49 protein-coding genes (2 of these 49 cut by a window edge) are annotated in these 57501 nt (G+C 69.4%); 27 read left to right on the top strand and 22 right to left on the bottom strand.

All coding sequences use genetic code 11. The features are described from left to right. The 7 genes in view from ACQUQF_RS20985 to ACQUQF_RS20955 are tightly spaced (at most 9 nt apart) and all read left to right on the top strand, a layout consistent with a single transcriptional unit that may run on beyond the window. Window positions 1–1771, top strand: the 3' portion of a protein-coding gene (locus tag ACQUQF_RS20985; protein ID WP_435181150.1) for a molybdopterin-containing oxidoreductase family protein. 1412 nt of this gene lie to the left of the window's left edge; the window shows 1771 of its 3183 coding nt (coding positions 1413–3183); its start codon lies beyond the left edge, outside the window; its stop codon occupies window positions 1769–1771. Further along, the gene (locus ACQUQF_RS20980; RefSeq protein WP_435181149.1) at window positions 1771–2952 is read left to right on the top strand and encodes a 4Fe-4S dicluster domain-containing protein; all 1182 of its coding nucleotides are present in this window, start codon (window positions 1771–1773) and stop codon (window positions 2950–2952) included. Before ACQUQF_RS20985 ends, ACQUQF_RS20980 begins: the two co-directional genes overlap by 1 nt. Before the next feature lie 9 nt (window positions 2953–2961). Beyond that, window positions 2962–3771, top strand: coding sequence for a TorD/DmsD family molecular chaperone (locus ACQUQF_RS20975; RefSeq protein WP_435181148.1), 810 nt, complete (start codon window positions 2962–2964; stop codon window positions 3769–3771). Next, entirely contained in the window at window positions 3764–4780 is a 1017-nt protein-coding gene (locus ACQUQF_RS20970) for an ethylbenzene dehydrogenase-related protein (protein WP_435181147.1), read from the top strand. The genes ACQUQF_RS20975 and ACQUQF_RS20970 overlap by 8 nt, the downstream gene beginning before the upstream one ends. Next, window positions 4777–5724: a HEAT repeat domain-containing protein gene (locus ACQUQF_RS20965; RefSeq protein WP_435181146.1), complete on the top strand. Its 948-nt coding sequence runs from the start codon at window positions 4777–4779 to the stop codon at window positions 5722–5724. Before ACQUQF_RS20970 ends, ACQUQF_RS20965 begins: the two co-directional genes overlap by 4 nt. 5 nt (window positions 5725–5729) lie before the next feature. After that, entirely contained in the window at window positions 5730–6308 is a 579-nt protein-coding gene (locus ACQUQF_RS20960; protein ID WP_435181145.1) for a hypothetical protein, read from the top strand. 1 nt (window position 6309) lies between these two features. After that, window positions 6310–7641 carry a P-loop NTPase gene (locus tag ACQUQF_RS20955; protein WP_435181143.1) on the top strand — a complete coding sequence of 444 codons (1332 nt, stop codon included), beginning with the start codon at window positions 6310–6312 and terminating at the stop codon, window positions 7639–7641. A gap of 296 nt (window positions 7642–7937) precedes the next feature. Here the strand turns inward: ACQUQF_RS20955 and ACQUQF_RS20950 are convergent, their stop codons facing one another. Then, entirely contained in the window at window positions 7938–8519 is a 582-nt protein-coding gene (locus tag ACQUQF_RS20950; protein WP_435181141.1) for a hypothetical protein, read from the bottom strand. Between the two features lie 117 nt (window positions 8520–8636). Between ACQUQF_RS20950 and ACQUQF_RS20945 the strand changes: the two genes are divergently transcribed. After that, complete coding sequence (locus ACQUQF_RS20945) at window positions 8637–9131, top strand: molybdopterin-dependent oxidoreductase (protein WP_435181139.1); 495 nt, start codon at window positions 8637–8639, stop codon at window positions 9129–9131. A gap of 190 nt (window positions 9132–9321) precedes the next feature. Here the strand turns inward: ACQUQF_RS20945 and mobA are convergent, their stop codons facing one another. Continuing rightward, window positions 9322–10119 (bottom strand): molybdenum cofactor guanylyltransferase, encoded by a 798-nt coding sequence (gene mobA, locus ACQUQF_RS20940; protein ID WP_435181136.1) that lies wholly within the window; start codon window positions 10117–10119, stop codon window positions 9322–9324. Window positions 10120–10488: 369 nt separating this feature from the next. Beyond that, the gene (locus ACQUQF_RS20935; protein WP_435181134.1) at window positions 10489–11736 is read right to left on the bottom strand and encodes an orc1/cdc6 family replication initiation protein; all 1248 of its coding nucleotides are present in this window, start codon (window positions 11734–11736) and stop codon (window positions 10489–10491) included. A gap of 1388 nt (window positions 11737–13124) precedes the next feature. Here ACQUQF_RS20935 and ACQUQF_RS20930 point away from each other — a divergent pair. Then, window positions 13125–14615: an aldehyde dehydrogenase family protein gene (locus ACQUQF_RS20930; RefSeq protein ID WP_435181132.1), complete on the top strand. Its 1491-nt coding sequence runs from the start codon at window positions 13125–13127 to the stop codon at window positions 14613–14615. Window positions 14616–14789: 174 nt separating this feature from the next. Then, window positions 14790–15347 (top strand): helix-turn-helix domain-containing protein, encoded by a 558-nt coding sequence (locus tag ACQUQF_RS20925; RefSeq protein ID WP_435181131.1) that lies wholly within the window; start codon window positions 14790–14792, stop codon window positions 15345–15347. A gap of 59 nt (window positions 15348–15406) precedes the next feature. On the opposite strand, the gene ACQUQF_RS20920 is transcribed toward ACQUQF_RS20925, so the two are convergent. Continuing rightward, entirely contained in the window at window positions 15407–18529 is a 3123-nt protein-coding gene (locus ACQUQF_RS20920; protein WP_435181129.1) for an FAD-binding and (Fe-S)-binding domain-containing protein, read from the bottom strand. A 106-nt stretch (window positions 18530–18635) separates the two neighbouring features. On the opposite strand from ACQUQF_RS20920, the gene ACQUQF_RS20915 reads away from it, so the two are divergent. Continuing rightward, a complete protein-coding gene (locus ACQUQF_RS20915; RefSeq protein WP_435181127.1) occupies window positions 18636–19403 on the top strand; it encodes an IclR family transcriptional regulator in 768 nt (255 codons plus the stop codon). Window positions 19404–19429: 26 nt separating this feature from the next. Here ACQUQF_RS20915 and ACQUQF_RS20910 read toward each other — a convergent pair whose 3' ends face one another. After that, window positions 19430–20299: a UbiA family prenyltransferase gene (locus tag ACQUQF_RS20910; protein WP_435181125.1), complete on the bottom strand. Its 870-nt coding sequence runs from the start codon at window positions 20297–20299 to the stop codon at window positions 19430–19432. Window positions 20300–20431: 132 nt separating this feature from the next. On the opposite strand from ACQUQF_RS20910, the gene ACQUQF_RS20905 reads away from it, so the two are divergent. Together ACQUQF_RS20905 and ACQUQF_RS20900 are read left to right on the top strand one after the other, a co-directional pair. After that, window positions 20432–21691 carry an RNA-guided endonuclease TnpB family protein gene (locus ACQUQF_RS20905; protein WP_435181123.1) on the top strand — a complete coding sequence of 420 codons (1260 nt, stop codon included), beginning with the start codon at window positions 20432–20434 and terminating at the stop codon, window positions 21689–21691. A 129-nt stretch (window positions 21692–21820) separates the two neighbouring features. Next, window positions 21821–23362, top strand: coding sequence for a class I adenylate-forming enzyme family protein (locus tag ACQUQF_RS20900; protein WP_435181121.1), 1542 nt, complete (start codon window positions 21821–21823; stop codon window positions 23360–23362). Between the two features lie 60 nt (window positions 23363–23422). On the opposite strand, the gene ACQUQF_RS20895 is transcribed toward ACQUQF_RS20900, so the two are convergent. Then, window positions 23423–24928, bottom strand: coding sequence for an SLC13 family permease (locus tag ACQUQF_RS20895; protein WP_435181120.1), 1506 nt, complete (start codon window positions 24926–24928; stop codon window positions 23423–23425). 109 nt (window positions 24929–25037) lie between these two features. Here ACQUQF_RS20895 and ACQUQF_RS20890 point away from each other — a divergent pair, with 109 nt between their 5' ends. Beyond that, the gene (locus tag ACQUQF_RS20890; protein WP_435181118.1) at window positions 25038–25667 is read left to right on the top strand and encodes an MBL fold metallo-hydrolase; all 630 of its coding nucleotides are present in this window, start codon (window positions 25038–25040) and stop codon (window positions 25665–25667) included. 29 nt (window positions 25668–25696) lie between these two features. On the opposite strand, the gene ACQUQF_RS20885 is transcribed toward ACQUQF_RS20890, so the two are convergent. Beyond that, the gene (locus tag ACQUQF_RS20885; RefSeq protein WP_435181117.1) at window positions 25697–26434 is read right to left on the bottom strand and encodes an ABC transporter ATP-binding protein; all 738 of its coding nucleotides are present in this window, start codon (window positions 26432–26434) and stop codon (window positions 25697–25699) included. A 158-nt stretch (window positions 26435–26592) separates the two neighbouring features. Between ACQUQF_RS20885 and ACQUQF_RS20880 the strand changes: the two genes are divergently transcribed. The 8 genes from ACQUQF_RS20880 to ACQUQF_RS20845 all read left to right on the top strand — a co-directional run bounded on the left by ACQUQF_RS20880 (window position 26593) and on the right by ACQUQF_RS20845 (window position 34090). Further along, a complete protein-coding gene (locus tag ACQUQF_RS20880) occupies window positions 26593–27963 on the top strand; it encodes an acetate--CoA ligase family protein (protein ID WP_435181116.1) in 1371 nt (456 codons plus the stop codon). Beyond that, complete coding sequence (locus tag ACQUQF_RS20875) at window positions 27956–28672, top strand: acetate--CoA ligase family protein (protein WP_435181115.1); 717 nt, start codon at window positions 27956–27958, stop codon at window positions 28670–28672. Before ACQUQF_RS20880 ends, ACQUQF_RS20875 begins: the two co-directional genes overlap by 8 nt. Beyond that, the gene (locus tag ACQUQF_RS20870; protein WP_435181114.1) at window positions 28672–29073 is read left to right on the top strand and encodes an acyl-CoA thioesterase; all 402 of its coding nucleotides are present in this window, start codon (window positions 28672–28674) and stop codon (window positions 29071–29073) included. The genes ACQUQF_RS20875 and ACQUQF_RS20870 overlap by 1 nt, the downstream gene beginning before the upstream one ends. A 93-nt stretch (window positions 29074–29166) precedes the next feature. Further along, window positions 29167–29337: a hypothetical protein gene (locus ACQUQF_RS20865; protein ID WP_435181113.1), complete on the top strand. Its 171-nt coding sequence runs from the start codon at window positions 29167–29169 to the stop codon at window positions 29335–29337. Window positions 29338–29472: 135 nt separating this feature from the next. Further along, window positions 29473–30579 carry a cupin domain-containing protein gene (locus tag ACQUQF_RS20860; protein WP_435181112.1) on the top strand — a complete coding sequence of 369 codons (1107 nt, stop codon included), beginning with the start codon at window positions 29473–29475 and terminating at the stop codon, window positions 30577–30579. A 278-nt stretch (window positions 30580–30857) separates the two neighbouring features. Next, window positions 30858–32114 (top strand): amino acid ABC transporter substrate-binding protein, encoded by a 1257-nt coding sequence (locus ACQUQF_RS20855; RefSeq protein WP_435181111.1) that lies wholly within the window; start codon window positions 30858–30860, stop codon window positions 32112–32114. A gap of 45 nt (window positions 32115–32159) precedes the next feature. After that, window positions 32160–33041, top strand: a complete 882-nt coding sequence (locus tag ACQUQF_RS20850) for a branched-chain amino acid ABC transporter permease (RefSeq protein ID WP_435181110.1) — start codon at window positions 32160–32162, stop codon at window positions 33039–33041. Continuing rightward, window positions 33041–34090: a branched-chain amino acid ABC transporter permease gene (locus tag ACQUQF_RS20845; protein ID WP_435181108.1), complete on the top strand. Its 1050-nt coding sequence runs from the start codon at window positions 33041–33043 to the stop codon at window positions 34088–34090. Before ACQUQF_RS20850 ends, ACQUQF_RS20845 begins: the two co-directional genes overlap by 1 nt. Window positions 34091–34184: 94 nt before the next feature. On the opposite strand, the gene ACQUQF_RS20840 is transcribed toward ACQUQF_RS20845, so the two are convergent. Next, window positions 34185–34889 (bottom strand): ABC transporter ATP-binding protein, encoded by a 705-nt coding sequence (locus tag ACQUQF_RS20840; RefSeq protein ID WP_435181106.1) that lies wholly within the window; start codon window positions 34887–34889, stop codon window positions 34185–34187. 99 nt (window positions 34890–34988) lie between these two features. Here ACQUQF_RS20840 and ACQUQF_RS20835 point away from each other — a divergent pair, with 99 nt between their 5' ends. Then, the gene (locus ACQUQF_RS20835) at window positions 34989–36461 is read left to right on the top strand and encodes a DUF3179 domain-containing (seleno)protein (RefSeq protein ID WP_435181105.1); all 1473 of its coding nucleotides are present in this window, start codon (window positions 34989–34991) and stop codon (window positions 36459–36461) included. A 9-nt stretch (window positions 36462–36470) separates the two neighbouring features. On the opposite strand, the gene ACQUQF_RS20830 is transcribed toward ACQUQF_RS20835, so the two are convergent. Next, window positions 36471–37349 carry a fumarylacetoacetate hydrolase family protein gene (locus tag ACQUQF_RS20830; RefSeq protein ID WP_435181103.1) on the bottom strand — a complete coding sequence of 293 codons (879 nt, stop codon included), beginning with the start codon at window positions 37347–37349 and terminating at the stop codon, window positions 36471–36473. A 145-nt stretch (window positions 37350–37494) separates the two neighbouring features. Between ACQUQF_RS20830 and ACQUQF_RS20825 the strand changes: the two genes are divergently transcribed. Continuing rightward, a complete protein-coding gene (locus ACQUQF_RS20825; protein WP_435181102.1) occupies window positions 37495–38859 on the top strand; it encodes a methyl-accepting chemotaxis protein in 1365 nt (454 codons plus the stop codon). A 63-nt stretch (window positions 38860–38922) separates the two neighbouring features. Here ACQUQF_RS20825 and ACQUQF_RS20820 read toward each other — a convergent pair whose 3' ends face one another. Together ACQUQF_RS20820 and ACQUQF_RS20815 are read right to left on the bottom strand one after the other, a co-directional pair. Further along, entirely contained in the window at window positions 38923–39819 is an 897-nt protein-coding gene (locus ACQUQF_RS20820; RefSeq protein WP_435181100.1) for an SDR family oxidoreductase, read from the bottom strand. Between the two features lie 186 nt (window positions 39820–40005). Continuing rightward, window positions 40006–40470 (bottom strand): pyridoxamine 5'-phosphate oxidase family protein, encoded by a 465-nt coding sequence (locus ACQUQF_RS20815; protein ID WP_435181099.1) that lies wholly within the window; start codon window positions 40468–40470, stop codon window positions 40006–40008. Window positions 40471–40613: 143 nt separating this feature from the next. On the opposite strand from ACQUQF_RS20815, the gene ACQUQF_RS20810 reads away from it, so the two are divergent. From ACQUQF_RS20810 to ACQUQF_RS20800, 3 genes are all read left to right on the top strand, one after another. Continuing rightward, entirely contained in the window at window positions 40614–41849 is a 1236-nt protein-coding gene (locus ACQUQF_RS20810; protein WP_435181098.1) for an FAD-dependent monooxygenase, read from the top strand. Window positions 41850–42748: 899 nt separating this feature from the next. Continuing rightward, entirely contained in the window at window positions 42749–43714 is a 966-nt protein-coding gene (locus tag ACQUQF_RS20805; protein ID WP_435181097.1) for an amidohydrolase family protein, read from the top strand. Between the two features lie 180 nt (window positions 43715–43894). After that, window positions 43895–44860 carry a VOC family protein gene (locus tag ACQUQF_RS20800; protein WP_435181096.1) on the top strand — a complete coding sequence of 322 codons (966 nt, stop codon included), beginning with the start codon at window positions 43895–43897 and terminating at the stop codon, window positions 44858–44860. A 16-nt stretch (window positions 44861–44876) separates the two neighbouring features. Here ACQUQF_RS20800 and ACQUQF_RS20795 read toward each other — a convergent pair whose 3' ends face one another. From ACQUQF_RS20795 to ACQUQF_RS20745, 11 genes are all read right to left on the bottom strand, one after another. Further along, window positions 44877–46133, bottom strand: a complete 1257-nt coding sequence (locus tag ACQUQF_RS20795) for a CaiB/BaiF CoA transferase family protein (RefSeq protein ID WP_435181095.1) — start codon at window positions 46131–46133, stop codon at window positions 44877–44879. Between the two features lie 2 nt (window positions 46134–46135). Beyond that, window positions 46136–47296 (bottom strand): acyl-CoA dehydrogenase family protein, encoded by a 1161-nt coding sequence (locus ACQUQF_RS20790; protein WP_435181094.1) that lies wholly within the window; start codon window positions 47294–47296, stop codon window positions 46136–46138. Between the two features lie 92 nt (window positions 47297–47388). Continuing rightward, window positions 47389–48180 (bottom strand): SDR family oxidoreductase, encoded by a 792-nt coding sequence (locus ACQUQF_RS20785; protein ID WP_435181093.1) that lies wholly within the window; start codon window positions 48178–48180, stop codon window positions 47389–47391. 116 nt (window positions 48181–48296) lie between these two features. After that, window positions 48297–49940, bottom strand: coding sequence for a thiamine pyrophosphate-binding protein (locus tag ACQUQF_RS20780; protein ID WP_435181092.1), 1644 nt, complete (start codon window positions 49938–49940; stop codon window positions 48297–48299). A gap of 178 nt (window positions 49941–50118) precedes the next feature. Continuing rightward, window positions 50119–50886 (bottom strand): IclR family transcriptional regulator, encoded by a 768-nt coding sequence (locus tag ACQUQF_RS20775; RefSeq protein WP_435181091.1) that lies wholly within the window; start codon window positions 50884–50886, stop codon window positions 50119–50121. Between the two features lie 214 nt (window positions 50887–51100). Next, window positions 51101–51469, bottom strand: a complete 369-nt coding sequence (locus ACQUQF_RS20770; protein ID WP_435181090.1) for a hypothetical protein — start codon at window positions 51467–51469, stop codon at window positions 51101–51103. A gap of 268 nt (window positions 51470–51737) precedes the next feature. After that, window positions 51738–52508 (bottom strand): IclR family transcriptional regulator, encoded by a 771-nt coding sequence (locus ACQUQF_RS20765; protein ID WP_435181088.1) that lies wholly within the window; start codon window positions 52506–52508, stop codon window positions 51738–51740. A gap of 355 nt (window positions 52509–52863) precedes the next feature. Further along, window positions 52864–53442 carry a MaoC family dehydratase gene (locus ACQUQF_RS20760; protein ID WP_435181086.1) on the bottom strand — a complete coding sequence of 193 codons (579 nt, stop codon included), beginning with the start codon at window positions 53440–53442 and terminating at the stop codon, window positions 52864–52866. A 49-nt stretch (window positions 53443–53491) separates the two neighbouring features. Continuing rightward, on the bottom strand, window positions 53492–54694 hold the full coding sequence (locus ACQUQF_RS20755) for an acyl-CoA dehydrogenase family protein (protein WP_435181085.1): 1203 nt from the start codon (window positions 54692–54694) through the stop codon (window positions 53492–53494). Window positions 54695–54800: 106 nt separating this feature from the next. Then, window positions 54801–56993, bottom strand: a complete 2193-nt coding sequence (locus ACQUQF_RS20750) for an acetate--CoA ligase family protein (RefSeq protein ID WP_435181084.1) — start codon at window positions 56991–56993, stop codon at window positions 54801–54803. Further along, window positions 56986–57501, bottom strand: partial view of a CaiB/BaiF CoA transferase family protein gene (locus ACQUQF_RS20745; protein ID WP_435181083.1) — the 3' portion only. Its footprint extends 741 nt past the window's final position; the window shows 516 of its 1257 coding nt (coding positions 742–1257); the start codon falls outside the window, past its right edge; the stop codon is at window positions 56986–56988. The genes ACQUQF_RS20750 and ACQUQF_RS20745 overlap by 8 nt, the downstream gene beginning before the upstream one ends.

Here is a 57501-nt window from a genome sequence, read left to right as displayed (position 1 = left end):
GCGCTCGATCTTCTACGTGCAGGCGATGCTCGGCAACATCGGCGACGCCGGGAAGGGCTACTACAACTACTCCGGCCAGTACAAGATCGAGCTGCTGGACGGCTACCCCCACTACGTCAACCCCGACGGCCACTCGGCCCACGGGATGTATCCGGGGTACGCCTTCGCGTTCTTCGGCGGCGAGCGGCTCGACCCCCACGAGATCCGGGGCGACTTCGACCGCGAACTCGACCTCGTGCCGCAGGGCGACGCCGAGGAGCCCGTGATGCCGAAGGGCGCGAAGTCGTACACGATGTCGAGGCCGACCGTCCTGTGGACGATGAACTGCAACCTCCTGAACCAGACCAAGCATCAGGAGCACGTCGTCAACAACTTCACGAAGCACCCGGACACGTCCAACGAGCTGTTCGTCGTCTCGGACATCCACATGACCTACTCGGCCCGGCACGCCGACATCGTGCTGCCGGCCCCGTCGTGGCTGGAGTGCGACTACCCCGACATCACCGTGGGGCCCGAGAACCCCTTCGTCACGATGGACCACGGGGTGATGGACCCCATCTACGACACCAAGCAGGACGGGGAGGTGCTGGCGATGGTCGCCGAGAAGCTCGACGAGAAGATTCCGCCGGAAGAGCGCACCGTCGACTCCTACCGGGCGTACTTCGACAAGTTCCTCGACGAGGATAAGGACGTCCGCGACTACATCCAGGAGACGTTCGACCGCGGGATGACCACGCAGGGCATCGACGTCGAGGACCTCGAGGACGGCCCCGAGCGGCTCAACCTCAAGACGTACCCGCGCATCCCGTTCTACTCGCAGGTCCACGACGACCGGCCCTTCTACACCAAGACCGGCCGGATGGAGTTCCACAAGGAGGAGGACCGGCTCGTCGACCTCGGCCGCGACGACCTCGACCACATCGAGAGCGTCGAGGGGACGCCGTACGGCGTCAACAAGAAGTGGGACGAGGCCAAGGACGAGCAGAACCCCCTCTACCACGACGAGGGCTACCAGTTCTACTACAACACGCCCCACAGCAAGTACCGGACCCACTCCTCGTGGGGGATGACCGACTGGAACCTCATCTGGGCGTCCCGGGACTTCGGGTCGACCAGCGCCGACCCCGAGGGCACCGAGCGGCTGATCGAGGACTTCTCGTTCCCCGAGGCGGAGGGCGAGACCAGCGAGGTCCCGCCGCTGGGCGAGGCGTTCGTGGAGATCCACCCGAGCGACGCCGAGACGATCGGCGTCGAGAACGGCGACTACGTCCGGATCAAGGGCAAGCGCGGCGGCACCGTGGTCCGGGCGATGCTCAGCGAGCGCCAGCGCCCCGGGAAGGCCGGCGACCTGGGCCAGCTCACCCTCTGGCACGGCTGGTGGCCCCAGCACTTCCCCGACGACGAGGACGCCGGCGAGGACGACGTGAAGGGGTTCAACACCACGACCAACATCTGGCTCGACCCCGGCCAGGAGACCGACGAGCTCGTCCACAAGGCGGTGTTCGGCGACCCGAACGTCTCCGAGAAGGTCCCCGAGCACATCGCGTGGCACGGGGCCGAACTGGAGCACGGCTACGAGGAGACCGTCTGGGCGCCGACCGGGGTGAACCGCGACGACCTCGTGACCGTCGAGAAGTACCGCGAGGCCGACTGGTGGCCCGGCGACGCCCGGAAGGACGAACTGCTGCAGGACTACATCGGCGGGTCGCTCCAGTCGCGGAGCGGTTCGACGACGACCTCGTCCGCGAGGACGACGCGAGGTGACGACTGATGCCCGAAGTGTACAACCCGCAGCTCGGCCGCAAGCAGAGCTACCCCTACGAGCACCGCCAGCAGGAGCGCGACTGGCACTGGGGGATGGTCATCAACACGAACCGCTGCATCAACTGCAACACCTGCTCGTTCGCCTGCAAGTCCACCTGGACCAGCGGGAAGGGCGAGGAGTACATGTGGTGGATGAACGTCGAGACCGAGCCCTACGGCGGCTACCCGATGGGCTGGGACATGCGGCTGCTCGACGACCTGGGCCCCGACGAGACGATCTTCGAGGCCGCCGACCAGGGCGAGCGGGTCAAGGGGTACGTCGCCCGGAAGGAGGAGTGGGAGTACCCCGCGCTGGGCGACGACCAGGTCCACGGCGAGTACCCCGAGGACCAGGTGGTCGAGTCCGACCCCGAGCAGGGCAAGTACCACGACATCTGGCAGTTCTACCTGCCGCGGCTCTGCAACCACTGCAAGAACCCGGCGTGCCTGGCGGCCTGCCCCCGGAAGGCCATCTACAAGCGCTCGGAGGACGGCATCGTGCTGCTCGACCAGGAGCGGTGCCGGGGCTACCGCAAGTGCGTGAAGGCCTGTCCGTACCACAAGCCGATGTACAACCCCGAGACCGGCGTCTCCGAGAAGCCGGTCGGCTGCTTCCCTCGCATCGAGGAGGGAAACGTCCCCCGGTGCGTGAGCAGCTGCATCGGCAAGACCCGGCTCCACGGCAACATCAACCGCGGGCCGAAGGCGGGCCACCCCAACGGGAAGAAGTCGGCGGCGAAGGGCCGGAGCCCGGTCAACTACCTGGCGAAGTCCGACGAGAAGGTCGCGCTGCCGCTGTATCCGCAGTTCGGCACCCGGCCCCAGGTGTTCTACATGCCGCCGTACCACGTGCCGCCGGCGTTCCTGACCCAGATGTTCACGCCGAACACCGAGCAGAAGCGCAACGACTGGCCCGGCAGCACCTACGAGGAGTCGGTCGAGATCATCCAGCAGCGCGTCCGGGACCCGAGCCACCACCTGCTGGGCGTGCTCCAGCTGTTCGGCGCGACCACCCGGCTCATCGAGACCTACACCGTCAAGGAGAACAAGGTGAAGGGCTGGGACCGGAAGGGCAAGAAGGTCGTCGACATGCCCATCCGGGAGGAGATCGAGGTCCGCGAGGGCGAGCAGTGGACCAACCAACCGTGAGGTGACAGCATGACCGACACACCAACCGACGACGCGCATTCGGCCGACGACGTGAGGCCTCGTAACGACAAGGGGGCCGACGAACTGTCGCCCGCGGAGCGCCACGCCGCCCGCGCCGCCATCTACAGCGCGGCGGCGGGCGCGTACTGCTACCCCGACGAGGAAATCGTCGCGGAACTGACCCACGCGGAGACCGCCGATGGCCTCCGTGCGGCCGGGCGGAAGCTCGACCTGACCGACGAGGTCGAGGCCCTGCTCGGGGCGCTCGGCGCGACCGACCGCGAGGCGCTGGAGTCGGCGTACAACGACCTGTTCGGCCTGCCGAGCGACGACGGCACCTACGCGGTGGTACCCTACGAGGCCGAGTACACGGTCGGCGACGAGGTGAGCCGGAAGCAGCGCCGCATCGCCACCGTGGCCGGGCTCCTGGAGGCGTTCGGCGTCGAGCCCGCCGACGACTTCCACGAGCGCCAGGACCACGTGGTCGTCGAGCTCGAACTGCTCCAGGTGCTGGCCGCCCGTCGTGCGGTCGCCTGCGAGGAGGGCGAGGCCGACGACGCCGAGAATCTCGAACGCGCCGAGGCGACGGTGCTCGACGAGCACCTCGCGGACTTCGTACCCGCGTTCGCCCACGGCGTCCGGGACGCGACCGACGACCCGAAGGAGGCGGAGAGTTACGACGACCCCCGGCGCGCAGCCGGGGCGGTCTACAGGGCGGCCGCCGACCTCGCGGAGGCAATCGTCACCCGCGACCTCGCCGCCCACCCCGATCCAGACGTCGACGCCGACGCGGCCGCGGAGGTGAATCCCCGTGCCTGACCGCGACGCGGCGCGGCGCGCGACGATAGTGACGGCGGTCGTGGTGGCCGCGCTCGTACTCGCCCAGACTGCGGTCACCGCCGCGGTCACCGGCGGGACCCAGCCGGCGATGGCAGTCGAGACGGTGCCGACCGACCCCGGGGCCGACGAGTGGAGCGACGCGCCCGAGCGGACGGTCAAGCTGTCGAAGCAGCAGATGGCGCCGCCGTTCGGCGGCGGGAGCACCGACCGGCTGACGGTCCAGACCGTCCACAACGACACCCACACCGCGTTCCGGCTGTCGTGGACCGACCCGACCCTGGACGCGAACATCCGGGCGCCGCGCAACTACAGCGACGCCGCCGCGGTGATGCTCCGGACCGGCGACCGGCCCCCGATCACGATGGGCGCGGCCGGCAAGCCGGTCGACATCTGGTACTGGCGGGCGAGCTGGCAGTTCCGGGACCGCTCGTCGTTCGGCCGGATGTACGTCTACCCCCATCCGGACAACGAGACGATGCCGGCCCGGGCCGCCGGCAACCCCCTCTCGAAGGCCCGGTACGACCGGTACGCCCAGAACTACTACGCCAAGGGGTACGGGTCGCTGACCCACGCGCCCCGCCAGAACGTCCGGGCCCGCGCCGAGCGGACCGGGAACGGCTGGTCGGTGGTGTTCACCCGGAGGCACGGCACCAACGGCACGTACGACGCCAGCTTCGCGGGCTCGGAGAACGTCTACCTGGCGTTCGCGGTGTGGAACGGGAGCGCCGAGGAGGTCAACGGCCAGAAGTCCATCACGCTCCAGTTCACGAAGCTCGACACCGGCGAGTGGAAGCTGACCGACGCGTCCAGCGGTTCCGGGTCGAGCGGGTCGTCCGGCGGGAGCCAGTCGGGCGCCTCGGGCGGGTCGGGCTCCGGCGGCTCGGGCAGCGGCACGTGGGTGACCCACTCGGTCGGCAACTGGGTGCTCGGCCTCGTGGCGACGACGCTGCTGACGTGGTCGTTCGTCTACTGGAGGGCGAAGGAATGACCGAGTACGCCAACCGGAGCGCCCGCAACCGGTCGCCCGCCCGCGACGGCGACGAGGCCGACCTCCGGGACCTGCTCGACGACGACCGCGAACCCGTCCGCCGGGACGCCGCGCTCGCACTGGTCGACAGGGCCGACGCCGGGGGGCTCGAGCCCGCCACCGCGAACGCGCTGGCCGACCGCCTCGCCGCCGACGACAGCGCCGACGTCCGGCAGTTCGCGGTCGAGGCGCTGGGCGCGGCCCGCGGCGAGGCGCCCCCGGAGGCCGAGGCCGCGGTCCGGACCGCGCTCGAAGACGCCGACGAGTGGGTCCGGGCCGAGGCGGTGGTCGCGCTCTCGCGGCTCGCGCCCGACGACGACGTGCTCGGCGAGGCGCTCAGTGACGACAGCGGGTGGGTCCGGCGCAACGCGGTCATCGCGCTGGGCAAGACCGGCCGGGCCGCCCCCGAGCAGCTGACCGACCGCATCAAGAACGACCCCCATCCCGCGGTCCGGGAGTACGCCGCGCGGTACCTCGGCGAGCGCGCCGACGACGTGGAGGAGGCGGTCAGACTGCTGGCGGCGGTGCTGGCCCGCGACCCCGAGGCGTTCGTCCGGGCAAAGGCCGCAGAGTCGCTCGGCGACCTCGCCACCGACCGGGCCGAGCAGGCCCTGGAGGCCCACGGCATCACCGACCGGAGCGACGACGTCAAGCGGACCGCCAAGCGCGCGCTGGCGGCGGCCCGGGGCGTCGACCCCGACCGGCTCGACGTGGAGATCGACGACGGCCCGCCCGGCGGCGGCCCCCAGTCGCCCGCCGAGACGCCCCGGGGCGCGCCCGGCGACGGCGCGGGACAGGGTAGCGGATTTGAAACGAGCGGTGGCCTCGGTCCGGGCACGGGGCGCGCCCTGGGTCCGAGCGACGGACGACTCCCCGACGACCCCGGACCATCGAAACGGAGGTAGGACACATGACAGACACAGACTCCGAGAGCGGCGGAACCGCGACCGAATCGCTCGGCGTCTCCATCCCCGACGAGCACGTCGGCGCGTTCGTGGCGGAGGCGTTCGAGGACGTCGAGCGCGACACCACCTGGGAGGAGGTGGTCGACGCGCTGGTGGCCCCCGAGGCCCGCGACGCGTGGGCCGACCTCCCGCCGACCGAGCGGGTGGTCGAGGTGCTCTCGGCCGCCGCCGACTACGACCGGCGCGCGGCCGACCGGCTCGCCGCCATCCCGACCGACCGCGGTCGGCCGACGCCGGAGATTCGCGAGGAGTTCGACGAGGCGACGCGGTGCCGACGCAACGCCGACCGGTTCCGGGACGGCGTGGCCGCGGCCTACGCCGACGGCGTCGTCGACGACGACGAACTGGTGGCGGCGGTCGAGCGGGCCGGGTTCGACACCGCGGTCATCGCCGAGCGCGAGGACGAACTCGACCGCGTGGCCAGCGCTTACGACTTCGAGTTCCGGCCCTACGGCGGGACGCTGATGCACGACGGGGACGACGAGGAGGGCGAGAATCCGATGGAAGACTTCGAGGCGTGGTAACATGGACGAGGACATCTGTGAGCGCGTCGAGGAGGCGATCGCGACGGTCGAGGACCCCGACTTCGGCGCGAGCGTTGTCGACGCCGGCCTCGTGACCGACGTCGAGGTCGCGGACGGCGTCGTCACGGTCTCGATGGACCTCTCGGGCGCGGCCCCCAGAGACGCCGAGGAGATCGCGGAGGCGGTCCGCCGCAGGGCGTTCGAGGTGGCGGGCGTCGAACAGGTCCGGGTCGAGAGCGAGATGGCCGGCGGCGAAGGTGCGAGAACGGCCGAAGCGCACGGCGGGCCGGGGGGAATCCACGGTCATGGTCACGGTCACGGCCAAGACACCGACCTCTCGCTCCCCGGGGTCGACCACGTCATCGCGGTCGGGAGCGCGAAGGGCGGGGTCGGCAAGACCACCGTGGCGACCCACCTCGCCCGCGCGCTGGCCGACGAGTACGACGTCGGCCTGTTCGACGCCGACATCCACGGACCGAACGTCCCCAATTTGGTCGGCGTCGAGGGGCCGGTCGAGGCCACCGACGACGGCCGGGCCGCCCCGGCCGAGGTCGACGGCATGCAGGTGATGAGCGTCGGGCTCGTCGCCGACGACGCGCCGCTGGCCTGGCGCGGCGCGATGGCCCACGACGCGCTGACCGAACTGCTGGGCGACACCGCGTGGACGGACCGCGACGTGCTGGTGGTCGACCTGCCGCCGGGGACCGGCGACGTGGTGCTGACGACCCTCCAGGAGGTGCCGGTCTCGGGCGCGGTGCTGGTCTCCACGCCGTTCCCGACCAGCCTCGGCGACACCGGCCGGAGCGCCGCGCTGTTCGAAGAGAACGGCGTCCCGGTGATCGGCGGGGCCGTCAACATGGCGGGGTTCGCCTGCGAGAACTGCGGCCACGACCACGACCTCTACGGCGACGCAGAGCCCGAGGCGGAACTCGGCGTGGAGGTGCTGGCCGAGCTCCCGTTCGACAGGGAGCTGCAGAGTCCGGTCGTCGCTGGGTCCGACGCTGCGTCGCGTCCCGAGCCGGTCGGCGACCTCGCCGACGCGGTCGCCGACTTCCTGGAGAGCGACGACGCGGGACCGGTGTCGGTACCCGACTCTGCGCTCGACGTCCGGGGGCTCCCGCCGCGCATCCGCCACGAGCAGGTCGGCGAGGAGTTCCGGGCGCTCGACCCCGGCGAGTCCTTCTACGTCGTGAACGACCACGACCCCTCGCCGCTGGCCGAGCTGCTCGCGGGCGAACACGCCGAGGGGTCGGCCGACGAGGCGTTCGACGCCTGCGAGGTCCACCGCCGGGCGCCCGACGAGTGGGTGCTGGAGCTGCGGCGGGCGGCCTGACCGGCGGGCCGGACGGTTTCCGGTTTCCTGCTTTCCGGTTTCCTACCGCCGAACGCACCGCTCGGCGGCAGGTAGTCAACTGCGAGAAGTCCTTCGTATCTATACCTTGTCGCCAGAGCTACTTAAAGCACGCCGGGTGACGAGGTGAGGTCCTACTCCTCGACCAGCACCGGCGTCAGTTCGTAGGCGTAGCCGATTGCGCTCGGCCGGAACGCCAAGAACGTCAGGACCCCGGTCGACGCGAGCGCGAGCGTCCCGGTCACCGACAGCACGAGGCGGACGACCGGTCCGCCATCTCAGAACGGGAGGCCGGCGTCGTCGCCGGCCGACGGGCCCGTGTCGCTCCGAGTCGCGGTTTCGACGGCTCCGGAGTCCTCCTCGCGTCCGCCGCCGTCGTCGAGTCGGCCCTCCAGGTCGCGGAGCTTCTCGTTGATCGCGGTGCTCTTCTGGTGCATGGGCGCGACCGCGACCGACACCCGGTCGTACTCGTGGCGGTCGGCGAGGCCGTTCCAGGCCCGGAGCGCCCCGACGGTGAGGCTCTCGCTCTGCGGGCAGAACGCGGTCGTCGGGGTGAACTCCGCCAGCAGCGCGTCGGGGTCGTCGGGCGCGCGGGCGTACCGCCAGCCGGCATCGGGGTGGCGGGTGTCGAGATTGAGCCGCGCGAGGTTGTAACCGAACGTGGCGTCGAAGACGCCCCGCTCCTCGAAGATGTCGCGGGTGATCCGGTGGAACGCGCAGTGGTCGTCGCCGGTCAGCACGTCCGCGCCGGCGAGGAACGGGCCTGGTTCGGGCAGGTGGTCGGGTCGGAACTCGTCGTACGCGTCGAACGTCTCGTCGTCCCCGTCTCCGGTGGCGAAGGGCCGCGGGAAGCCGGACATGCGTGTAGATACCAGCGAGTGCCGGGAAACCGTGTCCCCGAATACGTTCGCGAGGCGTTTCAGTTCGCGGGAATCACGGCCACCGCCATTCGCGTGGCGTCCGAAGTCGGAACCGAGATGAACCGAGAGCGGACGACCGAGGAGGGGTTCACCCTCGCCCCGACGAACGAAGACGTGACTCCCGCCGAGGCGGACGGACCGCCGCCCCGCGTCGCGGTGGAGGGTCGTGAGCGAGTGATAATCTCGTCCGGCGGCTCGTTCCCACGCTCGACCGCGCGCTGCACGGTCGAGTGCGCGTCGGGCGAGCGCGAGACCGGCGTGTGGACCGGCGTCCCCCTCGACGCGCTCGCGACGGCGGCCGACTTCCGCGGCGAGACGACTCACCTCCGGGTCGCGGCCGCGGACTTCGCGGCCGACGTGCCGATCCGGCCCGCGCTCGACGGGATACTGGCCTTCGAGCGCCGCGGTGGCCGCGACGACGGGGAGTCGGGACTTCCGCGACTCGTGGCCGACGGCGTCGACGGCGAGCGACTCGTCAAGCGCGTGGAGTCGATCACCGCAGTGTCGCTCGACCCCGACGAGGAACCCCTGTTCGGAGCGACACCGGAATAGCGGGCCATCGGTTACGGGGACGGAACCGGTTTCTCGACCCGTACTGCCGGAATCTGCACGACGAGCACGACGGCGTCACTCGTCGGGCGGCGTTCGCCCCGACGATGTGAAGCATCGAAGCGGTGTGACCTCGCGGGCGTGCATCGCCCGACGCCGGATTCCGGACGCTCGACGTCCGGTCTGTCGACGTTCAATCGGGCTTGCCCGACGTCTGGTCTGTCGACGTCCAATTGCGGTCGCACGACGTCCGGTCTGTGAGCGCGGCCGCCGCCCGTTCGCGGTCCGCCGGAGTGTCCACGTCGAATAGGCTCCGGGCGGCGTCGCCGGCCGCGTCGTCGGCCGGCACCCGACGGACGGCGAGGCGGTCGAACAGCGCCGAGAGCCGACCCTCACCGGCGTCGAGCAGCGCGTCGCAGCCCTCGAGTGCCGGCGCGGTCCGGTAGGCCGCCGGTACGGGACGGGGACCGTCCCCGGCCCGGACCGCGACGCCATCCGCGGCCGGGTCGGCGGCCAGTCGGTCGGCGAGGTCGGCGACCAGGCGCGGGTCGAGGAACGGCGCGTCACACGCGGCCAGGACGCAGGTCTCGGCCTCGACGGTCCGGAGCGCGGTCCTGAAGCCGTACAGGGGACCGCGGTCAGGCACGGGATCCGCGGCGAACCGGACCCGGACGTCGGCGGTGCGCTCCGGGTCCGCGGGCGAGTCGAGCGCGTCGGCGAACGCGGCGCGCTGGTCGGCCCGACAGCTGACCACAACGCGGTCGGTCGCAGTGCCGAGTTGAGCCACCACCCGCGCGAGCAGGGGCCGGCCGCCGAGTCGGGCCAGCGCCTTGTCGCGGTCGCCGAACCGCCGGGAGTAGCCGCCCGCGAGGACGACGCCGACGGGGTCGCCGGACTCCGGCCCGCTCGCCGATCCAAAACTGGGAGCCGTCTCGCTGGTCCGGGTCGTCCCGCGTTCTCGGACCTCGCGGTCCTGCACCGACTCGTTCACGTCCGGCAGTTCGCTCCTGCGGACGATAGTGGTTAGGTCGAACGCGTTCGGGGCACTCGACACCGTATTTGAGGTATACTGGACGGAGTTGTATCCACAGTATCACCCGCAGTCTAGCTCGATACCGCGGTCTTGTTCGATACCGCGGTCTTGTTCGATACCGCGGTTTTATTCGATACCGCAATCTCGCTCGACACCACGGTCTCGCTCGACAGGCCCGCGCCATGAGGGATGTCAAGCCCACACTGCAGAGATGTCGTTCCTATTGAGGAATGTCGTTCCCATGAGGGACGCCGTTCCCCTTGAGGGACGTCGTTCCCCTGGAGGGATGTCGTTCGGGAGAATTCAACTCCTGCTGGACGTTCCCGTCTACTCCTGGACGTTCACGTACTTCCGCACCGAGTCGTGGACGCCGACGAAGTCGATGACGTCCGAGAGCGCGTCGATCACGACTGGGAGGTCCTGGGCGAGGTCGTGTTCGCGGTACTGTCCGCCGTCGAGGCCCTCGTTCTTCTTCTCGACGCTCACGAGGCCCAGCATCGCCAGGTCGTCCATCTGGTCGCGCATCCACCGGCTGGTGAACGAGTCGTCCTTCGCCCGCTCGGAGAGCTTCTTGTACCGCTGGTAGTGCCGGCGCGACCGGATGGGCGTCTCGCCCTCGGCGTGGAGGGTAGCGAGCGCGTAGAGGGCGATCTGCTCGTTCTCGCTCAGGTCCGTTATTCCCCGGTGGACCTCCTCGCGTTCGAGCATCTTCCGGCCCTCCCTGACGTGGTGTTCGGTGACGTTCTCCGGGTGGTCGTCGTCGGAGCGCTGGTCGCGCTCCTCGCGGGCCTTGTCGCCGGCCTTCAGCAGCAGGTCGAGCGCCTTCCGAGCGTCGCCCGACTCCTGGGCGCCGTAGGCCGCGCAGAGCGGGATGACGTCGTCGGTGAGCGCGTCGTCCTGGAACGCGACCTCGCGGCGCTGTTCGAGCACCGCCTGGAGTTCACTGGCGTCGTAGGTCGAGAACGAGATCTGCCGTTCGCACAGTGAGGAGCGGACCTTGGGCGACAGCGAGTCGCGGAACGTGAGGTCGTTGCTGATGCCGATGACGGCGACGCGGGCCGCCGCGATGTTGTCGTTCTCGCGGGCCCGCGAGAGCTGGTAGAGGATGGAGTCGTCGTTGAGGTGGTCGACCTCGTCGAGGACGATGATGTGGAGACCGCCGCGGCCGTCGAGTTCGTTCCAGAGCATGTCGTAGACCTGCGAGCGGGGGTAGCCCGACTCGCTGATCTGCTCCTCGGCCGACCGGTAGTTGTTGACGAGCTCGACCCCGACGCGGTAGGAGGTGTTCAGTCCGTCGCAGTTCAGGAACTCGGTGTGGATGGGGACGTCGTGTTCGTCGGCGTCGGCGGTGAGCCGATTGAGCAGGAACTTGGTGCTGGCGGTCTTGCCGACGCCGGCCTTGCCGTAGAGGAAGATGTTGTCGGGCTGTTCGCCGTTGATCGCCGGGAGCAGGGCGGCGTGGTACTCCTCGAGTTCGTCGTCGCGGCCGACGAGGGTGTCCGGCGTGTAGTCGTCCAGGAGCGCTTCGCGGTTCTCGTACGGGAAGGCCTGTGGACTGAATTTGTATCCGTTCATGGTTCGTCTTCGTCAATGGCGTGTGATACTGTCCACGGTGCGTGACACTGTCCATGGTGCGTGACACCGTCGGCGTGCGTTACACGATGTGTGCGATTCCGACGACATAAAACCACCGCACCACCCGTTCCAGTGCTTCCACTGCTTTGGATCGTTTAAGTGACCCCCACACCCCGTCGTTCCAGTGCTTTTCGTCGGGAAGGGGGTGGTGGGGTGAGCCGCCTCTGGGAAGCGGTAGATTTATAACGTGTTAGAAGAAACAATATCCGTACTCCAATTTATTTGCTTTATTCATTCGTTCTAGAAGGTGTTAACGAGGATTGTAGATTAATCTAATCAGCCTCTAGAAGGTTCTACTGCCGCTCTAGAAGATGTTTTGGAATGGAAGAAGAAGGATTTCTGAGGGGATCCCGTCGACTCTACGGAAGATCACTGGTTCTCGGGAAGTTTAGAGAGTACCTATCTTCCAGATAGTTGTTCACTTGAGCCTACGGTCCCTGATACTTCTATCCCTGTTCTCAAGAAAGCACTGGAACGACGGGGTGTGGGGGTTCACAACGACGGAGTGCAGAAATTTAGACGGATGGTAACAGCATCGAGGAGTCGGCAATGCGGCACCGCGGAGTCGGCACCGCGGAGCCGACAGACCATCGCGGTGCCCGGTTCCGAGAAAGCACTGGAACAGCGGGGTCCCTCCCCTATCGTGCCTCTGCACCTCGGCGGAATAGCACTGGAACGACGGGGTGAGGGCGAGCGACGGAGGAACGAACACGAGATGGCACACGGAAATCCGGAATCGGGGTGCCCGACGTCGCGGCCCGCGAAAGCACTGGAACGACGGGGTGGGACCGTTCGTTCGCCTCCTAGCAGTCGGTTTCCGTCGGCGAGCGATAGCACTGGAACGACGGGGTGGTTCTCGGAGAGCGGGGTGGTTCTCGAAGAGCGAAATCGGACGTCGGGTAACGAGCTGGCTCTGTGGGTGCCGGAATCGAATCTGGAGTGTCTAGGAAACCGTGAGAACGACAAGGAAACCGAGATCTCGACCTGAAGTGCTGAGAGGATTCTGAGGGAATTGAGTCCGTTTTCTCACGTCCTCAGAGCGAGGGAGGAGCACACTACGACGTCGCGCGACCGGTCGACGCTCCCCGCCGAAAGCACTGGAACAGCGGGGTCCCTCTCCCGTCCCGATTGTCATCCCGTCTGGAAGCACGTCTCCGGTGACGGACGGTCTACTACCGCGGCGGAACGGTCCACAGCTACGGTCCCGACAAACGGTCCACGGCTAGGGCCCCGACAAAATTTCCGCCCGGGTCGCACTTGACCGATCGAGTCTGCAATGCTCAACCTAACGGCAAGTTTTAATGCGGCTATTAACCATCTTATAAAGGATGTCAGCCGACATGTCCATCGAGGCAGACTGGAGTGCACTGTACCTGGGCGGCGAGTGGGTCGCCTCGGAGAGCGGCGAGGAGATCCCCGTCGAGGACCCCTCGACGCGCGAGGAGATCGCCCGCGTGCCAGCCGGCGTGGAGGCGGACGTCGACGCTGCGTACGACTTCGCCGCCGAGGCCCAGAAGGAGTGGGCGGAGCAGCCGCCCGCCGCGCGGAGCGAGGTCATCCAGGGCGTACTGCAGGGACTGGAGGAGCACAGCGACGACATCGTCGACCTGCTCGTCCACGAGGCCGGCGGCTCGCGCATCATGGGCGAGACGTCGGTCCACCTCGCCTCCGACCAGGCCGCGGAGGCGGCGACGCTGCCCCGACGGATGAAGGGCGAGCACGCCGACTCGAACATCCCCGGCAAGGAGAACATCGTCCAGCGCGAGCCCGAGGGCGTCGTGACGGTCATCTCGCCGTGGAACTTCCCGCTGAACCTCTCGATGCGGGCGGTCGCGCCCGCCATCGCCGCCGGCAACAGCGTCGTGCTCAAGCCCGCGACCAACACGCCCATCGTCGGCGGCCTCCTCATCGCGAAGCTGTTCGAGGAGGCCGGGCTGCCCGACGGCGTGCTCAACGTCGTCACCGGACGCGGTTCGGAGATCGGCGACCGGGTCGCGAGCCACCCCGAGAGCGACGTGGTCGCGTTCACCGGCTCGACCGAGGTCGGCCGGCGCGTCGCGGCCGCGGCCGGCGAGAACCTCGCGGTGCCCGCGATGGAGCTCGGGGGCAACAACGCCCACATCGTGACCGCCGACGCCGACGTCGACGCGGCGGTCGACGCCGCGGTCTTCGGCTCGTTCGTCCACCAGGGCCAGGTCTGCATCTCCATCAACCGCCACATCGTCCACGAGGACGTCTACGACGAGTACGTCGAGAAGCTGACCGAGCGCGCCGAATCGCTGCCCGCGGGCAGCGTCCACGACCCCGACACCGTGGTCGGGCCGATCATCGACGAGTCCCAGCGCGACGAGATGCTCGACTACGTCGAGCGCACGGTCGAGGCGGGCGCCACCCTCGAAACCGGCGGTGACACGGTCGACATCGACGGCGTCGACGACTCGCTGGTCGTCGCACCGACCGTGCTCTCGGACGCGACAAACGACATGGCGGCGGCGTGCAACGAGCACTTCGGTCCCATCGCGCCGGTCATCCCGTTCTCGGACGTCGACGAGGCCGTCGAGATGGCGAACGACACCGAGTACGGGCTCTCCGGGTCGGTCCACGCGGGCGACGTCGGCGCGGGCAAGCGCATCGCCGAGCGCATCGAGACCGGGATGATCCACGTCAACGACCAGCCGATCAACGACGAGGCCCACGTCCCGTTCAGCGGCACCGGCGCCTCCGGCGTCGGCGGGTACAACGCCGAGGACTTCCTCGACGAGGTCACCGAGAAGAAGTGGATCTCGCTCCAGCACGAGCCCCGCGAGTTCCCCTTCTGAACTAGGAATCCCCCTTCGAACTGGAAATCCTCGTTTGAACTGGGGGTGCCCCTTTCGGAACCGGGAATCCCCTCCTTCTGAACCGGGAGCGTGGACCGTCTTTCTTCGCGAGTCGCGAGCGGCCGGGTGCACCCAACCAATAGGAATTTCACCGCCCGCCGCGACACTCCGCCCATGTCAGAGTTCGGGAGTAAGCAGGACGTGTCCCCCAGAAACATCGCGATTCTGAAGGTCCGGGTCGCGAACCCGACCGCCTCGACCCGCGAGCTGAGCGACATCCTCGCCGCGGAGTACGGCATCGAGCTGTCGCACAACCGCGTCAGCGAAATCCTCCGGGAGATGGCCGAGGAGGGGCTGTACCGCGAGACGGTCATCCCCGATCAGAGCATCTTCGACCACTACCTCTTCCGGGTCGCGTTCTACTACCCCAACTTCGAGGAGTACTGGGAGGAGTGCTACTGGGCGCTCCGGGAGGACCCCCACGTGCTGATGTTCTTCAACGCCGACTCGGAGTACCACTGGCAGTTCATCACCCAGTTCCGCAACACCGACAAGATGCAGCGGTGGATCCACGAGTTCTTCAAGGAGTACGGCGACTTCATCTCCGGGTTCCACAACACCGTCCTCCACCAGGTCCACAAGTTCCAGACCGACGCCGAGGTGTTCGACAGCATGCTCCGCGAGACCGAGGAGGGCCGGCAGTACCTCCGGGCCAGTTCCGCCGACGACTGACCCTCACCGTCGGCGCGGACGGCTGACGGGCGGTCGGCGTCACCGCCGACCGAATCCCGTCACTCCAGCGCGGCGGCCAGCAGCTCCACCGGCGTCGGCGGTCCCTCGCGGTCGACCGACGGGTGGCTCTCTCGTTCGACGGCGCCCCCGTCGAGCAGGTCCCCGAGCTGCGTCCGGCAGGACGCCCCGGGCGCCGCGACGAACTCCGCCGGGCTCTCCTCGACCTGGTCGACCAGGATGTCGCCGATGGCGGTGCTCATGGCGTGGTGCTCGGCCTCGTAGCCGAACGACCCGGCCATCCCGCAGCACGTCGAGTCCAGCGGGTCGACCTCGTACCCCGCACGGCGCAGAACCCCCACGGCGTGGTGGTCCTTCTTGGTCGCCTTCTGGTGGCAGTGGCCGTGGTACGCCAGCGACGCGCCCGGCCCGTCGAACCCCGCGTTCTCGTCGAGCCCGAAGACGTCGAGGTACTCGCAGACGCCGTAGGTGTTCGCGGCCAGCGTCTCGGCGTCGGTCTCACGTGAGCCCCCGCCCAGCAGGTCCAGGTAGTCCGACTGGAACATCACCGCGTCGGAGGGCTCGACCAGCACCACGTCCCAGCCGTCGCGGACTCGGGGCGCGAGCGCGTCGACGTTCCCGCGGGCGGTCTCGCGGGCCTCGTCGAGGAACCCCTTCGAGTGGGCCGGCCGGCCGCTGTCGGTCCGGTCGGCCAGGTCGACCCGGACGCCGGCGGCCTCCAGGACGCGGACCGCCGCCCGGCCGATCTCGGGGTGGCTGTAGTTGGTGTAGGTGTCGGGGAACAGCACCGCGCGGCGCTCGGCGTCGTCCGGCGAGACCCGCGACCCGCCGCGGGCCTCGAACCAGTCCCGCAGCGTCTCGCGCTCGAAGGTCGGCAGCGAGCGCTCGCTGGCGATGCCGACCGTCCGCTCCATGACGGTGCGCGCGCCCGGCAGCTCCGCCAGCAGGTTCGACACCGGCGCGAGCGCGCTGCCGACCCGGGCCAGCGAATCGACGTTGGCGAACAGCCGGTCGCGGAGGCTCGCGCCCTCGCGCTGGTGGCGCTCGTGGACGACCTCGGCCTTGAGCTTGGCCATGTCGACCTCGCTCGGGCAGTCCTTCGCGCAGCCCTTGCAGCCGATGCAGAGGTCGAGCACTTCGGTGGCGAACTCGTCGTCGGTCGGGTCGTCCGGCAGGTCGCCGGACATGGCCTGTCGGAGCATGTTGGCCCGGCCCCGGGTGCTCGTGATCTCCTCGTCGGCCGCCCGGTAGGTCGGACACATCACCCCGCCCGTCGTCTCCTGGCCCCCGCGGCAGCCGCCGCAGCCGTGACAGAGCTCGACCATCCCCTGGAAGCCGTTCTCGTTCGCCCAGTCGAGCGCGGGGTCGAAGCCGGCGTCGAACTCGTAGCCGGGATCGAACCGGAGATTCTCGGTCAGCGAGACGTCGCCGCAGACCTGCCCGGGGTTGAGCAGCCAGTCGGGGTCGAACGCGGACTTCAGATCCCGGAACGCGCCCCACAGCTGGTCGCCGTAGAGCTTGCGGTTCCACTGGGTCCGGGCCCGGCCGTCGCCGTGCTCGCCCGAGACGCTCCCGCCGAACTCCACGACCATGTCGGTGACCGCCTCGCCGATGACCTCCATGGCGTCGAGGTCGACCTGCGACTTGGTGTTGACGAGCGGCCGGACGTGGAGCACGCCCGGGCCGGCGTGGGCGTAGAAGGAGGCGAACGTGTCGTGTTCCGCCAGCACCTCCTGGAACCCCTCGACGAACTCGGGGAGGTGCTCGGGCGGGACCGCACAGTCCTCGAGGAAGCTGATGTGCTTGGCGTCGCTGGTCCGGGACATCAGGATGGGCATCCCCGACTTCCGGAGCTTCCAGAACCGGGCGCGCTCGTCCTCGTCGTGGGCCTCCATCCCGTCGAAGGCGTACCGGTCGTCGCTTCCGACCGCGTCGGCGTCGGCACCCGCATCTCCGCCGGCGTCGGCGTCCCCGACGCCGCCGTCGGCTGCCGCGTCACCGACCCGGTCGTCGAGCAGCGCCGCGGTCTGCTCGCGGCCGTCTTCGTCGTCCTCGGCGTAGAACTCCACGAGCAGCGCCGCGCGTGTCCCGTCGGGGAGCAGCGCGACGACGTCCTCGAACTCCGCGGTGTCGGCCGCCAGGTCGATGAGCGTGTCGTCGATGAGTTCGACCGCCGCGGGGTCGTGGTCCAGCACGTGCTGGACGTCCGAGACGGCGTCGTAGACGCTCCCGTAGGTCAGCAGCGCGACCGACTTGGTCTCGGGGACCGGCTCCAGCGAGACCGTCGCCTCGGTCACGACCGCCAGCGTCCCCTCGCTGCCCGCCAGCAGCCGGGCGAGGTTCACGGTCCCGGTCTCCGCCTCGTCGACGAGCCTGTCGAGGTTGTACCCCGAGACGTTCCGCTTCAGGTCGGGGTACCGCGCCTCGACCTCGTCGGCGTGGTCGTCCAGTATCTCGACGACGCCGGCGTAGACGCGCGGAAGCAGGTCGTCGGCGTCGGGGTCGGCGGCCGCCCGGAGCTCGTCGACGTCCATCTCGCCCAGCGTCGCCACGGAGCCGTCGGCGAGGACGACCTCGCACTCCTCGACGTAGGCGTCGGTCTTGCCGTACTGCAGCGAGTGGGCGCCGGTCGAGTTGTTCCCGATGGCGCCGCCGATGGCGCTGCGGTCGCCGGCCGCGGGGTCGGGCGCGAACTTGAGGTCGCGGGGCGCGAGCCGGTCGTTCAGTTCCGCCAGCGTGGTCCCGGCCTCGACGCGGGCGGTCGGCGTGTCGGCGTCGAGGTCGAGGCCGACCACGCCGTCCATGTACCGGGTGAAGTCGAGCACGACCGCCTCGTTGACCGCCTGGCCCGCGAGGCTGGTGCCGCCGCCCCGCGGCAGGACCGGGATCTCCCGCTCGGCGCAGTAGGAGACGACGGCCGCGACGTCCGCCGTCGACGTCGGGAAGACCACGCCGACCGGCGTCACCTCGAAGGCCGAGGCGTCGGTCGCGTACAGCTGGCGGGTGTACGAGTCGAACCGCACGTCCCCGTCGACCCGCTCGCGCAGGTCGGCCACCAGACCGGGTCGTTCGACGTCCCCGCCGGCGTAGTCGTACTCCGAGCGCTCGTCGGTCGCCGGGACGCGGCCCGCACCGGAGCGTCCCGTCTCGCCGTTGGATGCCATTAGCTACGTAGTGCCTTCGGGGGGAGCTACGAGTGGTTTTCGGAAGTGGCGAGATGCCCGCGCTCGCCCTGAAAACGTTTTGTGTCTCCGGGGGACAGGTGTGAGTATGCCGAAGGACCACACGTCGGGGCGGGGGGTGAAGTCGGACGAGACGCTGTTCTCCATCTTCGCGTACCTCCGGGACGAGGGCGAGGCGGGCGTCACCGAGCTCGCGACCCAGCTCGACCTGGCCAAGAGCACGGTCCACAACCACCTCGCGACGATGACCGACCACGGCTTCGTCGTCAAGCGCGACGGGAGGTACCGGCTCGGCCTGGAGCTGTTCCGGTACGGCCAGCACGTCAGGACGGAGTTCGACGTCTACGAGGCGGCCAGACCCGTCGTCGACGACCTGGTCGCGGCCATCGACGAGATGGTCTGGCTGTTCGTCCCCGAGAACGGTCGCGTGATGGCGCTCTACGGCCGCGCCGGCCAGACCGACCTCAACGTCAGCACCATCATGGGCACCTGGGAGTACATGCACTGCACCGCCGGCGGGAAAGCGGTCCTCGCCCACTACGACGACGCCGCGGTCGAGGCCGTCGTCGAGCGCCACGGGCTCCCCGCCCGGACGACGAACACGATAACCGACACCGAGGCGCTTTTCGAGGAGCTCGCACAGATCCGCGAGCGGGGGTACGCCCTGAACCTCGGCGAGGACCTGGAGGGCATCCACGCCGTCGCGGTCCCCATCGTCTTCGAGGACGAGGTCCTCGGGTCGCTGGCGGTCGCCGGGCCGACCCACCGCGTCAGCCGCGAGCGCTGCGAGACCGACATCGCCGAGCGGCTGTTCGCGGCGACCGACGACGTGGAGCTGAACCTGGCGTACGCCTGACCGGACCCCGCGCCGCGATCCCTACGTTACAGAACGGGTAGCGCGTCGGCCGCGTACCGACCCAGCGCGCACCCCGCCGCCGCGCACTGCGCGAGCACCAGCGCGCCAGCCAGCGGGTAGACGGCGGCGATCTGGACCCCGACGGTCCGGCGCCGGCCCGCGACGACGCCGACCGCCCCGGCGGTGAGCGGGAACGGGACGGCCCACAGCGCCGGCCCCGGCAGGACGCCGGCCGCCGCGAGCCCGGCCGCGGTCGCCCCCGCGAGGACGTGGACTCCCGCCGAGACGACCGCGGCCCGCCGGTCGCCGACCAGCACCGGGACGGTGCGCTTCCCGACCGCGCGGTCGGCGTCGTAGTCCAGCCGGTCGACCGACACCTTCACGCCGGACAGCGCGACCGCGAGCACGGCGGCCACACCGAGCACGCCGGCCGGGAGCGCGCCGGTCTGGGTCAGGTAGCCGCCGACCAGCGCGAGCGCGATGCCGGCCGGGTAGTCGACCGTGACCGGAACCGGGTGGCGGTCCAGCGCCGGCGCGTGGGCGACCGCCAGCGCCCACAGCGGGACGGCCGCGAGGGCTCCGGCGCGGGCACCCGCGGTCCACAGCAGCGCGACGAGGACCCAGAACAGCACGCTTGTCGCCGCGACGGCGCGGATCAGCGTCCCCCGCGGGACCGACGGCTCGTCCTCCCCGCGGACGTGGGCGTCGACGTACTCGTCGACGAGGTGGGCGGCGTAGAGCGCGGCGCCGACCGCGAGCGCGTGGCCTGCGGCCGGCCAGGGCGCGACCCTCGGCGCGAGCAGTCCGCCCGCGACCGACGTCCCCACCGCCGGCGCCATGAACGTCGGCTTGACCTGCGTGAGGAGACCGCGGGCGCGACCCGATGCGTCGGTCATCGTCCGCGTGTTGCGCGACCCGGATGATAAATCTCGTCGGTCGACGGCGAGAACGTATATCCTTCACCTTTACTTTCACTCCGGATGGATGAATCTTATTATAGTTCTGGCCAAAACGAACGGTACAGTACGATGCCTGAAGTGACGAAAACGTTGAAGCTTCACCTCGTCGATCCCAATGCCCACAAGCGGCGGAAACTTCGGGAGACGCTAATAGCGTACCGGCAGGCACTTCAGGCCGCGTTTGATGCAAACTGTACCACTCAATCAGCCGCTAACGATGTGGTGGTTGAATACGACTTGAGCGGTTATGCAAAAAATGCCCTCAAAAAGTACGTCCCGCAACTCTGTGGCGGCAGCTACGACGCCGACGACCTTCAGGACGACCATCCGGTAAAGTTCACTAATCAGGGACCACAACTCGACCACCAACCACAGAACGCTACCGAGTGGTACGTCAAAATCCCACACCACGAGGACTACCACCTCTGGATGCCAGCCGCTCCGAACCCCGATCAACGTCCGTGGTTGGAAGCGTTACACACTGGTGACGCAGAAATGGGTGAGTGTCGGCTCCTAGAGCGCGACCGTGAGTGGTCCTTACATATCACCGCAACCCGCAAGGTCGAAGCACAGTCGGTGTCCGATTCTGTCGAACCGATGCCGGTCGGAGTGGATATCGGGGATGCAGCCTTAGCTACGGTGTGTCACCGTGACGAGCGCGGTATCCCGTCCACTCCCGACATCTTCACCGACGAAGCTGCACAGGTGCGGCATCTCCGCAAGATGTACTTCACGGCCACTCGCCGACTCCAGCGGCGCAAGAGCGAGCGGATAGCCGAGGAGTACGGCGACAATCTGTGGGAGCGCATTGACCACATTATCCACAGTGTCTCGCGGCAAGTGGTCGAATACGCCCAACAGATCGAAAATCCCGTGCTGGTGCTGGAGAACCTCAAATACATCCGCGAGAACATGGACTATGGCGCATTCATGAACCGCCGTTTACACGGGTGGGCGTTTGCCAAGCTCGACGCGCAAATCAAGTACAAGGCCGAGGAAGCCGGAATCCCCGTCAAAAGGGTCAATCCCCGGAATACATCGAAGGAGTGCCACGCCTGTGGTGAGAAGGGAACGCGTCCTGAGCAGGCGACGTTCCGATGCACGAACGACAAATGTTGGGTCAGCAAGTACCACGCTGACATGAATGCCGCGCTCAACATCGCAGATCGCTACCGTAGTGGAGAGAGCCAGTCCCAAAGCGACCGAGATTCCGGTCAGAAGGTGGCCGGCGATGACTCGGCTACGGATGGGGCCTCATTGACCGGGCCACAAGACAACCAAGCCGATGCTGAAACCCAGCAGGAGACGCTTGGTACGGATGCGTCTTGAAACCTCGAAGGGTTGGTAGCTCAGCCTGAAATCCTGTGACGGGATTCCACGGCGTAAACGCTGTGGGGGAGGTCAATAACCGACATAGTTAATAAGTGGCAACGTGCTTTCTATCACATAGCACCACCTATGGAGTACTTGGAAGCGTTCGAGCGGACCGTCCGCGTCCACGGCGACGACCGGGCCATCGTCACCGACGACGGACGGGCGTTCACCTACCGCGAGTTCGACCGCCGGAGCACCGAACTGACGAACGCGCTGGCCGAACGGGTGGGGGACGCCCCCTGCGCAGTACTCACCCTGAACAGCCCCGCGGCGGCCGAGGCGATGATCGCCGGCCACAAGCGGGGGTCGCCCACCGTCCAGCTGCCGTTCCGCGGGAAGCCGGGCGAGCTCCTCGAGATGATCGAGACGGCCGGCGCGGAGGCGCTGGTGTTCGACGACGCCAACGCCGAGACCGCGCTCGCGGTGCTCGAGGACGCCGACTTCGACGTCGGGTTCCACGCCGGGTCGAAGGACCTCGACGCCCCCGACGTCGAGTCCTACGAGTCGGTGCTCGACGCGGCGTCCTCCCAGCTCCCGGCCGACCTGCCGGCCGACGGGAAGACAAACGTCTTCTACACGAGCGGGACCACTTCCCGGCCGAAGGCCGTCCCGTTCGACGGCGAGCAGATGTGGATCGGCGCCTACCAGGTCGTGATGGAGCACGGCATCGACCAGACCGACCGGGCCATCGTCACGTCGCCGTGGTACCACATGGTCACCTCCGACGCGTGGCTCTACCCCCACTGGCTCGCCGGCGCCACCACCATCCTGCACTCGAGCTTCGAGCCCGACGAGGTGCTCGAGCTCATCGAGGAGCACGGCGCGACCGGGCTGCTCGCGGTGCCGACCCAGCTCACCACCCTCAACGAGGTCCAGGAGGAGGCCCGGTACGACACCAGCACCCTGGACTACATCCGGACCGGGGGCGCGGTCGTGACCGAGGAGCTGGTCAAGCGCACCACGGAGCTGCTCTCGGACCAGCTGTACAACACCTACGGGATGACCGAGGCCGGCCCGGACCTCACCTTCGCCCACCCAAGCGTCCAGGACGAGCACCCCGGCACCATCGGCAAGGAGTCGTTCTCCTGGGAGCTGCGGGTCGTCGAGTCGGTCCCCCTCGACGAGCACCCCGACCCCGAGGCGACGGTCGACCCGGGCGAACAGGGCGAGATCATCGCCCGCGGCCCGGGCGTCCCGGACGGCTACATCGACAACCCGGACGCCGAGGAGAAGAGCTTCTTCGGCGAGTGGCTCCGGACCCGCGACGTCGCCCGGGTCGACGAGGACGGCTTCCTCTACATCGTCGACCGGGTCGACAACATGTTCACCTCCGGCGGCGAGAACATCTACCCCGCCGAGGTCGAGCGCACCCTCCAGGACCACGAGTCGGTCACCGACGCGCTCGTGGTCGGTCTGGACGACGAGACGTGGGGCAACAAGGTCACGGCGGTCGTCGTCTGCGACGACGAGGTCACCCACGAGGAACTCGACCAGTTCTGCCAGGACCACGACTCGCTGGCCAACTACAAGCGGCCCCGGGAGTACGCGGTCCGCACCGAGCCGCTGCCCCGGACCGACACCGGGACGGTCGAGCGCGAGACGGTCGTCAGCGAGCACTTCGAGTAACCCCCGAGCGCCCCGATTCCGGTTCCGCTCTCCGCTTCTACCGCCCCGATCGGACAACCGTCAGAACAGCACCGCGAACACGGCGATCTGGATCGGCAGCAGGACGAGCAGCGTCGCGAGCGAGCAGACCGCCGCCATCTTGACGAGCTCCAGCGGCTCGACGACGTCGAGCCCGAGGATGGCCACGAGCACCGCCGACTGGTACGGGAAGAAGTAGGTGTTGAGCGCGACGGCCTCGGTCATCGCCACCGGGACGAGCGGCGCGCCCGCGCCGGCCGCGAACGAGACGAAGACGGGGGTCAGCACGCTCGCGACCGCCAGCCCCTCCATCAGGAACGTCAGCGACATGGAGGCGACCACGACGAACGCGAGCACGACCGCCAGCGAGGCGTCCGGCGGGAGGTACGAGAGGATCTGCCGGGCCGCGGCGTCGGTGAACCCCGTGCGCTGGAGTCCCTCGGCGATGGCGAAGATGGCCCCGAGGAAGAACACGATGGAGAAGTCCGCGTCAGCGAGCGCGTCGGCGTCGACGACCCCGACGCCCGGCGCGAACGCGAGCAGCACCACGACGAGCGCCCCGTACAGCGGGTGGAGGCCGTGGATCACGTCGGTCGCCCAGATGACGACCCCGACGAGCAGGAAGGCGAGCATCCGCCGGACCGCCGACCGGTCGATCTCGGGCGCGGCCGGGTCGGTCCCCGATGGCGCACCGTCGGTCGCGTCCGTAGCCCCGTCGGTCGTGTCCGTCGCCCCGTCGGTCGCGACCGCATCCCCTGTCACACGTGTGCGCGACGGTTCGATTGCATCCGCATCCCGGGGCCGGTAGAGGACGTACGCGATGGCCGCGATGACCGCCGCCCGGCCCGCGCCCATGACCGGGCCGAGCCAGACCGCCCACTCGACCCAGCCGATGGCGACGCCGGCGTTGGCCTCGACGAGCCCCGTGATGATGATGTTGGCCAGCGACCCGGTCAGCACGCCGGTCCCCGCGTAGTAGGTGACGAACAGCGGCCCGAGGAAGAGCCCGACCCGCGGCCGCCGGTCGGCGAACCGCTCGCCCGCCGAGATGAGGATGGGGCCGAGGATGAGCACCCGGACCAGCGACGAGGGGACGACCACGATGAGCCCGAGGGCCGCGGCCGAGAACGCGGCCAGCATGTAGCGGTAGGCGACCCGGGCGTCGGTCGCGGCCTCGCCGGGCAGCGCGGCCAGCACCCGGCGCTCGACCGCGGCCCCCAGCCCGCTCCGGTCGGTCGCCTCGCCGATGAGGATGCCAAGCACCACCAGCCAGGTGGCCGGCGACCGGAACCCCACGAGCGCGAGGTCGGTCGAGACCGCCGCGCCGATGAGCCCCACGCCGAGCAGCCCGGTGAACCACGGGTCGACCGGCCCGCCGACCCAGAGGCTGATGCAGAAGACGGTGATGGCGAGCATCGTCGCCATCTCGGCCCCGACGGGCGCGTAGAGGAGAACGCCGGCGCCAGCCAGCAGTCCCACGGGGACCGAGAGCCACTCGCGGTCGTACTCGTCCCGAATGCGGCCGGTGAGTCGCTGGAAGCCCGACATGTACCGTGTCGGTCGTTCCGAGGGCCGCGGCCGTGATAAATACACGGTTGGCGGTAGCTTCCCCGTGACGCGGAAAACGCTAAGGCCGACTCGGTTCGAACTCCACGGGATGATAGACGAGATCGCCACCGACGTCTACGACCTGACGCTGGCCGAGCGCAACGGCGGCCGCTACCGCGCGTTCCTGTTCGACGGCGAGACGCCCACGCTGGTCGACGCCGGGCTGCCCGACACCGTCGACGTGCTCGCCGACCGGCTCGACGAACTCGGCGTCGAGCCCGAGCGCCTCGTCGTCACCCACGGCGACGGCGACCACGTGGGGGGCCTGCCCGGAGCGGTCGAGCGCTACGGCGTCGAGACCTGGGTGCCCGAGGGGCTCGCGCTCGACGACGCGCCCGACCCGGACCACCGGTACGGCGACGGCGACGCCGTCGGCCCGTTCGAGGCGGTCCACGTCCCCGGCCACACGCCCGAACACCACGCGCTGGTCGACGAGGACGCCGGCGTCGCCGTGCTTGGCGACGCGGTGTTCGGCGCCGACTCGCGGGGCCTCCCGACGGGGTACTTCGTGCTCCCGCCCGGCTACTTCTCCGCGGACCTGGACCGGGCCGACGAGTCGCTCGGGCGATTGGTGGCGTACGACTTCGACGTGGGGCTCGTGTACCACGGGTCGAGCGTCACCGAGGACGCCGGCGAGAAGCTGACGCGGTTCGTCGAGTTCGCGGGCAAGCCCGAGTAGCCCACTCGTTCCGAACGCGTCTCGAGGTGTCAGTCGCCGGCCGCGACGCCGCCGTCGGGCTGTTCGCCGAGGTAGGCCTCGATGACCCGCTGGTCGTTCTGGATCTCCTCGGGGGTGCCGGTGGCGATGAGCTCCCCGTTGTCGAGCACGAACACGCTGTCGCTGACCGACATCAGCGCCCGCATCACGTGGTCGATGAGGAAGACCGTCTTCCCGCGCTCGCTGATGTCGTTGATGAGCTCGATGATCTCCGCGGTCTCGTCGGTGTCGAGCCCGCCGGCCACCTCGTCGAACAGCACGACCTCGGGGTCGGTCGCGAGCACGCGGGCGATCTCTAGCCGCTTGAGCGCGCCGACGCTGAGCTCGTCGGGCTCGCTCTCCGCGAGGTGGTCGAGGCCGACGAACTCCAGCGCCTCGGCGGCGCGGGCCTCGGGGTCGTCGGCGTCGCCGCCGAACTCCGCGCCGACCGCGGCGTTCTCCAGCAGCGTCAGGTTCTCGAACGGCCGGACGATCTGGTGGGTCTTGACCAGGCCCCGGTGGCAGATCTCGTGCGGCGCGAGGCCGGTGATCTCCTCGCCGTCGAGCAGCACCCGGCCCTCCGTGGGCTCGTGAACGCCGGTGATGAGCCGGAACAGCGTGGACTTGCCGGCCCCGTTGGGCCCGATGAGACCGACGGTCTCCCCACGCTCGACCGAGAAGGAGACGTCGTTGACGGCGACGATACCGCCGAAGTTCTTGGTGAGTCGCTCGCCTTCCAATAGCGGCATTTTCCCGTTGGTTTCGGGCCCGCCAGCATAAAGGTGGTCCTCGAACCGGCGCGCCGGCCGACCGGTCCGTAACCGGCCTCAGACCAGCCAGATCTGCCATCAGTTGCGAAATTGGGCCAAGGAAAACCATTTTGGTGGCGTTAGCTGTAGTTGCCGGCGTGAACCTACAGCGACTCTTCCGGCCCGAGAGTGTCGCCGTCGTCGGCGCCTCGAAGACGGAAGGCAAGATCGGCTACGAAGCGATGGCGAACGCCGTGGAGTTCGACGGTCGGGTGTACCCGGTGAACCCGTCGGGCGAGGGGACCGTGTTCGGCGAGGAGTTCGTCGGGTCGGTCACCGAGATCGACGAGGCCGTGGACCTCGCGCTGCTGGCGGTACCGGCGCCGGTCGTCCCGGACGTGCTCGCGGAGTGCGGCGAGGCCGACGTCGGCGGCGCGGTCATCTACGCCGGCGGCTTCGCCGAGGCCGGCGAGGAGGGCGAGCAGCTCCAGCGGGAGATCGTCGACATCGCCGACGAGCACGACCTCGCGCTGCTCGGCCCGAACACGAGCGGGTTCGTCGCCCCGGCGCGGAACCTGCTGGCGTCGTTCGCGGGCGGGGTCGAGCGGTTCGAGCCGGGCGAGGTGACCATCCTGGCCCAGAGCGGCGGGGTCGCCCACCAGCTCGCGTTCCACGCGCTCCGGGAGGGCCGGGGCGTCGCGACCATGGTCGGGCTGGGCAACCGGGCGAACGTCGGCTTCGAGGAGGCGATCCCGTACTTCGACTCGGACCCCGACACCGGCGCCATCGTGCTCCACGTCGAGGGGACCGACGACGGCCGAGCGCTGCTGGAGGTCTGCCGCGACGCCGACACGCCCGTGATCGCATACAAGGTCGGGCAGTCCGACGTCGGCGCGTTCGCCGAGTCCCACACCGGCGCGCTGACGGGCGACCACGAGCTCTACACCGCGGGGTTCGCCCAGTACGGCGTCCCGACCGTCGAGTCGACGACCGAGCTGTTCGACGCGGGCCAGGCGCTCGCGTCGTCGCCGACCCCCGACGGGCCGAACGTCGGCGTCGTCACCGCCCAGGCCGGCCCCGGCATCATCATCGCCGACCGCCTCCAGCGGCAGGGCGCCCGGCTCCCGGAGCTGTCCGAGGAAACCCAGGACCGGGTGGGCGAGATCCTCCCCGGCATCACCTACGCCGACAACCCGGTCGACACCGGGCGACCGATGCCGGAGTTCGGCGAGGTGGTCGCGGCGGTGGCCGAGGACGACAACGTCGACATCGTGCTGGTGTACGAGCTGTACGAGGAGGCGCTGGGCTTCCCGCTGGACGAGGTCGCGGGGCTGGCCGACCGGGTGGACAAGCCGGTGCTGTTCGCCACCGAGGGGCCGGCCGAGTCGATGGCCGACGACCTCGCCGACCTCCGGGCGGCCGGCGTGCCGACGTTCACCTCGCCCGAGCGCGGCGCCGACGCGACCGCGCTGCTGGCGCGGTACGCGGGGCTCGCCGACGAGGACCGGGAGGTGAGCGCCGATGTCTGAGGCGCCGACCTCCGAGGACCCCGTCGCTGCCGCCCGAGCGGACGGCCGGACGACGCTGACCGAGGCGGAGGCGAAGTCACTGCTCGCGGACGCGGGCGTCGAGACGCCGTCGTTCCGGGTCGCGGCCGACGCCGAGGCGGCCGCCGACGCGGCCGCGGAGCTCGGCCTCCCGGTCGTGGTCAAGGTGTCCTCGCCCGCGGTCACCCACAAGAGCGAGTGGGCCGACGGCGCGGGCGTGGCGGTCGGCCTCGACTCCCGAGAGGCGGTCCGCGAGGCCGCCGACCGCATCTTCGCGGCGGCCGACGAGCAGGACGTGGACGCCGACGTGCTGGTCGAGGAGGCCCGCGACGTCGAGGCGGGCACCGAGGTCATCGTCGGCGGGCTCCGGGACCCCTCGTTCGGGCCGGTGGTCCTCACGGGGCTGGGCGGCGTGTTCACCGAGGTGTACGAGGACACCAGCCACCGCATCGCGCCGATCGACCGGGCCGAGGCGCGCGAGGCCATCGGGGAACTGACCGCGGCCCGCCTGCTGGAGGGGTTCCGCGGCCGCGAGCCCGCCGACGTCGACGCACTGGCGGACGTCGTCGTGGCTGTCGGGGACCTCGTCGTCGAGCGCGACGAGATCGCGGAGGTGGACGTCAACCCGGTGCTGACGACCGGTGACGGGGCCGTCGCGCTGGACGCGCTGGTCGTCCTGGAGGGCGAGTGATGTACGAGCGCGTCTGGACCGTCCGGTTCTCGGACACCGACCCGTTCGGCATCGCCCACTACCCGCGGATCGTCGACGCGATCCACGAGACCTCCGACATGTTCATGCAGGAGATCGGCTTCCCGTTCTGGGAGATCTCCCGAAAGCACGGGTACGGCCTGCCGCTCGTGGAGATGGACTTCGAGTTCGAGAGCCCGGTCGAGGCCGGCGACGAGGTGACGATCGGCCTGACGCCGACGCTCGGCGACCGGAGCGTCCGGTTCGACTACGAGGCTCGCTGCGACGGCGAGGTGGCGTTCTCGGGGTACGAGCAGCGAGTCTGCGCCCGCACCGGCGGCGAGGGCGCCGTCGAGATTCCGGACGACCTCCGGGCCGCGATGGAACGGTACGCCGAGGAGTGACCTCGACTGCGGCCGGCCACCCCCGCTTTCCGCTTTCCCAACCCTGTTGCGGGGGTCGATACGCTTTTGGGGATTCCATCGCCATGTACTGACATGGCCGAGTTCGAGAACCCCTACGCCGAGGAGGACCCATTCGTCGAGGCGCACTTCGACTGCCTGGACTGCGGGGGGAAGCTCTGGGAGTACGGCATCCAGCGACAGATGGTCTGCGAGGACTGCCGGGCGGTGTTCCGCTCCGCCGAGGTCTTCGAGGCCCAGACGTAGCGCACCCGGACAGGCACAGCACTCTTCTCACCGGACTGACGGCCGGCGAGGAAGTCGGTTCGTAGCCGACGGCGCGCCGACGACCGGGGTCGGCCGTCCAGTACACTTATGCCGAATCTGTGCCACTAGCTACCTATGGCGCAGCAAGAGCCAGACGACCAGGAGTCACAGGACCCCGAGGACCTCCTCGAACTGAGCGACGACACCCGGGGGCTCCTCGAGCGGAACAGCCTCCGGCCGCTCTGGGAGGTCGAGGACGACATGGGCCACGTCTACGACGACCTCCAGCCCGACATCTGGAAGTGGGAGGACATCCAGGCCGCCATCGACGGCATCGAGGAGGACGTCCCCATCGCAGACCTGCCGCCAGGGTTCCAGCGCCGGGTCGCGGTCCCCATCAACACCGCGCTGGGCAACGCCATCTCGAACACCATCTACGTCGGCGTCCAGACGGTCTCGCCCGGCGAGACCGCGCCCTCGCACCGCCACGGCGCCAACGCCCTGCGGTTCACCATCGACGGCCACGAGGACATGAAGACCGTCGTCGCGGGCGAGGAGTTCCCGATGAAGGACAACGACCTCATCACCACGCCCCAGTGGGAGTGGCACGACCACGTCAACGACTCCGACGAGACCGCGGCGTGGCTCGACGTGCTCGACCTGCCGCTCATCCTCGACTCGCTGAACGCCCGCAACACCTTCGAGAACCACGAGCTCGAGCGCCAGCCCGTCACCAAGACCCAGGGCTACTGGGACTCCCAGTACGGCCGGGCGCGCGACGCCGACGACGCGAAGGCCGACAACATCCCCGGCCCGTTCGAGGGCATCCGGGAGGCGACACCGCCGTATCGGTTCCGGTGGGAGGACACCCTGGAGACGCTCCGCCAGCGCGCCGACAACGACAACCCCGACCCCCACGACGGCTACAGCCTCTCGTACGTCAACCCGGCGGCCGGGAAGCCGCCGCTGTTCCCCACGATGTCGTTCCGGGCCCAGCTGCTCCAGGAGGCGACCGACCCGCACTTCCACAACGCGGTGGAGGTGTACTTCGTCATCGAGGGCGAGGGCGCGACCCACGTCGACGGCGAGGCCCTCGAGTGGAGCAAGTGGGACATCTTCGTGGTGCCGCCGGACGCGACCCACCACCACGAGCCCGACGGCGAGGCCGTCCTGCTCGGGATGACCGACCGGCCGGTGTTCGAGGCGTTCAACTTCTACGCCGAGGCCCAACCGTCGTCGTAATCTCACCGGTAGCCCGCTCCCCCGCCGCGACACCGTCTCGCCCTCGTCGCAGTACCACCTCTGCCGTCGCTACTTTTGCCCGCTTCGGCTGTTTCCGCCTCTCCCGCAGTCGTGCGAGCGATACGAGACTCCCTCGCTTCGACTTTGCCGGTGACCTGCGGGACGGGTCGGTCGGCGGTTCGGAAATGCGACCGGCCGTCCTCCGCCGGATTTACTGTAGGAAATATTACAACAACCGCATCATTTATCATGCACGTGCGACTGTAATCCGGTAGAGCATGGTGGACAGTAACAGGTCACAGAGTAGACGCTCGTATATCAAGACAGTCGGCGCGCTCGGGGCGGTCGGAACGACCGGCCTGGCGGGATGCACCCGGCTCGGTACCGGCGGCGGGGGCGGCGACTCGACGGTCACCATCGCGGCGACCATCCCGGAGTCGGGCCAGTTCTCGTCGCTGGGGAAGGACGTCAAACGCGGCTACCAGCTCGGCGTCGACCTAATGAACGAGCAGCTCGACCAGGAGGTCAAGCTCATCACGAAGGACGACGAGAGCAGCGCGGACCTGGTCCGCCAGAACCTCCAGAAGATGGTGAGCAACAACGACGTCGACATGATCTGGGGGAGCTTCTCCAGCCTGCTGGTGACCGCGGGCAGCGCCTTCGCCGAGAACAAGGGGCTGCCGTTCCTCGGGGCGTTCTTCGCCTACGAGCAGCCCCACCGCAACGAGGGCTACGAGTGGACCTACTCGCCGTTCCCCAAGTCCCGGGACGTCGCCAGGTCGACGAAGGGGATGCTCGGGCTGATTCCCGAGGGCGAGCGGCCGTCGAAGGTCGGCATCTGGGAGCCCAACACCGGCTGGGGCGGCGAGCAGGCCGACGCCTGGGAGCAGACGCTCTCGGACGCCGGCTACGACGTCGTGCTCCGCGAGACGTTCCAGATCGGCTCCAAGGACTTCTCGACGCTCATCTCCCAGTCGCAGAGCGCCGGCGTCGAGGTGCTGCTGTCGAACCCCACGCCGCCGGGCGGCATCACCTCGATCAACCAGATGCAGTCGAACGGCTGGGCGCCGAAGGTGCTCAAGTACGTCCGCGGGGCCGACCCCAGCGCCTGGTGGTCGGCGCTCGGGAAGAAGGGCGCCTACGCCTGCATGTGTCCCGGGTGGGTGCCGGGGCTCACCGGCGGCGGCAACCAGCAGATGCGGTCGGCCTACGAGGAGAAGTACGGGCTGAAGGACGGCCAGCTCATCCGGACCGCGGTCGGCGGCGCCTACAACGTCGCGCAGGTGGCCGGTCAGGCGCTCGAGGCCGCCGAGTCGACCGACCCCAAGGACGTCCAGAGCGCGCTCCGGTCCGAGAAGTTCGAGACGGTCATCGGGAGCTTCAGCTTCGAGAAGAACGGTCTGCCCGCCAAGGGCGAACTGACCGCGCCGACCGGCCAGTGGTGGAACGGCAACCAGCACACGGTCTACCCCGACGTCGACGGCGAGGCCGCCATCGACTTCAAGTACCCCATCCCGTCGTGGAGCGAGCGGTAACTACTTGTCGCGGCCCCGCACTACACTCTTACATCCGCTTCACACATGGTAGCAACTGACCTCGTGTTCGAGTCGCTGTTGAACGGTCTGCTGCTCGGCGGAATCTACGCCGTCGCGGCGCTCGGGCTCTCGCTCGTGTTCGGCATCATGGACATCGTGAACCTCGCCCACGGGCACATGCTCATGGTCGGGGCCTACGTCGCCATCCTGCTGTTCACGGCCACCGGCATCACGCCGCTGGTCGGGATGGTGCTGGCCGCCGCCGTCCTGTTCGGCTTCGGCGTGCTGCTCCAGCGGTTCGTCCTCGACGAGGTGGTCGGCGAGGGCATCGAACAGCCCATCATCGTGCTGTTCGGGCTGGCGCTGGTGCTGCAGAGCGTCGGCCGCATCCTGCTCGGCACCCAGGCCCAGGCGGCGGAGCTCGGCATCCAGGCCGGCGCCATCACCGTCGGGTCGGCGACGCTGTCGTTCCCCCGGTTGGTCACGTTCGCCGTCGCGATCGTGCTCATTCTCGGCACCTGGGCGTTCCTGAAGTACACCACGACCGGGCTCGCCATCCGGGCGACCGCCCAGAGCACGTCGGCGGCCCAGTACATGGGCATCGACACCGAGAACATCTACGTGCTCACGCTGGGCATCGGGACCGCGCTGGCCGGGGCGGCCGGGGCGCTGCTCTCGATGCTGTTCCCCATCACCCCGTACGTCGGGTGGTCGTACCTGCTGAAGGCGTTCGCGGTCGTCGTCCTCGGCGGCGTCGGCAGCGTCGCTGGCACGCTGGTCGGCGGCCTCATCCTCGGGGTCTCCGAGAACGTCGGCGTGCTCTGGCTCGGCGGCGGCTTCCGGGACATCATCAGCTTCAGCATCTTCCTCGGGGTCCTGCTCGTGCGGCCCCAGGGACTGTTCGGCAAGTCCGGAGGTGGTGAGTGATGCACGAGGTCGAGGACGTCCTCACGTCCCGGCGGCAGGTCGCCGTCGCGGCGGTCGTCGTGCTGTACCTCGTCGCGGTCCCGTTCATCACCACCGCCTACGTCACCGAGATCTTCTTCACCGGGCTGGTGTTCGTGATGCTGGGCGTCTCGTGGAACCTGCTGGCCGGCTACGCGGGCCAGGTGTCGCTCGGGCACGCCGCCTTCTTCGGCATCGGCGCGTTCGTCGCGGCGTGGGTGACGACGCCGACGCGGGCGGGCCTCCCCGAAGCGCTCTCGCTACCGGGCGCGCCGGGACTCGTGACGGTGCTGTTCGCGCTGGTAGTCGGCACGCTCGCGGCCGCGCTGCTCGCCGCGGTCACCGGCCCCATCATGTTCCGGCTGACCGGCCACTACTTCGCCATCGGCACGCTGGCGCTGGCGTCCATCATCAAGCTGGTGATGGTCGACGCGCGCGGGCTGACCGGCGGCTCGACGGGCTACTACGTCAGCGGGTACGTCGGCGACGACGGGATGTTCCTCCTGACGCTGGCCGCGACGCTCGGCATCGTGGCGGTCACCTACCGCATCGTCGACAGCCCGTCCGGGCTCGGGATGCGCGCGATCCACGACGACGAGGATGCCGCCAGCAGCCTCGGCGTCAATCCCCTGAAGTACAAGCTGTACGCCTTCGTCCTCTCGTCGGGGATGGCCGGCCTCGCGGGCGGGCTGTACGCCCAGTTCACCCTCTACGTCAACCCGGACTCGACGCTCAACGTCGTCTGGATGGTCGACACGCTGGTCGTCGTCATCCTGGGCGGGATGGGGACGGTGCTCGGGCCGCTGTTCGGCGCCGGCCTGTTCGTGGGGCTCGACACGCTGCTCCGGTCGTTCGCCGGCGAGTTCGCGACGACCATCGAGGGCGCGCTCATCATCCTGTTCATGCTGTTCGCCCCGCAGGGCGTCTACGGGTTCGTCATCGACCGGTACCGCGACGAGGACGAACCGCCCGCCGCGACCGACCCCGAGGCGGCGCCCCTCGAGGGCTCGACCCCCGAACACAACGAGTAGCGCCGATTCCCCTTCTCCGAGCGCTCGATTCGCGAGAATCCGCCGTTCGCCGCGAGTTCAGCCGGTGAAGCTCCTCTTCCTCTTCTGCGAGCCGTCAGCCGCCCAGGTACGAGGCCGTGACCCGCTCGTCGTCGGCCAGTTCCTCGGCGGTGCCCGACAGCGAGATGCGGCCCGACTCGAGCACGTACCCCCTGTCCGCGATCCGGAGCGCGTGGTTGACGTCCTGCTCGACCAGCAGCACGGTGGTCCCCTCCTCGTTGATGCGCTGGATGGCGTCGAAGACGTCCTCGACCAGCACCGGCGCGAGGCCGAGGCTGGCCTCGTCGAGCAGCAGCAGGTCGGGGTCGCTCATCAGCCCGCGCCCGATGGCGAGCATCTGCTGCTCGCCGCCCGACAGCGTCCCGGCCTGCTGGCCGGTCCGCTCCTCCAGCCGCGGGAAGATGTCAAACACCCGGTCCATCCGCTCGTCCATCCCGTCCCGGTTGGCGTACGCGCCCAGCCGCAGGTTCTCCTTGACCGTGCTGTCGCCGAATATCTCCCGGCCCTCGGGGACGTGCGCGATGCCCTTCGGGACCACCTCGTCCTGGTCGAGGCCGCCGATCTCCTCGCCCTTGAAGCGGACGTGACCGGCGGTCGGCGTCAGCGGGCCGCAGATGGTCTTGAGGATGGTGGTCTTGCCCGCACCGTTGGCGCCCAGCAGCGCGACCGTCTCGCCCTCGGTGACCGAGAGGCTGGCGTCCCAGATGACCTGCACGTTCCCGTACGCCACGTCGATGCCGTCGACTTCGAGTAGTGTCATCGGTTACCGCGGAGTACAGACCACTCCGACAAAAGCCTACCCCTGCCGCGCTCGACGCGACTCGCTACTTGTTTAACACCGGCCGTGGAATGACTGCCCATGCCATCGGGTGACACCGACGACGCTGCGACGGAGAGCGAGCTCCGCGACCTGGTCGACCGCCTGCTGACCCGCGACCCCGACGTCCACCGCCGGGCGCTCGAGCGCCTCGCCGAGGTCGGCGACGAGCGGGTGGTCCCCCACCTGATCGAGGTCGAGATGATCGACGCCATCGGCAACAACTGGTCGGAGTTCGGGTTCCCCGAGGTGCTCCGGGACCGCGCGCCGCCCCGGTACCTCGAACTCCCCGAGGCGTCGTGGCCGGGCGTCGAGGAGACGCTGGCCGCGATCGCCGACCCGAGCTTCGACTCGCGGTACGCGTGGGTCGAGTGGGAGACCTGGTACTCCCAGCGGGACCTCGAGCCGCTGGCCGGCTTCGACGACTGGAAGCTCCAGCTCTACCGGTCGTTCCTCCCGCCCGTGGGCCGGCTGCTCGACGTCGAACCCCGCGAGTTCGCCCTCCAGGACGTCCGGTGGGGCAACTGCGACTCGTCGTTCCTGGCCGCGCTCAACGGGCCCGACTTCGTGCCCGGCGACGCCGTCGAGGCCGACGGGTCGGGCGGCGAGTACGAGCGCTACCTCGACGCCGACGACCTCGTCTTCGGCTTCGAGTTCGACGGGCAGGCGTACGCCGTCCCGCGGTGGGTCCTGTTCCCCCACGAGATGCTGAACGTCGAGCTCGACGGGGTCCAGCTCAGTCTCACGTTCTGCACGCTCTGCAACGCGCCCATCCTCTACGACTGCTGGGTCGGCGACCGCGACCTGACGTTCGCCAGTACGGGCATGCTGCTCGACGGCAACAAGGTGATGTTCGACGAGGAGACCGAGAGCCTCTGGAGCCAGCACCGCGGCGTCCCCATCGCGGGGGAGTTCGCGGCGAAGGGCGACGGTGACGTCCGCCTCGACGTCCTGCCGGTCACCCAGACCGACTGGGCCGACTGGAAGGCGGCCCACCCCGACACGCTCGCGCTCGACCTCGACACCGGGTACGACTACGACTACCGGTTCTACGACGGCAACATCGGGTTCTTCCGCCACTACTGGGAGGACGAGAACGCCGTCCAGCCCGGGGTCGAGGTCGGCGACGACCGACTGCCGGAGAAGGAGTCGGTGTACGGCGTCACCGGCGAGGACCCCGAGTCCGTCCTGATATTCCCGGTCGAGGCGGTCCGCGAGCGCGGCCCCGTCGTCGGCGACCTCGACGACCGGGAGCTGGTCGCGCTGGCCGACGAGACCGGCGACGTCGCGGTCTACGAGGCGCCGCCCGCACCGGTCGAGGAGGCGACGGAGGGCGGTGACCTCGTCGACGCCGAGGGCCGGCAGTGGACCGTCTCGCGCGACGCGCTGGTCGGCGGCGAAAGCGACGACCGGCTCGAACGCGTGGCCGGCCGGCACGGCCTCTGGTTCGCCTTCCGGTCGCAGTACGACGACGCCAGGGTCGCCGCGGGCGAGGAATCGGAGAACGGGGAGTAACGCGACCGCCTACTCCTGGCCGCCCTTCTGGACGTCGACGTCCTCGAAGCGGACGTCCCGCTCGGTCACGTCGACGGTCATCGAACCCACGTTCTCGATCTCGGCGTCGATGGTGTCGCCGTCCGAGAGGGCGCTGACGCCCTCGGGCGTGCCCGTGGTGATGACGTCGCCGGCCTCGACGGTCGCCCCGATGGAGGCGTACTGGACGATGTCGGCGCAGGTGTACACCATGTCGCCGGTGTTCTCCCGCTGGCGGGTCTCGCCGTTGAGCTGGAGCTCCATCTCGAGGTCCTGCGGGTCGCCGACCTCGTCGGGCGTGACCACGCACGGGCCGACCACGGTGAAGGTGTCGTAGGACTTGCGGTTCGAGCGGTCCTGGTCGCCCCGGACCGAGATGTCGAGCAGGATGGTGTAGCCGAAGATGTGGTCCCAGGCCTCGTCGGCCGAGACGTCCTTGACGTCGTCGCCCATCACGAACGCGAGCTCGATCTCGTGGTCGGTCCGGCGGTCCGAGAACGGGAGCTCGACGCCGTGGTCCGGGCCGACGACGCTCGAGGGCGCCTTCAGGAAGTAGCCCTTGTCCTCGATGGTGAACCACTCGTCGGTGGTGATGTCGCGGTCCGACAGCGCCTCCTCGATGTGGTTCTCGTAGTTGAGCGGCGCGGCGATGACCTTGCCCGGCCGGCGGACCGGCGCGCCCAGCTCGACGTCCGCGCGGTCGTGGTCGGGGTCGGCGTCGGCGTACTCGCTCGCGTCGTAGTCGCCGCGGATGTACTCGCGGAGCGGGTCGCGGGCGTCGATGCCCAGCCGATCGGTGAGGTCGACGACGCCGCTGCCGTCCTCGGTCAGGAGTCCCAGTCGGTCCTCGTTGTAGCGGACGAATCGCATGTTCACCCGTGCGTCCAGCGCACCCATAAATCATCGCCTTCCGACCGGCAAGCGTTGCCGGCTCGGGTTCGCTGCGCGCTCGAACGAATTTCATTTCCGATAACGAGGCGAACTATTAATACCGACGGGGGAAATGCGTCTGTCAATGACATCACAACCTCCGACGACGGCGCCCGACCGAGAGGGCGCGACCCTGTACGAACCCCCGGAGGACGCCGACGAACTCGAACGGCTTCGAGACGAGCGGGACTTCTGGCGCCACCTCTTCGACGACCTGGCCGAGCGGTTCCCCGAGCCGGTGCTAGTGGTCAACGACGACGGCCGGGTCACCCACTGGAACACCGAACAGGCCGAGATGCTCGGCACGCCGGCCGACGAGGCGGTCGGCGAGGTCGCGCACGACGTCATCGGCACCGAGGAGGTCACCGAGACGCTGGCCGAGGAGGTCGTCCGGACCGAGGAGACGGTCAAGGAGGACGACGTCCGGTCGGGCGTCGACGACGACGGCGAGCGCTGGCACGTCCGGGCGGCGGCCCAGCCGCTGTACGACCACCGCGGCGACCCCGTCGGCTCCTTCGAGTTCGTCTCGCGGGTGACAGAGCTCGTCGAGCAGCGCCGCGCCGTCAGGGAGGCCCAGGAGCAGGTCAGCGAGGAGGTCGACGCCACCGTCGAGGAGCTGCTCGACTCCTCGCAGTCCGTCGCCGAGAACAGCCAGTTCATCGGGGAGACCGCCAGCGAGCAGGTCGACGCGCTCGCGACCATCCACGGCGAGGTCGAGTCGCTGAGCGCCACGGTCGAGGAGATCGCCGCGCAGGCCGACGAGGTCGACGCGCGGGCCTCCACCGTCGCGGAGAACGCCGCCGAGTCGCTGGAGGCGACCGACGAGGCCGTCGACGTGCTCGACGACGTCGAGGACGCCGCGGGCGACCTCGACCGGACGAGCGGGGAGCTCGACGAGCAGGTCGACGAGATCGAGTCGGTCATCGACGTCATCAGCGACATCGTCTCCCAGATCAACCTGCTGGCGCTCAACGCCAACATCGAGGCGGCCCGCAGCGGGGCAGACAACGGCGGGTTCGCGGTGGTCGCCGACGAGATCAAGGCGCTGGCCGACCAGTCCCAGGACGAGGTCGACGCCATCGAGGAGACGATCGAGGCGGTCACCGACAGCGTCGAGCGGACGACCGACGCGGTCGAGCGCACCACCGGCGGCATCGCCGAGACCGCCGATCACATCGAGACGGTCCGCGAGCGCCAGGCCGCCATCCACGAGGCCGCCGAGGACGCTTCGGTCGGCACCCGCGAGATCGCCGAGGCGACCGACGAGCAGGCCTCCGGCACCGAGGAGGTCACGACGATGCTCGACGAGGTGCTCGCCAGCCTCCGGGAGGTCGTCGACCAGATCGACGACCTCGCCGACGAGAACGAGCGCCAGGCCGCCTCGGCCCGGCACGTCCGCGAGCGCATCCGCGAGGTCGAGGCCGACCTCGAGGCGACGATCGACGACTGACCGGCGCCGAACGACTCCGTCTCCGCGAACACTCCGGCCGTTCTCTGCGAAGACTGCAGTTACTCAGAAGTAGTTGTCCGTCCTCGTCAGGTCGACGTCGCCCGCGACGTCCTCGCGGAAGTGCTCGGTGAGCGCGTCGAGCGTCCAGCCGCCGGGGCGGACCCCGACCCGGTCGAGCGACGGTTCGGAGAAGACGCCCACCCGGTCGCCGCCCGCGTAGAGCGTACAGCCCGTGACGTCGGCCGCGTCGTCGCTCGCGAGGTACGCCGCCAGCGGGGCGACCCGCTCGGGCGGCATCTCCTCGCGGGTGTACGGCCGGTGCTCCTCGGGGACCGTCTCGGTCATCCGGGTGTAGCCGTTCGGGACGAGCGCGTTGACGCGGACGCCCGAGCGGTGCATCTCCGCGGCGACCGTCCGGACCATCCCGAGAATCCCGGCCTTCGCGGCGGCGTAGTTGACCTGCCCCGCGTTGCCCCGCGCCGACCGGGCTGACACCGTGAGGTACGACCGCTGGCTGTCGAACCCCGCGTCGCCGGCCGCCTCGCGCCAGTGCCGGCAGGCCGCCTGGAGCAGCGCGAACTGCCCGGTGAGGTTCGTCTCGACGACCGCGCGCCAGTCCTCCTCGCTCAGGTTGGTGGCGAAGTCGTCCCGGAGGATGCCCGCGAAGTTGGCGACGAAGTCCACGCGCCCGTACTCCGCGACCGCGTCGGCGATCAGTCCGCGAGCGTACTCGAAGTCGGTCAGGTCGCCGGCGTGGGCGGTCGCCTCGCCGCCCGCCTCGCGGATGTCCTCGGCGACCTCCTCGGCCACGTCGGGGTCGCTCCCCTCGCCGCGGACCGAGGTCCCGAGGTCGTTGACGACGACGCTGGCGCCGCGGTCGGCCAGTTCCCGGGCGGTCGCCGCGCCGAGGCCGTTGCCGCCCCCGCCGACGACGCACACCCTGTCGTCGAGCGCGGTCATCGGCCGGTCCTCGCGTTGGTCGCGGTCGGCTTCGCCGTCCTGCCGCCGCGCCGGCCGACTCGGTGGCTCTCGGTGCCGGTCCGTTCGCTCGCTGGTCCCGGATACATGCCTCGGGGTTCGGCGACGCGGTATTCAAATGTTTGGCCGGCGGTCCGGTCGGCGTCGGTCCGGAGTCGCGGGGTCAATTCAGAGGGTCCGACCCTGCCCCTGCTGGCCCGTCACCTCCTCGGGGACGAGCCGGTACCGCGTCCGCTCGGTCATCGGTTCGCCCTGCGGGTAGAGGCTGGCGAACTGCGCGTTGTCGAACAGCGCCTCGTCGACCGCCTCGGTCCGGTCCTCGGGGACCGGTTCGATCGGGCCGCGCACGAGGACGCTCCGCCAGCGGTGCTCGTCCTCGAAGTCGTAGGCCGCGAACGTCGCCGTCTCGGTCGCCGCGGCGAAGTCGAGCTTCTCGCTGTCCTCGCCGAACCGGAGCAGGACGAAGTACAGCTGCTCCCCGTCGTAGCCGAACGACACCGGGCAGCCGTAGGCGTCGCCGCCGTCGGCCAGCGACAGCACGCCGACCCCCCGCTCGTGCAGGAACGCGTCGACGGCCGCCTCGTCCATCGGTTCGCCCCGCAGCTCGCGTCCGTCCGTGTTCGAAACGTCCATACCGACAGGTCGCCCTTCGGACTCCTAATTCGAATCGCGAACACGTTCGCCTCGACCCCGGATCGTCGGCAGTTGGTCGGCCATCATGAAAATAGTCGAATGAAAAAATATCTATACCCCGAAGAACATTACGTTGTAATACGATGAGCGACTCCGAGCAGCAAGCCGACGCGCCAGTCGTCGTGGCCGGGGCCGGGCCGGTCGGGATGACCGCGGCGCTCGCGCTGGACGCCCGCGGAATCGACTCGACCATCCTCGAGGCCGACCCCGAGGACCGGGACCGGCCGGGGAGCCGGGCCATCTACGTCCACAAGGACACGCTCCGGACGCTGGAGCAGTCACATCCCGGACTGGGGCAGCGGCTGGTCGACAACGGCATCACGTGGTCGACCCGGCGGACGCTGTTCCGCGGCAAGGAGGTGTTCGCGCGGACCTACCCCGACCGCGGCGGCGACGGCGGCCTGCCCCACTTCACGAGCCTCCCGCAGGTCTGGACCGAGGAGTACATGCTCGACGCCATCGAGGAGTCCGACGGCATCGACCTCCACTGGGACTCGCCGGTCGACACGGTCGACGCGAGCGACGACGGCGTGACGGTCGAGACCGAGGGCGGCGACGTCTGGGAGGCGGAGTACGTCGTCGGCGCCGACGGCGCCGGCTCGACGGTCCGCAAGGAGATCGGCGCCGAGTTCGACGGCACGGAGTCGCCCAACTCCTTCATCATCGCCGACGTCGACGAGGACCCGGACAACCCCCGGAAGCAGGAGCGGGTCTTCCACTACGACCACCCCGAGCTCGGCGGGCGCAACGTCCTGTTCGTCCCGTTCCAGGGCGGGTGGCGCGTCGACATCCAGTGCCGGGAGTCCGACGACCCCGAGCGGATGGCCGAGGAGCCCAACATCAACCGGATGGTCGCCACCGTCCTGGGCGAGCGCTACCGCGACCGGGTCACCTGGGTCTCCGAGTACAAGTTCAAGCAGGTAACCGCCGACCGGATGGTCGACGACCGCAACCGCGTGCTGCTGGCGGGCGAGGCCGGCCACCTGTTCGCCCCGTTCGGCGCCCGCGGGATGAACTCGGGCGTCGCCGACGCCGACGCGGCGGCCTCGGCCATCAGCGTCGCGCTCAACGCCGACGTCCGCGAGACCGCCGACGGCGAGATCGCCGAGTACGGCATCCGGCGCCAGAAGGCGGCCGAGTACAACCGCGCCGCCGCCGGGCAGGCCCTCGAGTACCTCCAGGGCGACAGCATCGTCACCAAGACCAAGAAGCGGCTGGCGGCCGAGCTCGCCGACTACTACGAACCGGCCGGCGAGTGGCTCGACGACGCGCCGTACGGCCCCCACGAGGGGCCGCCGGTGACCATCGGGCAGTACTGACCCGTCCGCTTCCGCGACTTCTCTTCTGTTCCGTCACCTCCTCTCGCCGTCTGTGACGCCCGTCGAGCGGCGGCTGGACCTGTCTCGCCGACCGCAACTCGACCCCTGTCGGTCCGAAATTCAGATTACATGTTCCAGTCGCGTTCCACATCGGGTCCCGGAAGGTGGAAGAGAGATGTCCGTTGTATCCCGTTACGTGGAGTTCTTGTTGGTGTATTCGGTAATGGAGAACAGCTGTGCCCCTGTGTTCCATCACTGCGCTGATTGCGGACGGTTTCCGCGGTAATCAGTGACCCACGCGGAGGGCTACCGGACACCGTCGGCTTCCCTTTTAACTTCCGGCCAAATGTGTTCGCCAACAGCGAACGGTGCTTCTCAACCCCTCGCAGTCATGCGATTTCTCGTCTCGGTCGCGTCTCGGACGCGATCTCCACCCCCCGACTCTCCCGTTTCTCCGATCGGTGGCGCTCGCTCGGCCGAACCGGTCGGAGCGGCGCTAACGCAGTGAACGACCCGCGCATTCGGTCGATCTCCGGTCTCTATCGGGCGTTCTGTCCGTCCGGGGCGTTACAGCACTACCTCTGTCACGGGTCCGACGCCATCGTCGGTGATTATTGATTGAACGTCGCGAAAAATATTATCAATGTAAAATTGTGATGCTGTCGGCGACAGCGTTCGTTGTAGACGAACGTCCTGGTTTGTAATGTCGCGGTCGGTTCTCATCGTACAACTACCGACAATTCGGGGCGAAACGAGTGCTACGTAAACCTGTGGTCGTGGCGGCGTCGGAATCTCCCGCTTCGCGACCCCGAACAGCATCGCAGTCCGAACGAAGCCGACGCGGCGACCTGCATCTTTAATAAAGAACCGTCACAACCAACGAGTGGCCGGTACCTCTCATGACAACCATCGACGCGTACACCCACGTTCTGACCGAGGAGTTCTACGACACGCTGCTGGCCGAGTACGACTTCCAGGGGCTGAGCGGCGACCCGTCGTTCCTCTGGGACCTCGACCGGCGACTCGACGACATGGACGAGTTCGGCGTGGACAGGCAGGTGCTGACGCTGGCGCTCCCGCCGCTCTGGCGGGGGATGGACGACGAGACCGCGCTCGAACTCACCAGACTGGCCAACGACGAGGTCCGCAGCATCGCCGACCAGTACCCCGACCGGTTCGTCCCGGTCGGGACCATCCCGCGGGTGTCCGACGAGTTCATGGCCGAGTTCGACCGGTGCATCGAGGACCTGGACATGGCCGGCGTCCAGATGTTCTCGACCATCGAGGGCGAGCCCATCGACCGCCCGGAGTTCCGTCCGCTGTTCGAGCGCGCCGAGCGCCACGACGCCCCGCTGTGGATGCACCCCCAACTCCACGAGTGGTACGACTGGGCGAGCGAGTACATGGAGCACCGGCTGTTCGGCTGGCCGTTCGACACCACGCTGGCGCTCTCGCGGCTCGTGTTCGGCGGCGTCGTCGACGAGTACGACTTCGACCTGGTCGCCCACCACGGCGGCGGCATGGTCCCGTTCTACGGCGGTCGGATCGACTCGTTCTACCAGACCCGGCTCGACTACCCCGAGAACTACGCCGACACCGACCTGCCGGACCTCGACCAGCCGGTGAGCGACTACTTCCGGGAGTTCCACGTCGACACCGCGGTCAGCGGGTCGGTGCTCGCCCAGGAGTGTGCGACCGGCTTCTTCGGCGACGAGAAGGTGGTCTTCGGCACCGACTACCCGTTCGGGCCGGGCCGGGGCCGGGCGTGGATCGAGCAGGGACTCGACGCCGTCGCGGAGATGGACGCGAGCGACGAGACCCGCGAGCGCATCCTCGGCGGGAACCTCGAGGACCTCGTCGCGTAGCGGAACGCCCGCCGACCGCTCGGATCGTCGGAATCGCGTTCCGCGAATCTCCCATAAACTTAAGTTACATGTTGTGCCACGTTCTATCGTGACTCATCCCATGAGCGGGACAATCGACAGCAGCGAGACGAGCAGCGCGACCCGGGGCGACAGTTCGGCGGCTCCCTCCCGCGCGAAACGATGACGTCCCCGACCTCACCGCTGGCGAAACTCGGGCACGTCGCGGCCCACACGCCCGACCTCGACGAGTCGCTGTGGTTCTTCGAGGACGTGCTCGGCTTCCAGGTGACCGAGCGGGTCGGCGACACCGCCTACCTCCGCGGGATGCGCGACTGGGAGCACCACACGCTCAGCCTCACCGAGTCGGGCCGGAGGGGCGTCGACCACGTCGCGTTCCGGACCAAGACGCCGGAGGCCGTCGACGAACTGGCCGAGCAGTTCGAGGCGGAGGGCCGCGAGGTCCGCCACGTCGAGGCCGGCGAGGAGCGCGGCCAGGGACGGGCGATACGCGTCGAGGCGTTCGGCCACCCCTACGAGTTCTACTACGACGTCGAGAAGCCACAGGCCCCGGCGGAGAAGCGCTCGAAGCTCCACAACCGCAACTACAGCGAGGCGGAAGCCAACCGCATCGCGCCCCGGCGCATCGACCACTGCCACGTCCAGGACGGGGTGTCGCCCGACCACGCCGCCTGGCTGGTCGACGCGCTCGACTTCCAGACGAACGAGCGCTACCGGAAGGCCGACGGCGAGCTCTGGGGCTGGTGGCTCTCGGTGACGCCGCTGCCCCACGACATCGCCATCCACCGGGAGCCGGCGGGGTCGCCCCCGGGGTTCCACCACGTCTCGTACCACCTCGACAGCCTCCAGGACCTCTGGGAGGCGGCCGACGTCCTGGCCGAGCACGGCATCGAGCCCGACGGCGGGCCGGGCCGCCACGCCATCACCCGCGCGGACTTCCTCTACGTGAGCGACCCGGCCAGCGACTTCTGCGTGGAGTTCTTCGCCGGGCCGGGCTACCTCAACTTCGAGCCGGACTGGGAGCCCATCGAGTGGACCGAGGCGGAGATCGGCGGCGAGACGAGCCACCAGTGGATCGGGCGGGGCCCCGGCTGGGACGGCCTGCCCTACGTCGGCCTGGAGGAGTGAGCGCGACCGCCGCCGGTCAGCCGTCCGAACGCTCGTCGGGCGACGGCGCGACGGCGTCGGCCGCGACGAGTCGCTCTATCTCGTCGGGCGAGTAGCCGGTCTCCCGGAGGACCTCGTCGGTGTGCTCGCCCAGCAGCGGCGGATGCCGGCGGACGGCGGTCGGCGTCCGCGAGAAGTGCATCGGGCTGGCGGGCATCTCGACCTCGCCGGCCGTGGGGTGGTCGACCGACGTCCGCATGCCGCGGGCCTCGACCTGGGGGCTGTCGAACACCTCGGCCATGTCCCGGACGGTGCTGGCGGGGACGTCGTGCTCGCGGAGGATCTCGATGACCTCGTCGGTCCCGTAGGCCGCGAACTCCTCGGCGAGCAGCGCGTCGAGTTCGTCCCTGTTCTCCACCCGGTCGGCGTTCGCCGCGAACCGGGGGTCGTCGACGAGGTCCTCGCGGTCGAGCGCCCGGCAGAAGTCCGGCCAGATGTGCTCGGACGCGACCGCGACCACGACGTAGCCGTCGGCCGTCTCGAACGCCTGGTACGGGGCGATGGTGGGGTGCTTGCTCCCCATCCGGCCCGGCGGGTCGCCGGTCGCGAAGTAGTTCGAGGCCATGTAGGTCATCCAGGCGACCTGGCCGTCGAGCAGGCTCACGTCGATCTTCTGCCCGGTCCCGTCGCCGAGTTCGCGCTCCAGCAGCGCCGCCAGGATGGCCTGGGTGGCGTACATCCCCGCGCCGATGTCGGCGAGCGCGACGCCGACCCGGACCGGCATCCCGTCCTCGACGCCGGTGATGCTCATGAGCCCGCCCTCGGCCTGCATGATGATGTCGTAGGCGGGTCGGTCCTTCTCGGGGCCCCACTCGCCGTAGCCCGACAGCGAGCAGTAGACGAGGTCGGGGTTGCGCTCGCGGAGGTCGCCGTAGTCGAGGCCCCACTCCTCCATCTTCCCGACGCGGAAGTTCTCGACGAGGACGTCGGCCTCGGCCGCCAGGTCCCGGAACACCTCCCGGCCCTCCTCCGAGGCGAGGTTGAGCGCGACCGAGCGCTTGTTCCGGTTGACGCTGACGTAGTAGGCGCTCTCGTCGCTGTCGCCGTACGTCGGCGGGTGCCAGTGGCGGGTCTGGTCGCCGCCGTCCGGGCGCTCGACCTTGATGACGTCGGCGCCCAGATCGCCGAGCTGCATCGTGCAGAACGGGCCGACCAGGACCCGCGAGGCGTCGAGCACCGTCACGCCGTCGAGCGGGCCCGCGTCGCCGTCGGGGTCGCGTGCTTCGCCGGTCATCGTCACTGGTAGGCCGCGATGCCCGTCAGGTCCTCGCCGAGGATCAGGGTGTGGATGTCGTGGGTGCCCTCGTAGGTGTAGACCGTCTCCATGTTGGCCATGTGGCGCATCGGCGAGTAGTCGGCCGTGATGCCGTTGCCGCCCAGCATCTCGCGGGCCACGCGCGACTGGTCGCGGGCCATCCGGACGTTGTTGCGCTTGGCCATCGAGACGTGCTGGGGCCGCAGCTCGCCCCGTTCTTTCAATTCCGCGAGCCGATGGGCGAGCAGCTGCGCGAGGGTGATCTGGGTGGCCATCTCCGCGAGCTTCTGCTGCTGGAGCTGGAACCGTCCGATGGGGCCGCCGAACTGGTCGCGCTCGGTGGCGTACTCCCGGGCCGTCTCGAAGCAGTCCCGCGCCGCGCCGACCGCGCCCCACGCGATGCCGTACCGGGCCTGCGTGAGACACGACAGCGGACCCTTCATCCCTTCGACGCCCGGTAGCACCGCGTCTTCGGGGACGTAGACGTTGTTGAGCCCGATTTCCCCGGTAATCGAGGCCCGCAGCGAGAGCTTCTCGTCGATCTTGTTCGTGGTCACGCCGTCCCAGTCGGTCTCGACCAGGAATCCGCGGACGGGATCGTCCTCCGCCGACCTGTCCCGGGCCCAGACGACCGCGATGTCCGCGATGGGCGAGTTGGTGATCCAGGTCTTCGAGCCGTTCAGCACGTACTCGTCGCCCTCTTTCTCCGCGTACGTCTCCATCCCCGAGGGGTTCGACCCGTGCTCGGGCTCGGTGAGCCCGAAGCAGCCGACGGCCTCGCCCGACCCCAGCTTCGGCAGCCAGCGCTCCTTCTGCTCGTCGCTGCCGTAGGCGTGGATGGGGTACATCACGAGCGCGCCCTGGACGGAGGCCATCGACCGGAGCCCCGAGTCGCAGGCCTCAAGCTCCTGCATCAGCAGCCCGTAGGCGGTCTCGCTTACGTTCGGCAGGCCGTACCCCTCCAGATTCGGCGCGTAGAAGCCCATCTCGCCGAGGTCGGGAATAATGTCGGTGGGGAAGGTCCCCTCGATCCAGTGCTCGCCGATGTCCTCGACCTCGCCGGCCACGAAGTCGCGGGCCGACTCCAGCACGAGCCTGTCCTCCTCGGACAGTTCCGCCTCCAGGTTCACGAAGTCTAGCATCGGGTGAGACGTTGCGTCGGGCGGGTAATAACGATGGGGGTTCCGTCGGTCGACCGCGGCGGAGAACCGACGACGGGGCGAGGAACCGGCGCCTACAGGTTCGACCGGGCGTCGCCGCCGTCGATCATCACCGACTCGCCGTTGATGAAGCTCGCGCGGTCCGACAGCAGGAACGCGACGACGTTGCCGAACTCCGCGGGCGAGCCGAGGTCGCCCATCGGGATGTCGTCGGTCCAGGCCTCCTCGCTCTCCGCGTAGGTCTCGAACCGGCCCTGCTCGACCGCGTTCTCGATGAGGTAGACCATCCGGTCGGTCTCGTGGGCGCCCGGCATCACCGCGTTGACCCGGACGTCGGGGGCGAGCTCGCGCGACAGCGTCTTCTCCAGCCCGATGACGCCCATCCGAACCGAGTTCGACAGGACGAGGTCGTCGATGGCCTCCTTGACGCTGTGGGACGTCGAGCTGACGATGCTGCCGCCGTCGCCCGCCTCGAGGTGGTCGACCGACTCCCGGACGAGCCGGACGACGCTCATCACCAGCAGGTCGTACGCCTGGTACCACTCCTCGTCGGTGGTCTCGCTGAACGGCTTGCTCGGCGGGCCGCCGGCGTTGGTCACGAGGTGGTCGAGGCCGCCGAACTCGTCGACGGTCCGCTGGACCAGCCGCTCGATGTCGTCGGGGTCGGTGAGGTCGGCGGGCTGGCCGACGACCTCGCCCTCGGCGACCTCGCGGATGTCCTCGACCGCCGCGTCGAGTCGCTCCTCGTCCCGGCCGTTGACGACGACGTTCGCTCCCTCGCGCGCCAGCGCGGTCGCGGCGGCCTTGCCGAGGCCGCTGCTCGACGCCGATACCAGTGCCGCGTTGCCCTCGATTCCGAGGTCCATGGGTAGCAATCAGAGCCGACGGCCTTAGTCCCACGAATCTCGACAATTCTTTCCGCAACATCTGTCCGCTTTCGAAGTTCGCCCGCGTCCCCCAGTCCGCTCACTCGGCTGTGAACTCACTCGGCCATGAACTGGCTCGCCTGCGGTTCCAGCGGGTCGGTGCGGACCTCGACCAGCGTCGGGCCGTCGCTGCCGAGCGCGGCGTCGAGGCTGTCCCGGATGTCGGCCGGCGCGTCGGCGCGGTACGCCTCGACGCCCATCCCCTCCGCGACGGCGGCGAAGTCGACGGGGACGTCCGCCCAGCCGTACTCCCGCTCCGAGAGGCGGTAGCTCCGGCCGGCCTCCTCGCTGATGATGGCGTAGTCGTCGTTGTTGAGCACCACGACAGTGACCGGCAGGTCCTCGGCCGCGGCGGTGTGGAGCTCGTGGACGCACATCATCAGGCCGCCGTCGCCGACCAGGGCGACGACGGGCGCGTCGGGATTGGCGTACTGCGCGCCGATGGCCGACGGCAGGCTCGTCCCCATCGTGGCCCACGAACCGGGGTTGACGTACCGCTGGGGACCGGCGGCGTCGAAGACGTTGAGCGCCCAGACCCGCGACCCGCCGGCGTCCGCGGTGACGATGGCCTCCTCGGGGAGCGCGCTCCGGACCGCGCGCAGCGCCCGCACCGAGGTGATCGGCGGCGAGTCGCCGAGCAGCGGCTCGATGCGCTCGTCGTACGCCGACCGGACGGCGCTCGCGCGCTCCGTCCCCAGTTCGGGACGGTCGACGCCGGCCTCGTCGAGACCATCGGCGAGCGCCGCCAGCACCTCACGGGCATCGCCGACGACTCCGACCGTCGGCTCGTAGCCCCGGCCGATGTCACCGGCGTCGAGCGTCGCGTGGACCAGCGCGTCGGGCAGTTCGACCGACCACCCGCGGCTCGCGTGGGCGTCGAGGTCGGTCCCGACCGCGAGGCACGCGTCGGCGTCGGCGAGGCAGGAGAGCAGTTCGGGGCTGGCGCTGCCGCTCAGCGTCCCGGCACTGAGGGCGTGGCGCTCGGGGACGACGCCCTTGCCCTTGTACGTCGTCACGATCGGCGCGCCGAGGCGCTCGGCGACCGCGATCAGTTCGTCCGTCGCGCCGGCCGCGCGGACGCCGCCGCCCGCAAGCACCACGGGCTCGGCCGCGTCGGCCAGCAGGTCCCGGGCTGCCGCGACCGCGTCCGTCGGCACGCCGACGGTGGACTCGGTGTCGAACTCCGGCGGGTCGGCGAGCGCGACGTCCGCGGGGAGGAAGCTCTTCGGGATCCCGACCCGGACGGGCCCTTTCGGCGGCGTGCGGGCCACCGCGATGGCCCGCTCGAGTTCGGCGACCGTCGCCTCCGGGGTCTCGACCAGCACGTTCTCCTTCACGACGTTGTCGTAGGTGTCGGGCGGGGTCTCGTGGATGGCGTCGCCGCCGCGGAGGTCGGGGTCGGTCTCGATGGCGACGTGGAGCAGCGGGACGCAGTCGTTGAGCGCGTTCTTCAGCCCGTTCATCGCGTTCATGTCGCCGGGGCCGGGCACCACGACCGTCGCGGCCATCCGGTCGCTCGTCGCGGCGTACCCCCACGCCTGGTGGGTCACCGCGGTCTCGTGGCGGGCCACGACGAACCGGATGTCCTCGCGCTCCCCGATGGTCTCGTTCAGCGGGAGCGACTGCTTGCCCGGGATTCCGAAGACGGTGTCTACGTCGCTGTCGACGAGTGTGTCGACCACGGCCTGGTTGACGATCACGTTCTCCTCTCTGACCCGGGGTAACTTAAACGTTCGACGACCGCCCGGCGGCCGGGCTGTTCGATGGCATCAAACGTAGTATCTCGACGATTACTCCGATTTCGCGCTCGCTAACCTATCGTTACGGACGAGGGAACCGCGACCGAGCGTTTGATGTTGCCGAACGTCCGGTGGTCATTCACGAGAGCTCCGCGTTGACCTCGATCACGTTGGCGGTCCGCAGCAGTTCGTCCTTCAGTTCGGTCTCGATCTTGTCGTCGGTGATGCGGCGCGCCGGCCCGGAGATGCTGATGCCGCCGAGGACGCCGCCCTCGTCGTCGCGGAGCGGCGCGCCGATGCAGCGCACGCCCCGGACGCGCTCCTCGTCGTCGACGGCGTATCCCCGTTCGCGGACCTCCTCGAGCCGGCGCCGGAGCGCCTCGGGGTCGGTGACGGTGTTCTCGGTCCGGCGGGGGAGCCCCGACTCCTCGACGATCTCCGCGACGCGGCGCTCGGGCAGGTGGGCCATCATCGCCAGGCCGACCGAGATGCAGTGGGGATCGACGTACCTGCCGACGGGTGACGTCGTCTTGATCGCGTTCTCGCCCTCGACGCGGTGGACGACCACCGCCTTCGTCCCCTCGAGGAGCGCGAACTGCGTGCGCTCGCCGGTCATCTCCGCGAGCTTCCCGAGCTCGCTCGCGACCAGGTCGTAGATCTCGATGCGCTCCTTGACGCGCTCTGCCAGGCTGATCGGCCGGAGCCCGAGCCGGTACCCGTCCTCGGACTTGCTGACCAGCCCCTCCCGTGACAGGGTGGCCAGGTGCGTGTGGACCGTCCCCTTCGTTATCCCCAGCTCCTCGGCGAGTTCTGTGATGCCCATCGCCCCTTCGCGCTCGATGGCGCCGATGATCTCGCAGGTGCGCTCGACCGCCTGGATCGACCGCGGGGGTTCGTCGCGTTCCATGGGGCGTGTTGGCGCGCAGTGCAGTAAAAGCGTTTTGCTCTGTCAAACGCAGTCGCCCGGAACGTCGCGGGAGCGAGACCACCTCGATCGCCCTGTCCGGCCGTATCGTGCTGAATGCGGCCCTCTGGCAGCAGATCCTCGACTACCTCCGCGTTTGACAGGGTGGAACGATGGCGGGGCCGGGCTCGCGACCGGGGGTCGGGCCGCCCGGGCCTCACAGCTCCCGGCGGCGGTAGAGGTACGCGGGGATCATCAGGAACGGGAAGAGCAGCGTCCCGACGAGATGGAGGCCGGTGTCGGGCTGCCAGTTGGGGGTGACGGAGTCGAGGTAGCGCGCGTCCAGGTACATCGCGGCGGGCGCGAGCAGGAACCCGGCGAACAGGAACGGTAGCGACGACCTGACCGCTCCGACGACGAGGAAGGCGGCGGCCAGGTAGAGTCCGTAGTGCCACCGGTCCCAGTGGTCGGACTCGGCGTCGTACGCCGGCACGGATACCTCCGAGTCCTCGCCGTAGGCGAGGCTGTCCTCCCAGCCTCGGGCGTCCGTCGCCGCCTCGCCTCGCGAACTCTCCTTGGAAGACATACTCAGACATAGCGGAGCGACCGTGATATTCGTTCCGGTGTCGGTCACTCCGACAGGGTCGTCCGGCGGACGCGAACTCCGGTTCGGTGTCCGGCCTCACCGTCTGTTCGCCTGCGACGCCGACTCCGCAGAGGACCGAGCCGGAGGCTTCTCGTTCGCGGTGACTTTACGTTCCCATTACGGAACTAGAGGTGTAATGGACTACGTCGAGTTAACAACTCACTAACTTCGCCGACCGTCGCGTAAGGTCGCATGTCCACGCGACGGGTCACGAGTACTTCAGGTTCAGTTCGAGCTCGTTCACCGTCCCGAGCAGGAGGTTCGGGATCTCCTCCTCGAACCACTCGCCCTTCATCCGGTGGCTCGGCCCGGAGATGCTCAGCGACCCGATGAGCTCGCCCGTCCCGTCCGTGAGCGGGACGCCGACCGCGCGGAGTCCCTCCGTGTTCTCCTCCTTGTTCACCGCGAACCCCCGCTCGCGGGTGGCGTCGAGTTCGTCGAGCAGTTCGTCGGCGTCCGTGATCGTGTTGTCCGTGAGCGCGGGCAGCCCCCATCGGTCGAGGATCCGCTCGACCCGCTCTTCCGGGAGGGAGGCGAGCACCGCCTTCCCCGCCGCGGTCGAGTGGAGGTAGATCCGCTTCCCGAGGCCCGAATCCGTCGAGACGGCCCGCTCTCCCGTCTCGCGGTGGAGGTAGACGCCGCGGCCGTGCTCCTCGACGATGAACTGGCACCGCTCCTCGGTCTCCTCGGCCAGGTGCTTCACCTTCGGCTTAACGAGCTCGAACGCCTCTTTGCGCTCCTGTGCGGCCTCGCCCAGCTGCAGGAAGCGCGAGCCGATGAGGTACTGGTCACCCTCCTTCACGACGTATCCCATCTCGTACAGCGTCGCGAGGTGGCTGTGCACCGTGCTGTCGGCCAGCCCCAGGTGGTCGGCGAGCTCGGTCACCCGCGCGCCGTCGAGGTCCTCGAGCCCTTCGATGACCGTGAACGCCGTCTCGGTCGTCTTGACCGTCCGACCCGTCTTGTCGTGGTCTGCCATAACTTATCATCCTATTCTGGTGGGTGGTACTTATAATTCGCCCCTCGAAAACTGACATTCGGTAGCACGGACCGAAGCCGTCCGGCCGTTCGGCACCAGACCGCGGTAATCGCCCGAACGAGGCCCAAAACCGGATCGAATCGGTGTATCCCGGCACTTCCGGCGCTCTGTGAGTTCGCTGACTGCGAATCATCGCTCCGGTGGACCGTTCGTTCGTCCGACCCGTCGATCACCCTCGTCTCGGCCATAATCGTACGACGGGAGGCGTGGAACGGGGGAGTCGAAAGCGAGTAAACGGGAAGCTCGTTTCCGATAATTTGTCCCCGTGTCCCGATTCGCAGTCGCCGAACGGTCCTCAGTCGAGGTCCCCGGGCTGCGTCCCGACGCCCTCGACCCAGCCCGGCGGTTTCGCCGCGCTCGGCTCGGCGTACTCCCGTTTCAGCACCATGGGGGTCCGTTCGAGCGACAGCACCAGGTCGTCGTCCTGGTTGTACGCGCGCAGCTCCGTCGTGACGATGCCGACGTGGTCGCGCGAGTCGCTCTCGCGCTTGTCCAGCACCTCGCTCTCGGCGAAGATGGTGTCGCCGTGGAACACCGGCGCGTGGTGGCGGATGTCGTCGTACCCCAGGTTCGCGGTCGCGTTCTGGGAGACGTCGATGACGCTCATCCCGACCGCCAGCGCGATGACGAACGTGCCGTCGACGAGGCGCTCGCCGAACTCGGTCTCGGCGGCGTACGCCTCGTTGAAGTGCATCGGGTTGAGGTTCATGCTCACGTTCGTGAACCAGACGTTGTCGGTCTCGGTCACGGTCCGGCCGTACGGGTGCTTGTAGATGTCCCCGACCTCGAAGTCCTCGTAGTAGCGCCCGTCCCAGCCGGCGACGAGCCGGCGGGACTTCTCGTCGGAACTGTCGGCGTCCTCGTTCTCGGTCATCGTGCGTTCACCACTGCCGGGGAAGCGACCAAAAAAGTTCGCGGCGCGGTCAGTACGACCGGGGCAGCCCGAGCACGTTCTCGCTCACGTAGTTGAGCGCGAGCTGCTGTGTGATCGGGACAAGCCGGGTCAGCCGCGCCTCGCGGAAGTACCGCTCGACGTCGTACTCCCGGGCGACCCCGAACCCGCCGTGGGTCTGGACCGCGGCGTCGGCGGCCTCGTAGCAGGCCTCCGCGGCGAGGTACTTCGACATGTTGGCGCGGGCGCCGACGTCGGCGCTCTCCCCGTCGGTCTCGCCGGCGGCGGCGTACGTCATCTGCTTGGCGGCCTGGACGCGGGCGTGGGCCTCCGCGATAGGGTGCTGTATCGACTGGTTGGCGCCGATGGGCCCGCCGAACACCTCGCGCTCGTTGGCGTACTCGACCGCGCGCTCGACGGCCAGTTCGCCCAGGCCGATGCACTCGGCGGCCACGACCAGCCGCTCCTCGTTCAGCCCGTCGAGCACCTGGTAGAACCCCTCACCCTCCTCGCCGACGAGGTGGTCTTCCGGCACCCGGAGGTCCTCGAACCAGAGCTCGAAGGAGTGGACGAACTCGCTGACCGACTTGTCGATCTGCTCGACGTCGAGCGCGTCCTGCGCGTGCGCGTCTTCGAGGTCGACGAGGAACATCGAGATGCCCCGCGTCTTCTTCTCGACCTCCGACTTCGGCGTCGTTCGGGCGACGAGCACGAGGTAGTCGCTCTGGTCGACCCGCGAGGTCCAGATCTTCTGCCCGTTGATGACGTACTCGTCGCCGTCCCTCTCCGCGCGGGTCTCGATGGACGTCGAGTCCGAGCCGGCGTTGGGCTCGGTCAGCCCGAACGCCTGGATCGCGGTCTCGCCCGCCGCGACGTCGGGCAACAGCTCGGACTTGAGCTCCTCGCTCCCGTACTTCACGAGCGGGACGGTGTTGTAGATGCCGCCGTGGACCGCCTGCGCGGCGCTGAACCCGCCGCCGTTGGCCGCGATCTCCTCCATCATTACCACTACTTCGGCGGTGTCCATGCCCGCGCCGCCGTACTCCTCGGGGATGAGCGCGCCCAGCCACCCCCGGTCGGCCAGCTCGTCGACGAACTCGGTCGGGTACTCGCCGGTCCGGGACCGCTCGCGCCAGTACGCCCGGTCGTAGTCCTCGCAGAGTTCCCGGATGCTCCGCTGGACCAGCCGCTGCTGCTCCGTCAGCGGGACGGAGTCCCTGAAGCGATGAACCATCACCTGACGTATGTCGGGGCGGGCTATTAGTTCCGACGGTGGGTCGGCCGACGCGGTCCGAGCGGGGTCGACGCGGCCGGAGCGCGTCGGTCGGCGCGCGGACCGCTCACTCGGTCCGGACCAGCGCGTCGACCACCGAGACGCCGTCCGGGCCGACCATCACGGGGTTGAGGTCGAGTTCGGCCAGCGACTCGACCTCCACCGCGAGGTCGCCGACCCGGACCGCGAGGTCCGCGAGCGCGTCGACCCCGTCGTCCCCGTCTCCTCCGTCCTCCCCGTCCTCGCTCGCGAGCAACGTGTCGAGCCTGGTCTCCGCGATCGCCTCCCGGGCCTCCTCGGCCGTGAGCGGCGGGACCCGCAGCGCGCGCTCGTCGTACTCCTCGACGAGCGTGCCGCCCGGCCCGACCGCCACCAGCGGGCCGAACTCCGGGTCGCGGGTGACCCCGACCAGCGCCTCGACGCCCGCCGCGACCTGCGGCTGGACCAGCACGCCCTCGACGTCGGCGTCGGGGACCGCCCCGCGGACGTTCGCGACGATCTCCTCGTAGGCGTCGCGGGCCGCGGCCCGGGACTTGACGCCGACTTCCACTCCGCCGACCCGGTTCCGGTGGGGCACGTCCGGCGAGTCGACCTTGAGCACCGCCGGGAATCCGAGCTCGGCGGCGACCCGCCCGGCCTCGTCGGCGCTCTCGACGCTCCGCGTCTCCACCGGCTCGATACCGTACTCCCCGAGCAGCGCCGCCGCCTCGCCCCAGGTCAGCACGCGTCCCGTCGGAAGCTCGGGGACGGCTCGATTGCCGCCCGCAGATGCCACCGTCCCTGCCGTCCGCTCGTTCCGGTCCCGCCACGCCGGCCGGTCGGCGAGCCGGTCGCGGGCCTCGCCGACCCCGACCAGCGAGGCCAGCGCGTCCATGCACCGACCGGGGTCGTAGAACAGCGGGACCTCCTCGCGGACGCGCTCGTAGGGCTGCGGGTCGTCGAGGTCGCCCGGCTCCTTCCGGCCGGTCCAGAGGAACAGCACCGGCTCTGTCGCCGCCTCCGCTACGGCGAGCAGGTCGTCGGCGATGTCGTCGGCCCGCTCGTCGACCGCCGACAGGCCGATGGCGAACACGTAGGCGTCGTAACTGTCGTCGGCGAACACCGCCTCCGCGATCTCCGGCAGGTGGTCGGCGCCGTAGCCCCGGATGTCGATGGGGTTGTGGAGTTCGCCGAACGTCAGCAGCCCCTCCATGTCGAGCAGCGTCTGTTCGGCCTCGCCCGTCAGGTCGGGCACCGCCAGGCCGCGCTCGCTCGCCATGTCCGCCAGCAGGCTCGCCAGCCCGCCGCTGGTCGAGGCCACGCAGACCCGGTTCGAAGCCGGCGGGTCGAACGCGGCGTGGGCGCTCGCCCGGCCGAGCAGGTCCGGGATGTCGGGGACCTGCTCGACGCCGACCTGCTCGCAGACGGCGTCCCAGGCGTCGTCGCTGCCGACCAGCGACCCGGTGTGGGACATGGCCGCGTCCTCGGCCGCGGTCGAGCCGCCAATCTTGGTCGCGAGCACCGGCGTGCCGCCCCGGACCGCGGCGTCGGCGACCTCCATGAACCGCCGGGGCTGGGCGAGCCCCTCGACGTAGGTGCAGATGACCTCGACCGCGGGGTCGGCCGCCATGTACTCGACGTAGTCGGCCAGCGTCTGGTCGGCCTCGTTGCCGGTCGAGACGATGTGGGAGAACGCCAGGTCCTCGTCGGCCGCGCGCTCGAAGAAGGTGGTGAACGCCAGCGCGCCAGAGTGGCTGACGAGCCCGACGTTGCCGGGTTCGGGCTTGCGCGAGCAGGTGCTGGTCAGCACCGTCTCCTCGCGGGCGTTGGCCAGGCCGATGCAGTTCGGGCCGCACACCCGGACGTCGTGTTCGGCTGCCGCGTCGGCGAGCTCCCGCTGGCGTCGCCTCCCCTCGTCGTCGGCCTCCGCGAAGCCGGCGGTGATGACCAGCGCGGCCGGGACGCCCATCTCGCCCGCGGACTCGACGACGCCGACGACGTACTCCCGGGGCACGCTGACGACCGCGAGGTCGACGACCTCGGGCACGTCCGCGATGCTGTCGTAGCAGGGCCGGCCCCACGCCTCGTCGCGGCTCGGGTTGACGGGGTACACCTCCCCGTCGAAGCCGTAGTCGAGCAGGTTGTCCATCAGCTGCGAGGAGTACCACGAGTCGGGGCTGGCGCCCACCACGGCGACCGAGTCGGGCGCGAAGAGGGGGTCGAGGTCCGCGCGGTCGCTCGCTCCCGGGTCGCTCCGCCCGCGCTCGGCCTCGTCACTCATCGCGACCCCCGAACGCGCCCTCGGCGCGCCAGTCGTCCAGCGTCGTCTGCTCGCCCGCGACGTCCGCGAAGACCTCCTCGGTGTGCTCGCCGAGCCGCGGCGCGGGCGACCGGATGTCGGTGTCGAAGTCGGGGAAGTTGACCGGGTGGCCGGGCAGCACCACCTCGCCGGCGTCGGGGTCGTCGTGCCTCCGGACGAGTCCCCGCGCCCGGGCCTGGTCGTGGTCGACGACGTCGCCGACGTCGTTGAGCGGCCCGTTCGGGAAGCCGGCGTCGGTCAGCTCGTCGAGCCAGTAGTCGGTCGGCTCCTCCGCGAACTCCTCCTGGATGACGCCGACGACCTCCTCCTCGTGCTCGACGCGCTCGGCGTTGGTCTGGTACTGCCGGAGCTCCTCGCGGCCGAGCATGTCGACGAAGTCGTCCCACCGGTCGTCGCTCGGCACGCCCGTGACGACGTGGCCGTCGGCCGTCTCGAACAGCTGGTACGGCACCAGCGACTGGTGGGACGT

This window comes from Halorussus sp. AFM4, assembly GCF_051194995.1.
Lineage (GTDB): Archaea > Halobacteriota > Halobacteria > Halobacteriales > Haladaptataceae > Halorussus.
The sequence above is the reverse complement of the archived record's forward strand: the minus strand, read 5'-3'. Positions and strand labels throughout refer to the sequence as shown.

Coding starts and splice junctions, on each gene's coding strand:
- ACQUQF_RS20980 (WP_435181149.1), top strand. CDS start 1,771: ATGCCCGAAGTGTACAACCCGCAGCTCGGCCGCAAGCAGAGCTACCCC.
- ACQUQF_RS20975 (WP_435181148.1), top strand. CDS start 2,962: ATGACCGACACACCAACCGACGACGCGCATTCGGCCGACGACGTGAGG.
- ACQUQF_RS20965 (WP_435181146.1), top strand. CDS start 4,777: ATGACCGAGTACGCCAACCGGAGCGCCCGCAACCGGTCGCCCGCCCGC.
- ACQUQF_RS20960 (WP_435181145.1), top strand. CDS start 5,730: ATGACAGACACAGACTCCGAGAGCGGCGGAACCGCGACCGAATCGCTC.
- ACQUQF_RS20955 (WP_435181143.1), top strand. CDS start 6,310: ATGGACGAGGACATCTGTGAGCGCGTCGAGGAGGCGATCGCGACGGTC.
- ACQUQF_RS20950 (WP_435181141.1), bottom strand. CDS start 8,519: ATGTCCGGCTTCCCGCGGCCCTTCGCCACCGGAGACGGGGACGACGAG.
- ACQUQF_RS20945 (WP_435181139.1), top strand. CDS start 8,637: ATGAACCGAGAGCGGACGACCGAGGAGGGGTTCACCCTCGCCCCGACG.
- ACQUQF_RS20935 (WP_435181134.1), bottom strand. CDS start 11,736: ATGAACGGATACAAATTCAGTCCACAGGCCTTCCCGTACGAGAACCGC.
- ACQUQF_RS20930 (WP_435181132.1), top strand. CDS start 13,125: ATGTCAGCCGACATGTCCATCGAGGCAGACTGGAGTGCACTGTACCTG.
- ACQUQF_RS20925 (WP_435181131.1), top strand. CDS start 14,790: ATGTCAGAGTTCGGGAGTAAGCAGGACGTGTCCCCCAGAAACATCGCG.
- ACQUQF_RS20920 (WP_435181129.1), bottom strand. CDS start 18,529: ATGGCATCCAACGGCGAGACGGGACGCTCCGGTGCGGGCCGCGTCCCG.
- ACQUQF_RS20915 (WP_435181127.1), top strand. CDS start 18,636: ATGCCGAAGGACCACACGTCGGGGCGGGGGGTGAAGTCGGACGAGACG.
- ACQUQF_RS20910 (WP_435181125.1), bottom strand. CDS start 20,299: ATGACCGACGCATCGGGTCGCGCCCGCGGTCTCCTCACGCAGGTCAAG.
- ACQUQF_RS20905 (WP_435181123.1), top strand. CDS start 20,432: ATGCCTGAAGTGACGAAAACGTTGAAGCTTCACCTCGTCGATCCCAAT.
- ACQUQF_RS20900 (WP_435181121.1), top strand. CDS start 21,821: ATGGAGTACTTGGAAGCGTTCGAGCGGACCGTCCGCGTCCACGGCGAC.
- ACQUQF_RS20895 (WP_435181120.1), bottom strand. CDS start 24,928: ATGTCGGGCTTCCAGCGACTCACCGGCCGCATTCGGGACGAGTACGAC.
- ACQUQF_RS20890 (WP_435181118.1), top strand. CDS start 25,038: ATGATAGACGAGATCGCCACCGACGTCTACGACCTGACGCTGGCCGAG.
- ACQUQF_RS20885 (WP_435181117.1), bottom strand. CDS start 26,434: ATGCCGCTATTGGAAGGCGAGCGACTCACCAAGAACTTCGGCGGTATC.
- ACQUQF_RS20875 (WP_435181115.1), top strand. CDS start 27,956: ATGTCTGAGGCGCCGACCTCCGAGGACCCCGTCGCTGCCGCCCGAGCG.
- ACQUQF_RS20870 (WP_435181114.1), top strand. CDS start 28,672: ATGTACGAGCGCGTCTGGACCGTCCGGTTCTCGGACACCGACCCGTTC.
- ACQUQF_RS20865 (WP_435181113.1), top strand. CDS start 29,167: ATGGCCGAGTTCGAGAACCCCTACGCCGAGGAGGACCCATTCGTCGAG.
- ACQUQF_RS20860 (WP_435181112.1), top strand. CDS start 29,473: ATGGCGCAGCAAGAGCCAGACGACCAGGAGTCACAGGACCCCGAGGAC.
- ACQUQF_RS20855 (WP_435181111.1), top strand. CDS start 30,858: ATGGTGGACAGTAACAGGTCACAGAGTAGACGCTCGTATATCAAGACA.
- ACQUQF_RS20850 (WP_435181110.1), top strand. CDS start 32,160: ATGGTAGCAACTGACCTCGTGTTCGAGTCGCTGTTGAACGGTCTGCTG.
- ACQUQF_RS20845 (WP_435181108.1), top strand. CDS start 33,041: ATGCACGAGGTCGAGGACGTCCTCACGTCCCGGCGGCAGGTCGCCGTC.
- ACQUQF_RS20840 (WP_435181106.1), bottom strand. CDS start 34,889: ATGACACTACTCGAAGTCGACGGCATCGACGTGGCGTACGGGAACGTG.
- ACQUQF_RS20835 (WP_435181105.1), top strand. CDS start 34,989: ATGCCATCGGGTGACACCGACGACGCTGCGACGGAGAGCGAGCTCCGC.
- ACQUQF_RS20830 (WP_435181103.1), bottom strand. CDS start 37,349: ATGCGATTCGTCCGCTACAACGAGGACCGACTGGGACTCCTGACCGAG.
- ACQUQF_RS20825 (WP_435181102.1), top strand. CDS start 37,495: ATGACATCACAACCTCCGACGACGGCGCCCGACCGAGAGGGCGCGACC.
- ACQUQF_RS20820 (WP_435181100.1), bottom strand. CDS start 39,819: ATGACCGCGCTCGACGACAGGGTGTGCGTCGTCGGCGGGGGCGGCAAC.
- ACQUQF_RS20815 (WP_435181099.1), bottom strand. CDS start 40,470: ATGGACGTTTCGAACACGGACGGACGCGAGCTGCGGGGCGAACCGATG.
- ACQUQF_RS20810 (WP_435181098.1), top strand. CDS start 40,614: ATGAGCGACTCCGAGCAGCAAGCCGACGCGCCAGTCGTCGTGGCCGGG.
- ACQUQF_RS20805 (WP_435181097.1), top strand. CDS start 42,749: ATGACAACCATCGACGCGTACACCCACGTTCTGACCGAGGAGTTCTAC.
- ACQUQF_RS20800 (WP_435181096.1), top strand. CDS start 43,895: ATGACGTCCCCGACCTCACCGCTGGCGAAACTCGGGCACGTCGCGGCC.
- ACQUQF_RS20795 (WP_435181095.1), bottom strand. CDS start 46,133: ATGACCGGCGAAGCACGCGACCCCGACGGCGACGCGGGCCCGCTCGAC.
- ACQUQF_RS20790 (WP_435181094.1), bottom strand. CDS start 47,296: ATGCTAGACTTCGTGAACCTGGAGGCGGAACTGTCCGAGGAGGACAGG.
- ACQUQF_RS20785 (WP_435181093.1), bottom strand. CDS start 48,180: ATGGACCTCGGAATCGAGGGCAACGCGGCACTGGTATCGGCGTCGAGC.
- ACQUQF_RS20775 (WP_435181091.1), bottom strand. CDS start 50,886: ATGGAACGCGACGAACCCCCGCGGTCGATCCAGGCGGTCGAGCGCACC.
- ACQUQF_RS20770 (WP_435181090.1), bottom strand. CDS start 51,469: ATGTCTTCCAAGGAGAGTTCGCGAGGCGAGGCGGCGACGGACGCCCGA.
- ACQUQF_RS20765 (WP_435181088.1), bottom strand. CDS start 52,508: ATGGCAGACCACGACAAGACGGGTCGGACGGTCAAGACGACCGAGACG.
- ACQUQF_RS20760 (WP_435181086.1), bottom strand. CDS start 53,442: ATGACCGAGAACGAGGACGCCGACAGTTCCGACGAGAAGTCCCGCCGG.
- ACQUQF_RS20755 (WP_435181085.1), bottom strand. CDS start 54,694: ATGGTTCATCGCTTCAGGGACTCCGTCCCGCTGACGGAGCAGCAGCGG.
- ACQUQF_RS20750 (WP_435181084.1), bottom strand. CDS start 56,993: ATGAGTGACGAGGCCGAGCGCGGGCGGAGCGACCCGGGAGCGAGCGAC.